The organism is Stutzerimonas nosocomialis (assembly GCF_005876855.1).
Taxonomy (GTDB): Bacteria; Pseudomonadota; Gammaproteobacteria; order Pseudomonadales; family Pseudomonadaceae; genus Stutzerimonas; species Stutzerimonas nosocomialis.
The window spans coordinates 1-56,903 of the sequence record NZ_QLAE01000027.1 but is presented as its reverse complement, the minus strand read 5'-3'; the positions used below and the strand labels follow the sequence as shown (position 1 = coordinate 56,903).

Genomic DNA, 56,903 nt, shown 5'->3' with positions numbered 1-56,903 from the left:
GCGACGATGCCGCCGATCTTGCAGGTGGCGATCGAGGCAGGGTCGGGGCCGATCTTGCGCCCCAGCGGTGCCAGCCAGGTGTTGGCCTGGGCGCCGATCACACCCGGTTGCAGACGGATCTGCGCGCCCTGGTCGCGAATCTCCCGGCCGTTCCAGTTGTCGCCGAGCACGATCAGCACCGAGTCGCTGACCGCCTGCCCCGAGAGGCTGGTGCCGGCAGCGCGAAAGGTCACCGGTACGCGCGCGGCGTCGGCCAGCCGGAGCAGGCCGACCACCTCGTCTTCCGACTCCACCCGTACCACCAGCTTCGGCACCAGCCGATAGAAACTGGCATCGGTGCCGTAGGCCAGGGTCGAGAGCGGGTCGTCGAAACGCCGCTCGGTCGGAATCAGGCGTTGCACCTCGGCGAGGAAATCGGCAGGCAGGGTCATGGCGGCTCCGGAAGTGTGCGGGACGGGCGCGAAAGGCTCAGCCGATGACCGAGCCGGCCTGCGGCACCAGCGAATCGCGGCTGATCTCGCTGATGGACTTGGCGCCGGTGAGCACCATGGCCACGCGCATCTCCTTCTCGATCAGGTTCAGCAGGTTGGTCACCCCGGCGGCACCGGCGGTGGCCAGCGCGTAGATGAAGGCACGGCCGAGCAGCACGGTGTCAGCGCCCAGCGCGATCATGCGAACCACGTCCAGGCCGGTACGGATGCCCGAGTCGGCAAGGATCTTCAGGTCGCCCTTGACCGCGTCGGCGATCTCCGGCATCGCCCGCGCACTGGAAAGCACGCCGTCGAGCTGGCGGCCGCCGTGGTTGGACACGACGATGCCATCGGCACCGAAGCGCACCGCGTCGCGCGCGTCGTCCGCATCGAGAATGCCCTTGATGATCATCGGGCCTTCCCAGAAGTCGCGGATCCACTCCAGATCCTTCCAGGAGATGGACGGGTCGAAGTTGTTCGCCAGCCAGCCGATATAGTCCTCCAGCCCGGTCGGATGGCCGCGGTAGGTGGAGATGTTGCCGAGGTCGTGCGGCTTGCCCTTCAGGCCGACGTCCCAGGCCCAGGCCGGGTGGGTCATGGCCTGCAGCATGCGGCGCAGGGCGGCACGCTCGCCGCTCATGCCGGAATGGGCGTCGCGGTAGCGGGCGCCGGGGGTGGGCATGTCGACGGTGAACACCAGCGTCTTGACCCCGGCGGCCTTGGCGCGCTCCAGGGCGTTCTTCATGAAGCCGCGGTCCTTGAGCACGTAGAGCTGGAACCACATGGGGCGGTTGATCGCCGGTGCGACTTCCTCGATCGGGCAGACCGAAACCGTCGACAGCGTGAAGGGGATGCCCTTGGCCGCCGCGGCCTTGGCCGCCTGGACCTCGCCGCGGCGGGCGAACATGCCGCACAGGCCGACCGGGGCCAGCGCCACCGGCATCGACAGGGTCTCGCCGAACAGCTGGGTCTCCAGCGTCAGCTCCGACATGTTGCGCAGCACGCGCTGGCGCAGGGCCACGCTGCTGAGGTCGTCGACGTTGCGGCGCATGGTGTATTCGGCATAGGCGCCGCCGTCGATGTAGTGGAACAGGAAGGGCGGAAGCTTGCGTTTTGCAGCGGCACGGTAGTCGGTAGAGGCAGAAATGATCATGGGATGCACACCGGTTCGGAAGCGCTTGAAAGGATGGGGTGAATGACCTTCGCCCCGCGGGCGCGGCGAAGGTCGGGGCGGACGGCGGTCAAAGGCTGACCAGAGGGTCGCTGACCCCCAGCCAGTACACGGCGATCAACGCGATCACGCCGGTGAACAGCACGTAGTACAGCATCGGCCAGACGGTCTTGCGCAGCGTGATGCCTTCGCGGCCGAGCAGGCCCACGGTGGCCGAGGCGGCGACCACGTTGTGGATGGCCACCATGTTGCCCGCCGCAGCACCGATCGCCTGCACCGCGACGATGAGCGCGCTGGAAATGCCGAGGTTCTGCGCGACGCCGAACTGGAACTGGCTGAGCATCATGTTGCTCACCGTGTTGGAGCCGGCGAGGAAGGCGCCCAGCGCGCCGATGCTCGGCGCCAGCAGCGGATAGACCGGGCCGACCGCGTCGGCGACGAAGCGGGCCATGGTGATCGGCATGCTTGCCAGCTCTGCGGCATTGATGCCGGAGTTGATCATGATGCGCACCATCGGCACGGTGAACAGCAGCACGAAGCCGGCGCCCACCAGCACCTTGCTCGACTCGCCGATCGCCTTGGGCAGCTCGCTCGGCTTCATGCCGTGCAGAAAGACGGTGGCGATGGCGACCACCACCATGATCCCGCCGGGCAGGTAGAGCGGCATGAAATCGCCGTTGATGCCCGTTTCCCCGAGAATGTTGGAGAACACCAGCACCACGGCCTTGAGCGGCTCGCCGACTTGCGGGAATACGCGGGTGATCACCAGCAGCAGGCCGACCAGTACGTAGGGCAGCCAGGCCTTGAAGGTGCTCATCGGCTTGCTGGTGAGTTCGTCCAGCTTCATCTCGACCGTGCTCATCCATTCGCTCGGCCACTGCTTGGGCTCGGGGAAGTCCCAGACCGTCTTCGGTATCAGGAAGCCCGCACGAGCCGCGGTGGTCACGATCGCCAGGCCGACCAGCCCGCCGAGCATCGACGGGAACTCGGGGCCGAGGAAGACGCCGGTAGCGGCGTAGGGCAGGGTGAAGGCGAGGCCGGCGAACAGGGCGAACGGCAGCACGTCGAAGGCGGCGCGCCAGCTGCGCTCCTTGCCAAAGAAGCGGGTCAGCATCACCGCCATGATGAAGGGCATCAGCGTGCCGACGATGGCATGGATGATCGCCACTTCACTGGTGATCAGCTGCAGGTAGGCGTCCCAGCTCGAGCCCTGGGCGACCAGTTCGCTCCCCACCGTGGCCGTGTCCAGGCCGCCGGTGATACCGATGAGGATGGGCGTACCCACCGCGCCATAGGACACCGGCGTGCTCTGGACCAGCATGCCCATGAGTACTGCCGCGAGGGCCGGGAAGCCGATGGCCACCAGCAGCGGCGCGGCGATGGCGGCGGTGGTGCCCCAGCCGGAAGCGCCCTCGATGAAGCAGCCGAACAGCCAGGCGATGATGATGGCCTGGATGCGGCGGTCCGGACTGATGGTGGCGAACCCGGCGCGGATGGCGCTGATGCCGCCCGAGCGCTTGAGGGTGTTGAGCAGCAGGATGGCGCCGAAGATGATCCACAGCACGCCGGCGGTGATCACCAGACCCTGCAGGGTCGAGGCGAGGATGCGGTTGACGCTCATGTCCCAGACGAACAGGGCGATGGCAGCGGTGATCAGGTAGACCAGCGGCATGGCCCGCTTGGCCGGCCAACGCAGGCCCACCAGCAGGATGGCGGCCAGGAGGATCGGCGAGAAGGCGAAGAAGGCGAGGAGGCCGTTAGACATCATTCCCCCTGGCGTTCAGGAGCAATGGGGGATACGACAGCACGGAGCGAGGCGGTTGGGGCATGGGTCTCTTCTTCTTTTATAGTTGGAAACTTGTAAATTGGTAATACCAATTTACAGCGAAGAGATGTCAGCCTAAGAGCAGCGCCGCTGCTGCGTCAATCTGGCCTTATTAGACTTTGGTCGTACGCCATCGGCTTGCTGGGCAGGGTGTCGGCCGCTAGGCTTTGCGGAAATAAAAATTGGTCTTACCAGTGGTGGAATGATGGAAGTGGGTGTGGTTCGACAGCGTCGCCTGGCCGACGACATCGTCATGCAGCTCGAAACGATGATTCTCGAAGGCACCTTGAAGGCCGGCGAACGGCTTCCGGCCGAACGCGCGCTGGCCGAACAGTTCGGCGTCTCCCGCCCTTCGCTGCGCGAAGCGATGCAGAAGCTGGCGGCCAAGGGGCTGGTGGTGAGCCGGCACGGCGGCGGGACCTTCGTTGCCGAGTCGCTCGGATCGACCTTCAGCGATCCCTTGCTGCAGTTGCTGGGCAGCAACACCGATGCCCAGCGCGACCTGCTGGAGTTCCGGCACACGCTCGAGGGGGCCTGCGCCTATTACGCGGCGCTGCGCGCCACCGCGCTCGATCATGGCCGCTTGCGGGTGGCCTTCGAGGCGCTACAGGACTGCTATACCCGTATCGGGACCGTGACCCGGGCCGAGGAGGGCGCCGCCGATGCGTCCTTCCACCTGGCCATTGCCGAGGCCAGTCACAACGCGGTCCTGCTGCATACGATTCGCGGCCTGTTCGATCTGCTCAAGCGCAACGTGGTCACCAACATCGGCGGGATGTACGCGTTGCGCAGCGAGACCCGCGACATGCTGATGAACCAGCATCGCGAGCTGTTCGAGGCGATCGTCGAAAGGCGTGCGGAAGAGGCCCGGGCGATATCGAACAGGCATATCCACTACGTGCAGGAGGTGCTGGCGGAGGGGCAGCAGGAGGCGCAGCGCCTGGCCCGTGCCCAGCGTCGCACCGGCGCCGGGCGTGGCGAGCAGGTCAAGCCCTGACCGGCGCTGCGGTCAGTCTTCCTTGCCCTTGGTGCGCATGGCCCGCTGGATCTCGCGGGCCGAGTCGCGCTCCTTCTCGGTGTGGCGCTTGTCGAATTCCTTCTTGCCCTTGGCGAGTGCGATTTCGCACTTGATCAGGTGCTTTTTCCAGTACAGCGAAAGCGCCACGCAGGCATAGCCCTTCTGCTGTACCGCGCCGAACAGCTTGCCGAGTTCGCGCTTGTGCAGCAGCAGCTTGCGGGTGCGTGTCGGATCGGCGATGACGTGGGTGCTGGCGGTGGTCAGGGGCGTGATGTGGCTGCCGAGCAGCCAGGCCTCGCCATCCTTGAGCAGTACGTAGCTGTCCACCAGCTGCGCCTTGCCGGCGCGCAGGCTCTTCACCTCCCAGCCAGCCAAGGCAAGACCCGCCTCGAATTTCTGCTCGATGAAGTAGTCGTGGAGCGCTTTCTTGTTAAGCGCGATCGTCCCGGAGGGTTGTTTCTTTTGTTTGGCCATAGGGCCCGCATTATAGGGGGCGACGCTGCGGCTGGCGATAACGGCGATGAACGATCGATGCCGGTGGGCGCCCCGGCCAGGCGGGCGAGCTTGAGGGGCCGCGGCTAATCCCGGACAATGGGGTCTTTCCAGGCCCGCCGAGCGCCGGAGCGTGATGCTCCTGCGGCGGCGGGCGTGTGTTCGTACCGGTTCGCATGCTGGTCCCGGCCCCTGGCCTACGCAATAGAGCAACTCCAATCGATGACGACTCACATTCAGCGCTCGGCCTTGCTGCCTTATCCGGCACAGGCACTGTTCGACATGGTCAACGACGTGGCCAGCTACCCCCAGTTCCTGCCCTGGTGCTCGGCCACCGAGGTGCTGTCGGAGAGCGAAACGCAGATGCGGGCCAGCATGACCGTCGCCAAGGCTGGGCTCAGCCAGCGGTTCATGACGCGCAACGACCTGGAGCCGGGCAAGCGTATCGAGATGACACTCGAGGAAGGCCCCTTCAGCCACCTGCATGGCATCTGGGAGTTCAAGGCGCTCGGGGAGAAGGCCTGCAAGATCAGTCTCGACCTGACCTTCGATTACGCCGGGCCGCTGGTCAAGGCCACCCTCGGGCCGCTGTTCAACCAGGCGGCCAACAGCCTGGTGGATGCCTTCTGCGAGCGGGCCAAGAAGCTCTATGGCTGAGGCGACGATCGCCGTCGAAGTCGTTTATGCGCTGGCGGACAAGCAGGTGCTGCTGCGCCTGAATCTGCCCGAAGGCGCCACCGTTCGCGAAGCCGTCCTGCGCTCCGCAATGGAGCAGCATTTTCCCGGCCTCGATCTGCAGGCCGCGCCCCTTGGCATTTTCGGCAAGGCGGTCGCCAGGCCCGACGAGCGGGTACTGGAGGAGGGGGAGCGAGTGGAGATCTATCGCCCGCTGATCGCCGACCCCAAGGAGGTCCGCAAGCAGCGCGCCGCCGAGGCGGCCAAGCGCAAGGCGCAGCAGGCGAGCTAGCGTCGCCCTCGTGAAAAAGCCCGGCGGTGCCGGGCTTTTTTGTGTGCGCAGGTTACTGCGCGTTGGTGTCGAGCGGCTCGGGCGACGGCACCGGAACGGCTTCGGCCTCATCGACTTCGCGCTGGATCTGCTCCTGCAGCGATCCAGGTGCGGGAGCCGGTTCGGCGGGCTGAGCGGCTGCGGGGGGCGCCGGCGCTGCGCCGGTATCGGTGCCAAGGATCGCCTCGTCCCGGCTCACGCCGGGTACGAAGTCGCCGGACAGTCCGATCAGCTGGTCGTTGTCGCTGAAAATCAGGCTCATGCGTTCCTGCTGGCGACGGCTGCCGCCTGGCTGGATGCTGTAGACATAGTCCCAGCGGTTGGCGTGGAAGGTGTCCGTGATCAAGGGGTTGCCCATGATAAACCGCACTTGGCGTCGGGTCATTCCAGGACGCAACTGGTCTATCATGTCTTGCGTGACGACATTGCCCTGTTGAATGTCGACCTTGTACACGCCGGGAAATGAACAACCCGCGAGTGCTACCAGACCCGCAAAAGTCAGGCTGGTGAGCAGGAGCTTGGTGTTTTGCATCGGTGGGTGACTTCCACTATCTTGGCTGGGCAAAGAGCCCGGATCATACCTGCATTGAAGGAGGCTGCGAAACAGCAGCAGCGAGAAAGCCGACCATGGTTGAAAATAGCGAACTACGCAAAGCTGGCCTCAAGGTGACCCTGCCACGGGTCAAAATCCTACAGATGCTCGACACCACCGAGCAGCGCCACATGAGCGCGGAAGACGTCTACAAGGCGTTGATGGAGGCCGGAGAAGACGTCGGTCTGGCAACGGTATATCGAGTACTGACTCAGTTCGAAGCGGCTGGCCTGGTGGTTCGACACAATTTCGACGGCGGCCACGCGGTGTTCGAGCTGGCCGACAGCGGCCACCACGACCATATGGTCTGCGTCGATACCGGCGACGTGATCGAGTTCTTCGACTCGGAGATCGAAAACCTCCAGAAGGAAATCGTCAACCGCCACGGGTTCGATCTGGTCGATCACAACCTGGTGTTGTACGTACGCAAGAAGGCCTGAGCGGGCCTCATGAAAAAGGCGACCTTCGGGTCGCCTTTTTCGTTTGCGTGACCGTCAGGCCTGGGCCGAGGTCACCATCTGGCGGGCGTGGGCGATGGACTGCTCGGTCAGGTCGACGCCGCCGAGCATGCGGGCGATTTCCTCGATGCGTGCATTGCCGTCCAGATCCGCCACTGCGGTCCGTGTGGCGTCGCTGCCGCGAGCCTTGTGCACGAACAGGTGATGGTGCCCCTGCGCTGCCACCTGTGGCAGGTGGGTCACGGTCAGGACCTGCCCGCGCTCGCCGAGGCGGCGCAACAGTTGACCGACCACTTCGGCGGTCGGGCCGCCGATGCCGACGTCCACTTCGTCGAACACCAGGGTCGGCACGCGCGAGGTCTGTGCGGTGATGACCTGGATCGCCAGGCTGATCCGCGACAGCTCGCCACCGGAGGCGACCTTGGCCAGCGGCCGTAGCGGCTGCCCCGGGTTGGCGCTGACGAGAAACTCGACCTGCTCCCGGCCATAGGGATGCAGTTCGCCTTCGGCCGCGGGCTTCAGTTCGACCGAAAGCCGTCCGCCGGGCATGCCCAGGCGCTGGATTTCCGCTTCCACCGCACTGCCCAGGCGGCCTGCGGCTTCCTGGCGGATGCGGCTCAGTTCGGTGGCCTTCTCTTCGTAGTGGCGGGCATAGGCCGCCAGCTCCTCGGTCAGCCGTTCGACGGCCTCGTCATCGGCGTTCAGGGTTTCGACTTCCTCGAGCAGCTGCTGTTGCAGCGCGCCGAGCTCCGAAGGCTGGACCCGGTGTTTGCGCGCCAGGGTATAGATGGTGTTTAGACGCTCCTCGAGCAGTTGCTGGCGTTCGGGGTCGGCGTCGAAGTGATCGAGGAAGCGGTTCAGCTCGCCGATCGCCTCTTCCACCTGGATCTGCGCACTGGACAGCAGGTTGACCGCTTCGCCGAGCGCGCCGGGCTGGTTCTGGAAGGCGGTCAGGCGCTGCAGGCTCATGGTCAGCGCGGAGAGCACGTTGCCCGCATCGCTCTCGCTGCACAGGTCCACCACCTGGCGGCAGGCGCCGAGCAGCTGATCGGCATTGGCAAGGTTCTTGTGCTCCTGCTCCAGCTGTTCGAGTTCGTTTTCGCCGAGGGCGAGGTTTTCCAGTTCCTCGAGCTGGTAGCTGAGCAGCTGATGCCGGGCGCGCTGTTCGTCGCTGCTGTTGCTCAGTCGTTCGAGGGTCTGACGCGTCTGGCGCCAGCGCTGGGCGGCAAGCTGGACCTGGCGCGCCAGATCCTGGCTGCCGCTGTACTCGTCGAGCAGACGACGGTGGGTGTCTGGCTTGAGCAGGGACTGGTGCTCGTGCTGGCTGTGGATGTCGATCAGCAGTTCACCGAGCGCCTTGAGGTCGCCTTGCGGGCAGGGCGTGCCGTTTATATAGCCGCGGGAGCGGCCTTCCGCCGTGATCACCCGGCGCAGGATGCAGGGGCCGTCGGTTTCCAGGTCGCGTTCGGCGAGCCAGGCACGTGCATCGGGGATGTCGTCCAGATCGAAGCTCGCGAGGATGTCGGCCTTGTCCGCCCCGGGGCGAACCACGGCGCTGTCGGCGCGATCCCCCAGCGTCAGACCGAGGGCGTCGAGCATGATCGACTTGCCCGCGCCGGTCTCCCCGGTGATCACGCTCATGCCGCGCTTCAGCTCGAGGTCAAGGTGTTCGACGATGGCGTAGTTGTGCACGGACAGGTGGACGAGCATCGAAGAGATCCCGAAATGGTGATGGCTGGGTATTTATACAGTGCTTTTCGCCAGGCCGGCAAGCGTCTGCCCGTGACGTCGGTCAGGGAATCCCGCTTATCCCGATGAGCTGAAGGGGTAATGCTCGAAAGCCCCTTGAAGCCGGTGATCGCGCCCCCATATAGCCGCACAAGCGCGGGTCGCCACCCGCAGACGTATCGATAGGAGGAGCGCATGGCTGACGAGCAGAACCTGGACAATCCGTCCCCTGAAGCGAAAGAGAATCCTGAAGTGGAGGTCACCGAGGATCTGGTGGCGCGGATTCAGTCGCTCGAAGAGCAGCTGGCCGCTGCGCAGGACCAGTCCCTGCGCGTCGCTGCCGAACTGCAGAACATCCGCCGCCGAGCCGAGCAGGATGTGGAGAAGGCGCACAAGTTCGCCCTGGAGAAGTTCGCCGGCGACCTGCTGTCGGTGGTCGACAGCCTCGAGCGCGGCCTGGAGCTGTCGAACCCGGATGACGAGGCGATCAAGCCGATGCGCGAAGGCGTCGAGCTGACCCTCAAGCTGCTGATCGACACCCTGGGGCGCTACCAGCTGGTGGCGCTGGACCCGCATGGCGAGCCGTTCAACCCCGAGCATCACCAGGCGATGGCCATGGAAGAAAGCACCCATGCCGAGCCGGGCAGCGTGCTCAAGGTGTTCCAGAAGGGCTACATGCTCAACGGCCGCCTGTTGCGACCGGCCATGGTGGTGGTCAGCAAGGCGCCGGCGCAGACCCCGCCTTCGATCGACGAGAAGGCTTGAAATCCGCCGCTGCGGCCCCATCTGTTTAGTCAAGCGTTTTTGTATTACCGCAGCCGGTAGACAGGCGCGGAACAACCAAAGGTTTTCGGAGAGAGTAAATGGGCAAGATCATCGGAATCGACCTGGGGACGACCAACTCCTGCGTCTCCATTCTTGAAAACGGCAACGTCAAGGTCATCGAGAACGCCGAGGGTGGCCGTACCACCCCGTCGATCATCGCCTACACCAACGACGGCGAGACCCTGGTCGGCCAGTCGGCCAAGCGCCAGGCGGTGACCAACCCGCAGAACACCCTGTACGCGGTCAAGCGTCTGATCGGTCGGCGCTTCGAAGAAGACGTCGTGCAGAAGGACATCAAGATGGTGCCCTACAGCATCGTCAAGGCCGACAACGGCGATGCCTGGGTGGAAGTGAAGGGCCAGAAGATGGCGCCGCCGCAGATTTCCGCCGAAGTGCTGAAGAAGATGAAGAAGACCGCCGAAGACTACCTCGGCGAGCCGGTGACCGAAGCGGTCATCACCGTGCCGGCCTACTTCAACGACAGCCAGCGCCAGGCCACCAAGGACGCCGGCCGCATCGCCGGTCTGGACGTCAAGCGCATCATCAACGAGCCGACCGCGGCGGCGCTGGCCTATGGCATGGACAAGGCCAAGGGCGACCACACCGTGATCGTCTATGACCTGGGCGGCGGTACCTTCGACGTGTCGGTGATCGAGATCGCCGAAGTCGACGGTGAGCACCAGTTCGAAGTGCTGGCCACCAACGGCGACACCTTCCTCGGTGGCGAGGACTTCGACATCCGTCTGATCGACTACCTCGTCGACGAGTTCAAGAAGGAAAGCGGGATCAACCTCAAGGGCGATCCGCTGGCCATGCAGCGTCTGAAGGAAGCGGCCGAGAAGGCCAAGATCGAGCTGTCCTCGAGCACCCAGACCGACGTGAACCTGCCGTACATCACCGCAGACGCGTCCGGTCCGAAGCACCTGAACGTGAAGATCTCCCGCGCCAAGCTGGAGTCGCTGGTCGAGGATCTGGTCGAGCGCACCATCGAGCCGTGCCGCATCGCGCTCAAGGACGCCGGTATCGACGTCAACGCGATCAATGACGTGATCCTGGTCGGCGGTCAGACCCGCATGCCGCTGGTGCAGAAGCGTGTCGCCGACTTCTTCGGCAAGGAAGCGCGCAAGGACGTCAACCCGGACGAAGCCGTGGCCATGGGTGCCGCCATTCAGGGCGCGGTACTGGCCGGCGACGTCAAGGACGTGCTGCTGCTGGACGTCAGCCCGCTGACCCTGGGTATCGAAACCCTGGGCGGCGTGATGACTCCGCTGATCGAGAAGAACACCACCATTCCGACCAAGAAGTCGCAGGTGTTCTCGACCGCCGACGACAACCAGAACGCCGTGACCATCCACGTGCTGCAGGGCGAGCGCAAGCAGGCCGCGCAGAACAAGTCGCTGGGTCGCTTCGACCTGGCCGAGATTCCGCCGGCGCCGCGTGGCGTTCCGCAGATCGAAGTGACCTTCGACATCGACGCCAACGGTATCCTGCACGTGTCGGCCAAAGACAAGGCCACCGGCAAGCAGCAGTCGATCGTGATCAAGGCCAACTCGGGTCTGTCCGAGGAGGAAATCGAGCAGATGGTGCGCGACGCCGAGGCCAACGCCGAGGAAGACCGCAAGTTCGAGGAGCTGGCCGGTGCCCGCAACCAGGGCGATCAGCTGGTTCATGCCACCCGCAAGATGATCACCGAGGCGGGCGACAAGGCCACCGCTGACGAGAAGGCGGCGATCGAGAAGGCCATCGGCGAACTGGAAGTGGCCATCAAGGGCGACGACAAGGCCGAGATCGAAGCCAAGATGGCGGCGGTTTCCCAGGCGTCCACTCCGCTGGCGCAGAAGATGTATGCCGAGCAGCCGCAGGGCGCCGATGCTCAGCAGAACGACGATGCGCAGGGTGGTGACGACGTGGTCGACGCCGAGTTCGAAGAGGTCAAGGACAACAAGTAAGCTGCGGCTTATGCCCCTTGGATGGGGAATGCAGCGGCGATCCGATGATCGGCCGCTGCCTGTCGCTCCAGCCTGCGCGGAATCCCTTCCCGCAGGCACGACCGCCGCGCGGGGGCTTGCTCCCGCGTCGGCGTGTCTGGGGGGTACGAATTGAGGGTTCAGGAAAGTTATGGCCAAACGTGATTACTACGAAGTGCTCGGGGTCGAGCGCGGCGCCAGCGAAGCGGAGCTGAAGAAGGCCTATCGACGCCTTGCCATGAAGCATCACCCGGACCGCAATCCAGGCGATAAGGCTGCCGAGGACAAATTCAAGGAGGCCAACGAGGCCTACGAAGTGCTTTCCGACGCGGGCAAGCGTGCGGCCTACGATCAGTACGGCCATGCCGGCGTCGATCCGCAGATGGGTGGCGCGGGTGCCGGCGCCTACGGCGGCGCCAACTTCTCCGACATCTTCGGGGACGTCTTCAGCGACTTCTTCGGTGGTGCGCGCGGCAACAGCCGTGGCGGCGCCCAGCGTGGCAGCGACCTTCGCTACACGCTCGAGCTCGACCTCGAAGAGGCGGTGCGCGGCACCTCGGTCACCATCCGCGTGCCGACGCTGGTCAACTGCAAGACCTGCGATGGCTCCGGTGCGAAGAAAGGCACCAGTCCGGTCACCTGTACGACCTGTGGCGGCATCGGTCAGGTGCGCATGCAGCAGGGCTTCTTCTCGGTGCAGCAGACCTGCCCGCGCTGCCACGGCAGCGGCAAGATGATTTCCGATCCGTGCGGCAGCTGCCATGGGCAGGGGCGCGTCGAGGAGCAGAAGACGTTGTCGGTCAAGGTGCCGGCCGGCGTCGACACGGGCGACCGCATCCGCCTGTCCGGCGAGGGCGAAGCCGGTGTCCAGGGCGGGCCGGCGGGCGACCTCTACGTGGTGGTCTCGGTGCGCGAGCACCCGATCTTCCAGCGCGACGGTAAGCACCTGTACTGCGAAGTGCCGATCAGTTTCGCCGACGCGGCGCTGGGCGGTGAGCTCGAGGTGCCGACCCTCGATGGTCGGGTCAAGCTGAAGATTCCGGAAGGCACCCAGACCGGCAAGCTGTTCCGCTTGCGCGGCAAGGGCGTGGCGCCGGTTCGCGGCGGTGCGGCAGGGGATCTGATGTGCCGGGTGGCGGTGGAGACGCCGGTCAATCTGGACAAGCGCCAGCGCGAATTGCTCGAAGAGTTTCGTCGCTCGCTGCAGAACGACAGTTCCCATTCGCCCAAGGCCAGCGGCTGGTTCGAAGGCATGAAGCGCTTTTTCGGTGACCTGTAACCGGTGAGCGGGGCAGCGGAAGTTCGCAGCTGGCTGCGGGCTTCCGGTTTTCCGGTTTCCGGCTTGGAGTTTTTATGCGACGTATAGCTGTAATGGGTGCCGCCGGGCGGATGGGCAAGACCTTGATCGAGGCGGTCCAGCAGACGGGCGGGGCGGCTGGGCTGACCGCGGCGATCGATCGTCCCGACAGTACGCTCGTGGGGGCGGATGCGGGCGAACTCGCCGCCATCGGCCGCCTCGGCGTGCCGCTGACCGGCGATGTGGGCAAGGCGGTGGACGAGTTCGACGTGCTCATCGATTTCACTCATCCCTCCGTCACCCTGAAGAACCTCGAGGTGTGCCGGCGTGCCGGCAAGGCGATGGTCATCGGCACCACCGGCTTTTCCGCCGACGAGAAGCGGCGCCTGGCCGAGGCGAGCGAAGAGATCCCGATCGTCTTCGCCGCCAACTTCAGCGTGGGCGTGAACCTCTGCCTCAAGCTGCTGGATACCGCGGCGCGGGTGCTGGGCGATGAGGTCGATATCGAAATCATCGAAGCCCATCATCGCCACAAGGTCGATGCGCCCTCCGGTACGGCGCTGCGCATGGGTGAAGTGGTCGCCCAGGCGCTCGGGCGTGACCTGGATCAGGTGGCCGTCTACGGACGCGAGGGCCAGACCGGCGCGCGCGCTCGCGAGACCATCGGTTTCGCCACGGTACGTGCCGGCGATGTGGTCGGCGATCACACGGTGCTGTTCGCGGCCGAAGGCGAACGTGTCGAGATCACCCACAAGGCCTCCAGCCGGATGACCTTTGCCAGGGGTGCGGTGCGCGCGGCCCTTTGGCTGGAGGGACAGCCGGCGGGCCTGTACGACATGCAGGACGTGCTGGGGCTGCGTTGAAGAGGCGCGCCCTGACGTTTGGCTGCATTTCGGTTGGACCGGAAACGAGTTTTTCTGTAAGCTGCCCGCTTTAGTGTGTCCACTAAAAGTTACGCAGAAATGGCTCGAATAAATAAAAAGCGGGATGACCTTCAAACGTCATCCCGCTTTTTTGCAATCTGCGTCTGCTTCAGCCTTGATCTACGGAGGTCTCTTGACTAAGCCAGCCATACTCGCCCTTGCCGACGGCAGCATCTTTCGCGGCGAATCCATCGGCGCCGACGGCCAGACCACAGGTGAGGTGGTGTTCAACACCGCCATGACCGGTTATCAGGAGATCCTTACCGATCCTTCCTATGCAAAGCAGATCGTCACCCTGACCTACCCGCACATCGGCAACACCGGCACCAATCCGGAGGACGCCGAGTCGTTCAAGGTCTGGTCTGCCGGCCTGGTCATCCGCGACCTGCCGCTGATCGCCAGCAACTGGCGCAACCAGCAATCGCTGCCCGAATACCTGAAAGCCAACAATACCGTCGCCATCGCCGGGATCGATACCCGTCGGCTGACCCGCATCCTGCGCGAGAAGGGCGCCCAGAACGGCTGCATCCTGGCCGGCGACAACGTCAGCGAGGAAGCGGCGCTGGAAGCCGCGCGGGCGTTTCCGGGACTCAAGGGCATGGACCTGGCCAAGGAGGTCAGCGTCAAGGAAGCCTACGAGTGGCGCTCGAGCGTATGGTGCCTGAGCACGAATCGGCACGAGGAAATCGAGGCCGGCGACCTGCCTTACCATGTGGTCGCCTTCGACTACGGCGTCAAGTACAACATCCTGCGCATGCTGGTCGCGCGCGGCTGCCGCCTGACGGTTCTGCCGGCGCAATCCACTGCCGAAGACGCGCTGGCGCTCAACCCGGACGGTATCCTGCTGGCCAACGGCCCGGGCGATCCGGAGCCTTGCGACTACGCTATCCGGGCGATACAGCAGTTGCTGAAAACCGAGATTCCGGTCTTCGGCATCTGCCTCGGTCATCAGTTGCTGGCGCTCGCCGCTGGCGCCAAGACCGTCAAGATGCCCAACGGGCACCATGGCGCCAACCACCCGGTGCAGGATCTGAAGACCGGTGTGGTGATGATCACCAGCCAGAACCACGGGTTCGCGGTGGACGAGGCGAGCCTGCCGGCGAACGTGCGTGCCACCCACAAGTCGCTGTTCGATGGCACCCTGCAGGGCATCGAACTGACCGACCGCGCCGCGTTCAGCTTCCAGGGGCACCCTGAAGCGAGCCCGGGACCACACGATGTGGCGCCGCTGTTCGACCGTTTCATCGAGGCCATGGCCCAGCGCCGCTGAGCCTGTCGGCTCGCTGCTACGAGCGTGCCGCCGAGTCGGCACGTGACGAAACAGAACATTTGCAGCCGGCCGGCGCGCCTTCTGTATGAAGCGATACGCAGCCACAACCGCGCCGACTGACTGAAGATTCGAGAGAAGACATGCCAAAACGTACAGATATCAAAAGCGTCCTGATCCTCGGCGCCGGCCCCATCGTCATCGGCCAGGCCTGCGAGTTCGACTATTCCGGCGCCCAGGCCTGCAAGGCCCTGAAGGAAGAAGGCTTTCGCGTCATCCTGGTGAACTCCAACCCGGCCACCATCATGACCGACCCGGCCATGGCCGACGCGACCTACATCGAGCCGATCAAGTGGGCCACCGTGGCCAAGATCATCGAGAAGGAGCGCCCCGACGCGCTGCTGCCGACCATGGGCGGCCAGACCGCGCTGAACTGTGCGCTGGACCTGGAAAAGCATGGCGTACTGGCCAAGTTCGGCGTCGAGATGATCGGTGCCAACGCCGATACCATCGACAAGGCCGAAGACCGTTCGCGTTTCGACAAGGCCATGAAGAACATCGGTCTTGCCTGCCCGGTCTCCGGCATCGCCCATAACATGGACGAAGCCTATTCGGTCCTGGAGAAGGTCGGCTTCCCCTGCATCATCCGTCCGTCGTTCACCATGGGCGGCACCGGTGGCGGCATCGCCTACAATCGCGAGGAGTTCGAAGAGATCTGCACGCGCGGTCTGGATCTGTCGCCCACCAGCGAGCTGCTGATCGACGAGTCGCTGATCGGCTGGAAAGAGTACGAGATGGAGGTCGTCCGCGATAAGAAGGACAACTGCATCATCGTCTGCTCGATCGAGAACTTCGATCCGATGGGCGTGCACACCGGCGACTCCATCACCGTCGCGCCTGCCCAGACGCTGACCGACAAGGAATACCAGATCATGCGCAACGCCTCCCTGGCGGTGCTGCGCGAGATCGGCGTCGAGACCGGCGGCTCGAACGTCCAGTTCGGGATCTGCCCGAACACCGGGCGCATGGTCGTGATCGAGATGAACCCGCGCGTATCGCGTTCCTCGGCGCTGGCCTCCAAGGCCACCGGCTTCCCGATCGCCAAGATCGCCGCCAAGCTGGCCGTCGGCTACACCCTGGACGAACTTTCCAACGACATCACCGGGGGCCGCACGCCGGCGTCCTTCGAGCCTGCGATCGACTACGTCGTGACCAAGGTTCCGCGTTTCGCCTTCGAGAAATTCCCTAAGGCCGATGCGCGCCTGACCACCCAGATGAAGTCGGTCGGCGAAGTCATGGCCATCGGCCGTACCTTCCAGGAGTCGATGCAGAAAGCCCTGCGCGGCCTGGAAGTCGGCGCCACCGGCTTCGACCCGAAGCTGGACCTCGGTGACGACGAAGCCCAGGGCACCCTCAAGCGCGAGCTCACGGTCCCCGGCGCGGATCGTATCTGGTACGTCGGCGATGCCTTCCGGGCTGGCAAGAGCGTGGATGAAGTGTTCGCGCTGACCAAGATCGACCCCTGGTTCCTGGTGCAGATCGAGGATCTGATCAAGGAAGAGGAGCGGGTCAAGACCCTCGGCCTGTCGAACATCGACTACGACCTGATGCGCCTGCTCAAGCGCAAGGGTTTCTCCGATGCGCGCCTGGCCAAGCTGCTCGGCGTGACCGAGAAGAACCTGCGCAGCCACCGCCACAAGCTCAAGGTGCTGCCGGTCTACAAGCGTGTCGACACCTGCTCGGCCGAATTCGCCACCGACACCGCCTACCTGTACTCGACCTACGAGGAAGAGTGCGAAGCCAAGCCGTCCGGCCGCGACAAGATCATGGTGATCGGCGGCGGGCCGAACCGTATCGGCCAGGGCATCGAGTTCGACTACTGCTGCGTGCATGCTGCGCTGGCGATGCGTGAAGACGGCTACGAGACCATCATGGTCAACTGCAACCCGGAAACCGTCTCCACCGACTACGACACGTCCGACCGCCTGTACTTCGAGCCGGTCACCCTCGAGGACGTCCTGGAGATCGTCCGCGTCGAGCAGCCCAAGGGCGTGATCGTGCAGTACGGCGGCCAGACCCCGCTGAAGATCTGCCGCGCGCTGGAAGAGGCCGGTGTGCCCATCATCGGTACCAGCCCGGACGCCATCGACCGCGCCGAAGACCGCGAGCGCTTCCAGCAGATGGTCGAGCGCCTCAACCTGCGCCAGCCGCCGAACGCGACCGCGCGCAGCGAGGAAGAGGCCATTGCCGCCTCCAAAGCCATCGGCTATCCGCTGGTGGTGCGCCCGTCCTACGTGCTGGGTGGTCGCGCGATGGAAATCGTCTACCAGGAAGACGAACTCAAGCGCTACATGCGCGAGGCCGTGCAAGTGTCCAACGACAGCCCGGTCCTGCTCGATCACTTCCTCAACTGCGCCATCGAGGTGGACGTGGATGCGGTCTGCGACGGCGAGACCGTGGTGATCGGCGCGATCATGCAGCACATCGAGCAGGCGGGCGTTCACTCGGGTGACTCGGCCTGCTCGCTGCCGCCGTATTCGCTGCCTCGCCACATCCAGGACGAGATCCGCGAACAGGTCAAGAAGATGGCTCTGGAGCTGGGCGTCATCGGCCTGATGAACGTGCAGATGGCCGTGCAGGGCGAGGACATCTTCGTCATCGAAGTGAACCCGCGCGCATCGCGTACTGTGCCGTTCGTGTCCAAGTGCATCGGCCTGTCGCTGGCCAAGGTGGCCGCACGGGTGATGGGCGGCAAGAGTCTGGCCGAGCTGGGCTTCACCGAAGAGATCATCCCGCCGTTCTACAGCGTCAAGGAAGCGGTGTTCCCGTTCGCCAAGTTCCCCGGCGTCGACCCCATCCTCGGCCCGGAGATGAAGTCCACCGGCGAGGTGATGGGTGTCGGCGACAGCTTCGCCGAAGCCTTCGCCAAGGCGCAGCTGGGCGCCAGCGAGATCCTGCCTAACTCCGGTTGCGCCTTCATCAGCGTGCGTGACGACGACAAGCCCGACGTGGCCGACGTCGCGCGCAGCCTGATCGCCCTGGGCTTCGACATCGTCGCCACCGCTGGTACCGCCAAGCTGATCGAAGCGGCGGGCCTGCCGGTGCGGCGCGTCAACAAGGTGACCGAGGGTCGCCCGCATGTGGTCGACATGATCAAGAACGACGAAGTCACCCTGATCATCAACACCACCGAGGGTCGGCAGTCGATCGCCGACTCCTATTCCATCCGTCGTAACGCCCTGCAGCACAAGATCTGCTGCACCACCACCCTGGCCGGTGCGCAGGCGATTTGTGAGGCGCTCAAATACGGTCCGGAGAAGACCGTTCGCCGCTTGCAGGACCTCCATGCAGGAATCAGCGTATGACCAAGTTCCCGATGACCGTCCAGGGCGCACGCGCCCTGGAAGAAGAACTCCGTCACCTCAAGACCGAACTGCGCCCGCAGATCACCCAGGCGATCGCCGAGGCGCGCGAGCTGGGAGATCTGAAGGAGAACGCCGAATACCACGCCGCGCGCGAGCAGCAGGGGATGGTCGAGGCGCGTATCCGTGACATCGAAGGGCGTCTGCAGAATGCGCAGGTGATCGATATCGCCAGCATTCCGCCGACCGGCAAGGTGATCTTCGGGACGACCGTGGATATCGCCAACGTCGAGACCGACGAGACGGTGACTTACCAGATCGTCGGCGACGACGAGGCGGACATCAAGAAGGGCAAGCTGTCGGTGAGTTCGCCGATCGCGCGTGCCCTGATCGGCAAGGAAGAGGGTGACGTCGTCGCCGTCAAGACACCCAGCGGCGTGGTCGAGTACGAGATTGTCGAAGTCCGGCACGTCTGAGCGTCGCCCGATGCGGGCTGGAATGGTCAGTTGGCAGCTGGCCCAGACGTTCTGGGTCGGCGGCCTTTGGCTGCTTCAGTTCGTCGTCCTGCCGGCGCTCGGCAAGATCGGTCTGGCGCCGTTGCTGGTGGAGGAAGTCGCCAATGGCCTGCGGCCGCTGATGATCGGGTTCGCCGCCTTCTGTGCCCTGTTGCAGCTGCTGGTGCTGGTGCAGGTGCTCGGCTTCGGGGCGCTGCGCACCGATCTGCGCGGGCAGCTGCTGTTGACGGTGCTGGCGCTTGCGGCGAGCCATCATGCGGGCCTCGCCGGTTGGTTCGACTCGCCGTACTGGCAGGTATTCAGCTATCTGGCGATGGCCGTGTGCGGGCTGTTGCTGGTACTGCAACCGGTGCCCGGGCAGCCTGCCGATCCGGCGCGCGCGGGCGCCGGTCGGTGACGCGACTGTCCGGGCTTCAGGCTTCGTAGCGTGAGACGTTGGAGAGCTGCTTGTTCGCCTTCGGATTGCGCCGGTAGACCAGGGCCATCTTGCCGATGGCCTGCACCAGTTCGCAGTTGCCCGCCTCGCAGAGCGCTTCCATCAGAGCGCGGCGGTCGTCGCGTTCAGTGACGCGAAACTGCACCTTGATCAGTTCGTGATCGTTCAGGGCGCGATCCAGTTCGGCCTGCACGCCTTCGGTCAGGCCGTTTTCGGCTACGATCAGCACGGGCTTGAGGTGATGGCCGATGGATTTGAAGCGTTTTTTCTGCTCGTTGTTGAGCGGCATAGTCCGACCCTTGCTTGAATCTTGAAAACGATGGCGTGATAGCCGAAATGATAGGCGCGTTTGCGGCGCAAGGCGCGCGGGCGGCTGCCCGGCTTTGCCTGCGGCCGGACACGGCGGTTTCAGCGGTCGGCTAGTGTAACCGAGAGGCCCTCGGCCGCACAGGCGCGGCGACGGTTTGGCAGGTCCTGTCGCAGCAGTCGACAGGTCAAGGATTGGCTCGGCGACCCTGGGTACCCCGCTCGCGCCGATGCCCGGGCCGCGGGAGAAATCCGGTAGACTTGTGATTTCCGATATGGCCCCAATATGGATGGGTGAGCAGGCCGTGTCATCACGCCTTGGTGCGGTGCGCTAATTTCATTGGCGCCCGGCACCTCTGCGGCAACGATGGGTCTCACCAGAGGGTTCGACCCCTCATAAAGGGTTACAGACAGTCTGCCTGGCCCGGTGCGTAGTGTAGTAAGTTAGGCCGAGCAACCAACCGGCCGTCATGCGGACCCGACGATACCGGGTTCGCTCCAGAGGGTAGTTAATTGAACGACATGGCGAAAAACCTCATTCTTTGGTTGATCATTGCCGCCGTACTGGTGACGGTGATGAACAACTTTTCCAGCCCGGCCGAGCAACAGACGCTGAACTATTCGGACTTTCTCGAGCAGGTTCGTGAAGGTCGCGTCGAGCGCGTGACGGTCGACGGCTTCGTCATTACCGGTCGGCGTACCGACGGCGACTCGTTCAAGACGATCCGCCCGGCCATTCAGGACGGCGGTCTGATCGGCGACCTGATCAACAACAACGTCGTCATCGAGGGCAAACAGCCCGAGCAGCAGAGCATCTGGACTCAGCTCTTGGTAGCGAGCTTCCCGATCCTCGTGATCATCGCGGTGTTCATGTTCTTCATGCGCCAGATGCAGGGCGGCGCGGGCGGCAAGGGCGGGCCGATGAGCTTCGGCAAAAGCAAGGCGCGGCTGCTGTCCGAAGACCAGGTCAAGACCACCTTCGCCGATGTCGCCGGCTGCGACGAAGCCAAGGAAGAGGTCAGCGAGCTGGTCGAGTTCCTGCGCGATCCGGGCAAGTTCCAGCGCCTGGGTGGCCGCATTCCGCGCGGCGTGCTGATGGTGGGCTCGCCGGGTACCGGCAAGACGCTGCTGGCCAAAGCCGTGGCGGGCGAAGCGAAAGTGCCGTTCTTCACCATTTCCGGTTCGGACTTCGTCGAGATGTTCGTTGGTGTCGGTGCGTCCCGCGTGCGTGACATGTTCGACCAGGCGAAGAAGCATGCGCCCTGCATCATCTTCATCGACGAGATCGATGCGGTCGGTCGCCATCGTGGTGCTGGTCTCGGTGGTGGTCACGACGAGCGCGAGCAGACCCTCAACCAGCTGCTGGTCGAGATGGACGGCTTCGAAATGAACGACGGCATCATCGTGATCGCCGCGACCAACCGTCCTGACGTGCTCGACCCCGCGCTGCTGCGTCCGGGCCGTTTCGATCGCCAGGTGGTCGTCGGCCTGCCGGATATCCGTGGTCGCGAGCAGATTCTCAAGGTGCACATGCGCAAGGTGCCGCTGGGCGACAATGTCGATCCGGCCGTGATTGCCCGCGGTACGCCCGGGTTCTCGGGTGCGGACCTCGCCAACCTGGTCAACGAAGCCTCGCTGTTTTCGGCGCGAGCGAACAAGCGCGTGGTCGACATGCGCGAGTTCGAGCTGGCCAAGGACAAGATCATGATGGGCGCCGAGCGCAAGACCATGGTCATGTCCGAAAAGGAAAAGCTCAACACGGCCTACCACGAAGCTGGCCATGCGATCGTCGGGCGCGTGGTGCCCGAGCACGATCCGGTCTACAAGGTCTCCATCATTCCGCGCGGCCGTGCCTTGGGCGTGACCATGTTCCTGCCCGAGGAAGACCGCTACAGCCTCTCCAAGCGCGCCCTGATCAGCCAGATCTGCTCGCTGTTCGGTGGGCGTATCGCCGAAGAGATGACGCTGGGCTTCGAGGGCGTCACCACCGGCGCCTCGAACGACATCATGCGCGCCACCCAGCTGGCGCGGAACATGGTGACCAAGTGGGGGCTCTCGGAAAAACTCGGTCCGCTGATGTATGCCGAAGAAGAGGGCGAGGTGTTCCTCGGTCGCAGTGCCGGTAGCCAGCACACCAACGTCTCGGCAGACACCGCGCGGATGATCGACCTCGAAGTGCGCGCCATCATCGATCAGTGCTACGGCACGGCCAAGCAGATCCTCTCGGACAATCGCGACAAGCTCGACATGATGGCCGAGGCGCTGATGAAGTACGAAACCATCGACGCCGATCAGATCGACGACATCATGGCTGGCCGTACGCCCCGCGAGCCGCGTGACTGGCAGGGTGGGTCGGGTGCCTCGGGCACGCCTGTCCAGCCGAATGCCGATCGCCCTGAAACCCCCATCGGCGGTCCGGCCGGCGAGCACTAAGGGTCCTTCATGGCGCCTGCGCTTCACCCAACCCGGTTGCCCTGTGGCAACCGGGTTCTTGATTTATCCCGTCCGCACGTGATGGGCATTCTCAACGTCACTCCTGACTCCTTTTCCGATGGCGGGCGCTACGCTTCCCGCGACCTGGCGTTGCGTCATGCCGAGGCCATGGTGCGCGCGGGAGCGTCCCTGGTGGACGTCGGCGGCGAGTCGACCCGTCCGGGCGCGCGTGCGGTATCGGCCCTGGAAGAACTGGAGCGCGTCGCGCCGGTCGTCGAGGCCATCGTTCGCGAGCTGGACGTGATCGTGTCGGTCGATACGTCCACGCCCTCGGTCATGCGCGAGAGCGCAAGGCTCGGCGCCGGGCTCATCAATGACGTGCGCTCGTTGCGCCGTGACGGAGCCCTCGATGCGGCTGCCGACAGCGGTTTGCCGGTTTGCCTGATGCATATGCGTGGCGAGCCGGGCGACATGCAGCGCGAGGCCGTTTACGTCGATGTGGCCGCCGAAGTGGTGGCGTTCCTCGAGGCTAGGATGGACGCCTGTTCGGCCGCCGGGATAGCGCCGGAGCGCATCGTGCTCGATCCCGGTTTCGGCTTCGCCAAGAATCTCGAGCATAACCTCAGCCTGTTCAAGCACCTTGAGCGACTGCATCGCCTGGGGCGGCCGCTGCTGGTTGGTGTGTCGCGCAAGACGATGATCGGGCAGGCGCTTGGGCGCGAGGTGGGCGAAAGGCTCTATGGAAGCCTGGCCCTGGCGGCGCTGGCTGTCTCGCAAGGGGCTCGGATCCTGCGGGTGCACGATGTTGCCGAGACGGTGGATGTGGTCAGAATGATTGCTGCGGTCCAGGCAGCTGATTAGGAATGGAACAATGACTAGAAAATATTTCGGCACCGACGGCATTCGTGGGCAGGTCGGCCAGTTTCCCATCACCCCGGAATTCATGTTGAAGCTCGGCTGGGCGGCCGGCATGGCGTTTCGCAAGCAGGGCAAGTGCCGCATCCTGATCGGGAAGGACACGCGCATTTCGGGTTACATGTTCGAGTCGGCCCTGCAGGCCGGTCTGTCGGCCTCCGGTGCGGATGTGCTGCTGCTGGGCCCCATGCCGACGCCGGCGATCGCCTACCTCACGCGTACCTTTCACGCCGAGGCAGGCATCGTCATCAGTGCTTCGCATAACCCCCACCATGACAACGGGATCAAGTTCTTCTCCAGTCGTGGCACCAAGCTTCCCGATGAGATCGAGCTGATGATCGAGGAGCTTCTCGATGCCCCCATGACGGTGGTGGAGTCCGCTCAGCTGGGCAAGGCCTCCCGGATCAATGACGCGGCCGGTCGGTACATCGAGTTCTGCAAGAGCAGCGTGCCGACCAGCACCGATTTCTCCGGGATGAAGGTGGTGCTCGACTGCGCTCATGGCGCCACCTACAAGGTCGCGCCGAGCGTTTTCCGTGAGCTCGGCGCGAAAGTGGTGGTCATCGGTGCCGATCCGGATGGTCTGAACATCAACGCCGATGTCGGTTCGACCCACGTCGGCCAGTTGCAGAAGGCTGTCGTCGAGCATGGGGCTGACCTGGGGATCGCGTTCGATGGCGACGGGGACCGGGTGATGATGGTGGATCACACCGGAACGGCGGTGGACGGCGACGAGCTGCTGTTCATCATCGCGTGTGATCTCAAGGCGCGGGGCCTGCTCGAAGGTGGCGTGGTCGGCACGCTGATGAGCAATTTCGGCCTCGAGCTGGCCCTCAAGGAGGCGGACATTCCCTTCGTCCGGGCCAAGGTGGGTGACCGTTATGTCATGGCCGAGATGCTCGAGCGCAACTGGCAGCTGGGTGGCGAAAATTCGGGCCATATCGTCTGTGGTCAACATGTCACCACGGGCGATGCAATCATCGCTGCCCTGCAGGTCGTCCTTGCGCTGCGCCGTCGCGAACAGACCCTGGCACAGGCCCGGCAGGCGCTGAGGAAGTTTCCGCAGGTGCTGATCAACGTCCGCTTTCCTGCCGGCAGCGATCCGGTGTCGCACCCTGACGTACAGGCGGCCTGTGACGAAGTCACGGCGAAGATGGCGGGGCGCGGGCGGGTTCTGCTGCGCAAATCCGGTACCGAACCGCTGGTGCGCGTCATGGTGGAAGGGGATGACGAAACGCAGGTCCGCAGCTATGCCGAGCAGCTGGTCAAAGTGGTAAATGAAGTTTGTGCATGATTCGGCTTGCCAGGTGTTTTTCTCTTGAGTAACATCTGCGCCCACTTTGACCGACGGGGTAAAGCATGCGTCGCCAACTGGTAGCTGGTAACTGGAAGATGAACGGTACCCGCGCCAGCGTCGCAGAGCTGATCCGGTCATTGCGTGAGCAGGCGCTGCCTGCCTCGGTCGAGATTGTCGTGTTGCCTGGTGCCTTGCATATCGGTCAGGTCGTCGAGAGTCTTTCCGGCACGCAATTGAGCGTCGGTGCCCAGGATTGTGCAAGCGAGGCGGGCTTCGGTGCGCTGACCGGTGAAGAGTCGGTCGAGCAATTGCAGGATGCGGGTTGTGAATGGGTTCTGGTGGGTCATTCGGAGCGTCGTCTGATTCTGGGCGAAAGCGACGAGGTGGTTCGCCGCAAGTTCGCCGCTGCCAAAGCGTGTGGCCTGAAGCCGATTCTCTGTGTGGGCGAGACGCTCGAGCAGCGAGAGGCGGGTCAGACGCTGGAAGTGGTGGGGCGTCAGTTGGAGAACGTGGTATCCGCTCTGGGTATCTCGGCTCTGGCTGATGCGGTTGTAGCGTATGAGCCGGTCTGGGCCATTGGCTCGGGGTTGACCGCGACGCCGCAACAGGCGCAGGAAGTGCATGCTGCCATCCGGGCGCAGCTGGCTCGAGAGAGTGTCGAGGTCGCCGAGGGCGTTCGGATTCTCTACGGTGGTAGCGTAAAGGCTGCCAATGCCGCTGAGTTGTTCGGCATGGCGGATATTGATGGGGGGCTCATTGGTGGAGCTTCTCTGAAAGCGGACGAGTTCGGTGCGATCTGTCGCGCCGCAGGGAACTGAACAGATGTTGCAAACTGTTGTTATCGTGGTGCATCTGCTGGTTGCCATTGGTGTTGTCGTGCTGGTGCTGCTGCAGCAGGGTAAGGGTGCCGATGCCGGCGCTTCGTTCGGTTCGGGTGCTTCGGCAACCGTATTCGGAAGCCAAGGTTCTGCTACCTTTTTGAGTCGAGTTACTGCTATACTAGCGACCGTTTTTTTCGTGACCAGTCTGGGGCTTGCGTTCTTCGCCAAGCAGCAGGCTGATCAACTGGCGGGGGCAGGGTTGCCTGATCCCGCGGTTCTGGAAGTGCCGGCCAACAGGCCAGTTGTTGACGATGTGCCTGCTCTCGAAGAGCGTCGGCCAGCCGAAACGACAGGGGATATACCTCAGGCGCCCGGGCAGTAAAGGTTTTGCCGAGGTGGTGGAATTGGTAGACACGCTACCTTGAGGTGGTAGTGGCCATAGGCTGTAGGGGTTCGAGTCCCCTCCTCGGTACCAAACAAGCAGGCCCGCATCAGCGGGCTTTCTTGTCTTCAGGGCTCAGGTTGACCAGCTCCAGGGTCGGCCGTATAATTCGTGCCCAGCTTTAGACGCGGGGTGGAGCAGTCTGGTAGCTCGTCGGGCTCATAACCCGAAGGTCGTTGGTTCAAATCCAGCCCCCGCAACCAGTTGTAGTAGAGCCCCTGTCAAGGGGCTTTTTCTTAGCTGGAGCCAGGCCGCCGGCATTCACAGGCGGTTCGCAGGATGGGCGTTTCGCCCATTTTTCATTTTTACAGCATGCACGAGGGACTTCGATGTCGAGCAAGCTAGAACAGTTGCAGGCCTTGTTGGCCCCTGTGGTCGAGGCGCTCGGCTATCAATGCTGGGGTATTGAATTCCTCTCCCAGGGTCGGCATTCGCTGTTGCGGGTGTATATCGACCACCCCAACGGCATCCTCGTCGAGGACTGCGAAAAGGTGAGCCGCCAGTTGAGTGGCGTACTCGACGTCGAAGATCCCATCAGTGCCGAGTACACCCTTGAGGTGTCTTCGCCGGGCATGGATCGGCCGCTGTTCACACTGGACCAGTTCGCCGCCCACGTTGGCGAGCAGGTAAAGATCAAGCTGCGTTCGCCCTTCGAGGGGCGGCGCAATTTTCAAGGCCTTCTGCGTGGGGTGGAAGAGCAGGACATCGTGGTGCTGGTCGACGATCACGAATATCTGTTGCCGATCGACTCGATCGACAAGGCCAACATAGTTCCCCGATTTGAGTGAGACGCGGATCCCGCGAACCCCAATGGATTGCGAAAGGCGAGGCGTACGATGAGCAAAGAAGTACTGCTAGTTGTTGAGTCGGTGTCCAACGAAAAGGGCGTGCCGGCTGGTGTGATTTTCGAGGCGCTGGAGCTGGCCCTGGCCACGGCCACCAAGAAACGTTACGAAGACGAAGTCGACCTGCGTGTGGAAATCAATCGCCAGAACGGCAGCTACGAAACCTTTCGTCGCTGGACCGTGGTTGATGAGGCCGACTTCGATGATCCCGACATCCAGCTGACCCTGGATCAGGCCGAGGCGCGCAAGCCCGATGCGAAGGTCGGCGATGTGCTGGAAGAGAAGATCGAATCGATCGAGTTCGGCCGTATCGCCGCGCAGACCGCCAAGCAGGTCATCGTGCAGAAGGTTCGCGAAGCGGAGCGCGCCCAGGTCGTGGAGGCCTACCGCGATCGTCTTGGCGAAATCATTTCCGGTACGGTGAAGAAGGTCACTCGCGACAACGTCATCGTTGACCTCGGCAACAACGCCGAAGCGCTGCTGGCTCGCGAAGACATCATCGCCCGCGAAACCTTCCGTGTCGGTGCTCGCGTTCGGGCGCTCCTCAAGGAAATTCGCACTGAAAACCGCGGTCCTCAACTGATCCTGTCGCGCACCGCGCCGCAGATGCTGATCGAGCTGTTCCGCATCGAGGTCCCGGAAATCGCCGAAGAGCTGATCGAGGTGATGGGCGCTTCGCGTGACCCGGGTTCCCGCGCCAAGATCGCCGTGCGCTCCAAGGACAAGCGGATCGATCCGCAGGGCGCGTGCATCGGTATGCGCGGTTCGCGTGTGCAGGCCGTATCCGGTGAGATCGGTGGCGAGCGCGTCGATATCGTGCTGTGGGATGAAAACCCCGCCCAGTTCGTGATCAACGCGATGGCGCCGGCCGAGGTGGCTGCGATCATCGTCGACGAAGATGCCCACGCAATGGACATCGCCGTGGCCGAGGACAACCTGGCGCAGGCCATCGGCCGCGGCGGCCAGAACGTTCGACTGGCCAGCCAGCTGACCGGCTGGACCCTTAACGTGATGACCGAGGCCGATATCCAGGCCAAGCAGGAGGAAGAGACCGGCGACATTCTGCGCGCCTTCATCGAAGAACTGGACGTGGACGAGGAGCTGGCACAGGTCCTGGTCGAAGAAGGTTTCACCTCGCTGGAAGAGGTGGCCTATGTCCCGATGGAGGAAATGCTCGCGATCGAAGGATTCGACGAGGACATCGTCAACGAGCTGCGCTCGCGCGCCAAGGATCGCCTGCTGACCAAGGCCATCGCTACCGAAGAAAAACTGGCGGACGCTCAGCCAGCCGAAGACCTGCTCGCGCTGGAAGGCATGGACAAGGAATTGGCGGTCGAGTTGGCAATGCGAGGTGTCATCACTCGCGAAGACCTGGCCGAGCAGTCGATAGACGACCTGCTCGACATAGACGGCATCGACCAAGAGCGTGCCGGCAAGCTGATCATGGCCGCCCGAGCCCATTGGTTCGAGTAAGTAATTAGCGGCCTGAGGAGAGGAATGCATGACGCAAGTCACGGTGAAAGAACTGGCCCAGGTGGTCGACACACCGGTCGAGCGACTGCTTCAGCAGATGCGTGAGGCAGGACTGTCGCACACCAGCGCCGAGCAAGTAGTGACCGATAACGAGAAACAGGCGCTGTTGGCCCACCTGAAGAGCAGTCACGGCGCCAAGGTGAACGAGCCGAGCAAGATCACCTTGCAGCGCAAGACCACCACCAAGCTGAAAGTGGGTGGCAGCAAGACCATCAGCGTCGAAGTGCGCAAGAAGAAGACCTTCGTCAAGCGCAGCCCCGACGAGATCGAGGCCGAAAAGCAGCGCGAGCTGGAAGAGCAGCGCGCGGCCGAAGAAGCGGCGCGGCTCAAGGCCGAGGAAGAAGCGCGTCAGCGCGCCGAGGAAGAGACGCGTCGTCAGGCCGAGGAGCAGGCCCGCGCGGCCGCTGCAACCAAGACTGCCGAAGCGCCTGCGGACGAGCCGTCGCCTGCGGTGGCTGCCGCCGCGCCTGCTGCCCCTGTGTCTGCGCCTGCACCGGCTGCCGATGATCGCAAGAAGGACGAAGTCCGCCGCACCGAGAAGGCGCGCAGCGACGAGGACGATCGTCGTGACCGCAAGCACGCTCAGCACCGCCCTTCGCTCAAGGCCAAGGCGCCGCTGGGACGTACCGTTCGCACCGGCGAAGACGAGGCGGACAGCTTCGGGCGCCGTGGTGGCCGTGGCAAGTCGAAGCTCAAGAAGCGTAATCAGCATGGCTTCCAAAGCCCAACAGGACCTGTCGTGCGCGAAGTTTCCATCGGCGAGACCATTACCGTTTCCGAGCTGGCACAGCAGATGTCGGTGAAGGCCGCGGAAGTCATCAAGTTCATGTTCAAGCTGGGTTCGCCGGTCACCATCAACCAGGTGCTCGACCGTGAAACCGCTCAGCTGGTGGCTGAAGAACTGGGCCACAAGGTCAAGCTCGTCAGCGACAACGCGCTCGAAGAGCAGCTGGCCGAGTCGCTGAAGTTCGAAGGCGAGGCGGTCTCCCGTGCGCCGGTCGTGACCGTCATGGGCCACGTCGACCACGGCAAGACATCGCTGCTCGACTACATCCGCCGCGCCAAGGTCGCCTCCGGTGAAGCCGGCGGCATCACCCAGCACATCGGCGCCTACCACGTGGAAACCGATCGCGGCATGGTGACCTTCCTCGACACCCCTGGTCACGCCGCGTTTACCGCGATGCGTGCCCGTGGTGCCAAGGCCACCGACATCGTCATCCTGGTGGTGGCTGCGGACGACGGCGTGATGCCGCAGACCGAGGAAGCCATCCAGCACGCGAAAGCGGCCGGTGTTCCGATCGTGGTCGCGGTGAACAAGATCGACAAGCCGGAAGCGGACCTGGACCGGATCAAGAACGATCTGGCCGGACGCGACGTGATTCCGGAAGAGTGGGGCGGCAACACCCAGTTCGTCGCGGTTTCGGCGAAGGTTGGTACCGGCGTGGACGAGCTGCTCGAAGCCGTTCTGCTCCAGGCCGAACTGCTGGAACTGAGCGCCACGCCGTCCGCGCCTGGCCGCGGTGTCGTGGTCGAGTCCCGCCTGGACAAGGGCCGCGGCCCGGTGGCCACCGTGCTGGTACAGGACGGTACCCTGCGTCAGGGCGACATGGTGCTGGTCGGCGTCAACTATGGTCGCGTTCGCGCCATGCTCGACGAGAACGGCAAGCCCGTGAAGGAAGCCGGCCCGTCGATTCCGGTCGAGATCCTCGGCCTGGACGGTACGCCGGATGCCGGTGACGAGCTGATCGTGGTGGCCGACGAGAAGAAGGCGCGCGAGATCGCGCTGTTCCGTCAGGGCAAGTTCCGCGAGGTCAAGCTGGCCCGCGCGCATGCCGGCAAGCTCGAGAACATCTTCGAGACCATGGGGCAGGACGAGAAGAAGACGCTCAACATCGTGCTCAAGGCCGACGTTCGCGGTTCGCTCGAGGCCCTGCAGGGCTCGCTGAGCGACCTGGGCAACGACGAAGTCCAGGTACGTGTGGTCGGTGGCGGTGTCGGTGGTATCACCGAGAGCGATGCCAACCTGGCGCTGGCATCCAACGCCGTGCTGTTCGGCTTCAACGTGCGGGCCGATGCCGGCGCGCGCAAGATCGTCGAGCAGGAAGGTCTGGACCTGCGTTACTACAACGTCATCTACGACATCATCGATGACGTGAAGAAGGCCCTGTCCGGCATGCTGGGCAGCGATGTTCGGGAGAACATCCTGGGCGTGGCCGAGGTGCGTGACGTATTCCGTTCGCCGAAGTTCGGCGCGATCGCCGGCTGCATGGTCATCGAGGGCATGGTCCACCGCAACCGTCCGATCCGCGTGCTGCGTGATGACGTGGTCATCTTCGAAGGCGAGCTGGAATCGCTGCGCCGCTTCAAGGACGACGTGGCTGAAGTCCGCGCCGGCATGGAGTGCGGTATCGGCGTGAAGAGCTACAACGACGTCAAGGTCGGCGACAAGATCGAGGTCTTCGAGAAGGTCCAGGTGGCTCGCTCGCTCTAAACAGCAGCTGCAAGCCTCAGACGGCAAGCTTCAGGGGCAACCCGGAAGCTTGCCGTTTGCCTTTGCAGCGAGATGGTTTTTTAAGCTGCAAACGCAGCTCGAGGCAGATTTATGGCCAAAGAATTCAGCCGTACCCAGCGTATCGGCGATCAGATGCAGCGTGAGCTGGCATCTCTGATTCAGCGCGAGATCAAGGACCCGCGTCTTGGGCTGATCACCGTCACGGCGGTCGATGTCAGTCGCGATCTCTCCCATGCGCAGATCTTCATCACCGTCATGGGCAAGGACGACGATGCCGAGGCGGTCAAGGAAAGCGTGCATATCCTCAACGAAGCCGGCGGTTTCCTGCGCATGCAGCTCGGCAAGTCGATGAAGGTCCGCACCATTCCGCAGCTTCGCTTCCACTACGACGCCAGCGTCCGCCGTGGGGTCGAGCTGGCCGCGCTGATCGAGCGGGCGGTCGCCGAAGACCGCAAGCACGAAGACGACGCGAAGGAGTAACCCGTGGCGCAGGTCAAACGTGTCAGGCGCGCCGTCAGCGGCATCATGCTGCTCGACAAGCCCAAGGGGCTGACGTCCAACGCCGCGCTGCAGAAGGTGCGCTGGCTGCTCAACGCCGAGAAGGCCGGTCATACCGGCAGTCTCGATCCGTTGGCGACCGGTGTGCTGCCGCTCTGTTTCGGAGAGGCGACCAAGTTTTCGCAGTACCTGCTCGATGCCGACAAGGGCTACGAGACGCGCATGCAACTGGGCGTGACCACCACTACCGCCGATGCCGAGGGCGAGGTGCTCCTGCGTCGGCCGGTAGAGGTCGACCACGCGCGGCTGGAGTCGGTGTTGCCGCGTTTTCGTGGCGATATCAAGCAGGTGCCGCCGATGTATTCGGCAATCAAGCGCGATGGCCAGCCGCTCTACAAGCTCGCCCGGGCAGGAGAGGTAGTGGAGCGCGAGGCGCGTTCTGTTACCATTGCGCGCCTGGAACTGCTCGAGCTCGACGGCGAGACGGCGCGTCTGGCGGTTGCCTGCAGCAAGGGCACCTATATCCGCACGCTGGTCGAGGATATCGGTGAGCTGCTCGGCTGCGGCGCGCATGTCGCCGAATTGCGCAGAACGCAGGCCGGCCCCTTCGACCTTTCGCAGACGATCAGTCTCGAAGCGTTGGAGCAGGCCCATGCCGAAGGCGGTGCCGAGGCGCTCGATGCGTTCTTGAAACCGGTCGACAGCGGGCTGGAGCATTGGCCGCTGCTACACTTTTCCGAGCACAGCGCGTTCTACTGGCTGCAGGGGCAGCCAGTGCGGGCACCGGAGGCGCCGAAGTACGGCATGGTCCGGGTACAGGACCATAACGGTCGCTTCATCGGTATCGGTGAGGTGAGCGACGACGGGCGGATCGCGCCGCGTCGATTGATTCGGTCGGAATGACCGTTGCACGCGGCGCTTTGCGCGGCGTGTCCAGAGGGTGGCTGTCAGCAGGCACGGTCATACCTCTCTTTAAAACACGGGAAGCGATTCCCGGCCTGTTCACTCAAGGAGCCCTAACATGGCACTGAGCGTTGAAGAAAAAGCCCAGATCGTAAACGAGTACAAGCAAGGTGAAGGCGATACCGGTTCTCCGGAAGTGCAGGTTGCCCTGCTCACCGCTAACATCAACAAGCTGCAGGACCACTTCAAGGCCAACGGCAAAGATCACCACTCCCGTCGTGGTCTGATCCGCATGGTCAACCAGCGCCGCAAGCTGCTGGATTACCTGAAGGGTAAGGACACCACTCGTTACAGCAGCCTGATCGGCCGCCTGGGCCTGCGTCGCTAAGCGACGTTCGCTGCAAGCAAGAAGCTGGGAGCTTGAAGTTGAAAGCCAGGGATTTTCCCGCTTACAGCTTCGGGCTCCCAGCTTTTAGCTTTCTGGGTGAAACAGTTCGGGTCCGACTCCCGCTGCTTCCCACGAATTCCCCCAAGGCAACACAGAGAAGGAAAACACCGTGAACCCGGTAATCAAGAAGTTTCAGTTCGGTCAGTCGACCGTAACCCTCGAGACGGGCCGTATCGCTCGCCAGGCCTCCGGCGCTGTGCTGGTCACCGTCGACGACGACGTCACTGTGCTGGTCACCGTGGTCGGCGCCAAGACCGCTGACCCGAGCAAGGGCTTTTTCCCGCTGTCGGTGCACTACCAGGAGAAGACCTACGCAGCCGGCAAGATCCCGGGCGGCTTCTTCAAGCGCGAAGCGCGTCCCTCGGAAAAGGAAACCCTGACCTCGCGCCTGATCGATCGTCCGATCCGTCCGCTGTTCCCGGAAGGTTTCCAGAACGAAGTGCAGGTCATCTGCACCGTGGTTTCCACCAGCAAGAAGACCGATCCGGACATCGCCGCGATGATCGGCACCTCGGCCGCGCTGGCCATTTCCGGCATCCCGTTCGACGGCCCCATCGGCGCCGCTCGTGTGGCCTTCCACCCGGAAACCGGCTACCTGCTGAACCCGACCTACGAGCAGCTCAAGGCCTCCAGCCTGGACATGGTCGTGGCCGGCACCAAGGACGCCGTCCTGATGGTCGAGTCCGAAGCCAAGGAACTGACCGAAGACCAGATGCTGGGCGCCGTGCTGTTCGCCCACGATGAATTCCAGACGGTCATCCAGGCCGTTTCCGAGCTCGCTGCCGAAGCCGGCAAGCCGCGCTGGGACTGGCAGCCGACCGCGCCCAACACCGCGCTGCTCGATGCCATCCGCAGCGAATTCGGCGAAGCCATCTCCCAGGCCTACACCATCATCATCAAGCAGGATCGCTATGCGCGCCTGGGCGAGCTGCGTGACCAGGTCGTCGCGAAGTTCTCCGGTGAAGAAGGCCAGCCGTCCGCGGGCGAGGTCAAGGACGCCTTCGGCGAGATCGAATACCGCACCGTCCGTGAAAACATCGTCAACGGCAAGCCGCGCATCGACGGCCGTGACACCCGTACCGTGCGTGGCCTGAACATCGAAGTCGGCGTTCTGGACAAGACCCACGGTTCGGCGCTGTTCACCCGTGGCGAAACCCAGGCGCTGGTGGTCGCGACCCTCGGTACCGCACGCGACGCCCAGCTGCTCGATACCCTGGAAGGCGAAAAGAAAGACGCCTTCATGCTGCACTACAACTTCCCGCCTTACTCGGTGGGCGAGTGCGGTCGCATGGGCGCCACTGGCCGCCGTGAAATCGGCCATGGCCGTCTGGCCCGTCGTGGCGTCGCCGCCATGCTGCCGAACGCCGACGAATTCCCGTACACCATCCGCGTGGTGTCGGAAATCACCGAATCCAACGGCTCCAGCTCCATGGCCTCCGTCTGTGGCGCCTCGCTGGCACTGATGGACGCGGGCGTACCGATGAAGGCGCCGGTCGCCGGTATCGCCATGGGTCTGGTCAAGGAAGGCGAGAAGTTCGCCGTGCTGACCGACATCCTGGGTGACGAAGACCACCTGGGCGACATGGACTTCAAGGTCGCCGGTACCGCCAAGGGCGTGACCGCGCTGCAGATGGACATCAAGATCCAGGGGATCACCGAAGAGATCATGGAAATCGCCCTGGGCCAGGCCCTGGAAGCGCGCCTGAACATCCTCGGCCAGATGAACCAGGTCATCGCCCAGTCGCGCAGCGAGCTGTCGGCCAACGCGCCGACCATGATCGCGATGAAGATCGACCAGGACAAGATCCGCGATGTGATCGGCAAGGGCGGCGCCACGATTCGCGGCATCTGCGAAGAGACCAAGGCCTCGATCGACATCGAGGACGACGGCTCGATCAAGATCTTCGGCGAGACCAAGGAAGCTGCCGAAGCCGCCAAGCAGCGCGTGCTGAGCATCACTGCCGAAGCCGAGATCGGCAAGATCTACGTGGGTCGCGTCGAGCGCATCGTCGACTTCGGTGCCTTCGTCAACATCCTGCCGGGCAAGGATGGTCTGGTGCACATCTCGATGCTGAGCGATCAGCGTGTCGAGAAGGTCACCGACGTGCTCAAGGAAGGTCAGGAAGTGAAGGTGCTGGTACTGGACGTGGACAACCGCGGCCGTATCAAGCTGTCGATCAAGGACGTGGCGGCTGCCGAAGCCTCTGGCGTCTGATTCGCGGTGTTTCAAAAAAGGGCCCTTCGGGGCCCTTTTTCATTGGCTGCATGTTTTCATCTACATTGCAAGTTGCACGTGCCCTGAATGGACAACATGCAATATGCATTTTTTCACCCTTCGCTGCTTGTTTTTAAGTTGCTGTTTTAAAAGGACTTTCAGGTTGAGTGACGGTTGGCACGCGGCTTGCGATGGTACATGTGTAATCCGCAGCCGGAGTCACGCTGCGGACACCATGAGAAAGATAGGAGTAACTCCATGAAAAAGATCCAGACTTCCGTTGCTGCCACCGTTGTCACCGCTGCCCTGAGCTTTCCGTTCGCTGGCGTCGCCTTTGCCGACACCACCCCTGCGTTGGGCCAGTCGGACACCCTGATGCTTGCCGCAAACGAAGCACGAGACGCTGGGGATGCCGTTTCCGATACCTGGATCACCACCAAAGTGAAGTCCGTCCTGTTGGCCGAGGGTTCCACGCCCGGCATGGACATCGAAGTCGAAACCAAGGACGGCGTCGTGTCGCTGAGCGGCACCGTGGCGACCGAGGCTGAAAAGGAAATGGCCATTTCCAAGGCCAAGGGTGTCGAAGGCGTGCGTAACGTTTCCGCCGACGGCCTGAAAACCGCCGACTGAGTTTTGTTGGGCCATGTTCCCCTTGCATGGCAAACGAACCCCACGCCAGTGCGTGGGGTTTTTTTATTGGCCTCGCCGGCTGTCGATGCGCATCAGTCGATTACCTTCGAAGCGCAGGTAATGCAGCATTCCGTTGTTCGGCCCGTAGATCCATTCCTCGACCTGCACCTCGTTGCGAAATCCGTAGACATCCACGATCTCCTTGAAGCCGATCAGGGTTTCGCTGGCAGGCGGTCCGCATTTGCTCAGGACCTCGCTCGTGGTGGCATCCCTGCTCACCAGCTGGCTGCCGCAGCGGTAGGTCGACGAGGCCAGCGCCACGGGTGCCCAGAGCGCCAGTGCCAGGACCAATAGCCGGTTGGTCATGATGAATCTCCGTTTCAATTGCTGCGGCGCGTTTCGATGCGAACCAGGCGGTTGCCTTCGAACGTCAGGATGTTGATCGAGCCGTTGCTCGGGCCGTATACCCATTCTTCCAGCTTGAATTCCTGTCGGTCGTTCCGGCCAAGGGCATAGCCGACCAGATCGCTGTGCGCTGGCGGTCCGCATTTGCGCTCGACTTCGAAGGTGCGGTCGCCGGTGCTGACCAGCTGGCTGCCGCAGCGCATGGTATCGGCCTGGGCCGCACCGGCGCAGGCCAGCGTGGCGCTCAGGCAGACGATGAATCGGGTCGGGATCATGCTAGTCGCTTCCTAGGTGCAGCAGGCTGCTGACCCGGCCATTGTCGGGCTCGGTCAGGCCGGCGTCGAGCAGGTACACGCGGCCGGCGTCCAGACCGCCGTGATCGACCAGATGCTCCTTGATGGCCGCGGCCCGGGCTTGCGCCAGGCGTCTGAGCAAGCCGGCATTGCCGCTCCAGGTGTCGAGGATCGCCTGGCGCAAACGCTCGGCGCGCGCGTCCTCGTCCAACTGCCGCCACGGCTCCGGGGGCTGTTGCTGCAACCTGCTGCGGTAGATGGCTTCGAGCAGCGCCGGCTTTTCGCTGTCGGCCACGTCCAGCTGCGAAGGGTCGCGCGGTACCTGGTCGCCCCGGCGCTGACGCATGTTGTAGGCGGTGTTCTGGTATTCGCGCTCGAGCCATTGTTCGGCAAGCAACGGGCCGTCGCTTTGTTGTGCGCTCATGCCTTCGACTTCCAGGCGCAGGGCCGGGCGCTCCCTGAGGGCCGCGGCGAGGGCGTCGAGGGCCTGGCGTGCCTGGGTATCGAGGCTGCTGTCGCCAGCGGCGAAGGCGACATGGTTGAGGTCGTCCTGGTCGTTGCCGACCAGGGAGCCGAGGAAGCGAAAGGGCGCCTTGGCCGCTCGTACCACGAGGTTGCGCAGGGTCTGCCAGACGATCGGCATGACGTCGAACTGCGGATCGTTGAGGTCGCCCTGGACCGGCAGTTCCAGCGAGATGGTGCCGCGGCTGTCCTTGAGCAGGGCCACCGCCAGGCGTATGGGCAGGTCGACGGCGTCCGGGCTGTCCACGCGCTCGCCAAGCTGCAGCTGTTCGAGCACCACCTTGTTCTCGGCACGCAGCAGGCCTTGCTGGATGCGGTAGTGCAAATCCAGGTCGAGCCGACCGCGGCGGATGCGATAGCCGGCGAACTTGCTCGAGTAGGGCGTCAGGGTGGTCAGTTCGACCTGGCGAAAGCGTGTCGCGATGTCGAGGTTCTGCAACGGGTCGAAGGGCGTCAGGCTGCCGCTGATGGTGACCGGCGCATAGCGGTCCACCTTGCCGGTGACCTCCACGCTGGCCGGGCTGTCGGAGCGGCTGTCGAGCGTCCCGATACGGCCGTTGAGCTCCTGCACGGCGGTTGCGAAGGGCGGTCGCAGGCTGAAGTCGGCGAAGTTCGCAGAGCCTTGGGAAATGTCCACCTGACCGACGCGAATTGCCAGCGGCTCGCCCGATGCCGGTTCGCTCGTGCCTTCGGATGACCCGGGCTGCTCGATCAGCAGGTCGTTGATATTGGTGGTCAGGTTCTGATTGATGATGAAGCGGGCGTAAGGCTCGTCCAGCGCCACCCGCTCTATGCCCAGACGAGTGCCGTGGCGATAGTCGAGCCCTTCGACGTCCAGGCGCTGCCATTTGAGGAAGTCGCGGTTGTGCAGCGTGTCCAGGGCGTGCAGCTGGCTGATGCCGGCGCGGCCGCTGACGTCGAAGGCCAGCGGGTCGGCACCCTGCAGGTCGACCTCAAGTTCGCCATCGAGCCGCCCGCTGCGCAGTTCCAGGCGGACGAAGGGGCTGAGATAGGCCTGGGCGATGCGCATGTCCAGGCTGTCCAGGGTGATGGCCAGCTGACCGCTCAGGGGTTGGAGCTGCACGTTGCCTTTGGCGCCGAGCTTGCCCTGGCGGCCGACGCCGGCATTGACACTCAGGCTGAAGGGCGTGGTGCCGGCACTGTCGAAGTCGCGCAGGTGAATGTCCAGTGGTGTGAGGTCGAGGGTCACCTCGTCGTCGGGTACGCGGTCGGCCAGATGCACGGTCGCGCCTTCGAGGCCGGCGTCGCGTAGTAGGACCTGCCAGGGGCGCGCCGGCTGGTCGGGTGCCTGCGTGCCGGGATCGCTCGCATCGCCGCTCCCGGCGAAGCGCTTCTGCCAGTCGAGCACGCCATCGGCCTCGCGCGTGGCCCAGGTTTCCAGTCCGTTCAGGCGCAGCTGGCCGACGGTTATCCGCTGGTCGGCCAGGTCCAGCGAGGTCTCGCCGACCGACAGGGACTTAAGGCGTAGCAGCGGCTCGCCTTCGAGGCTGTCGATGCTCAGCGCGGTCGAGTCCAGGCGCGCGTTGTCCAGGCGCAGGGAGAAGCCGTCGCTCAGGTCCAGGACATAGTCGGTTCCGGCGTTCAGGCGACCTTCCTTCAGCGCCAGGGGCACCGACTGCTGAACGTAGGGCCAGAGCGTACGCAATTCCAGGTCGCTGAGGCTCAGGCTGCCGCTGGAGGTGAAGGGGGCAAGGGCGAGCTGGCCCTGCCACTGCAGCTGGCCGCCGGCCGGATTGTGGGCCACCAGGCTGATGTCGGCACGGCCGTCATCGCGCGTCACCAGATTGTGCAGTTCCAGGTCCAGGGTGTCGTAGACCAGCTCGACCGGTTCCTGCGGCTGCAGGTCCTGGATGTGCAGGTAACCGCGGGCCAGTCGCAGCCGATCGATGCGCAGCGGGAAGGTCTGCGCGTCATCATCCGCTGGTGCGTCGCTTTCGGGGATGTCGAACAGCTGGGAAAGGTTGAACGTACCGTCCTTGGCGAAGCGGATTTCGCCGCGGGGACGTTCCAGTTCGACATCGGCCAGATGCAGCTGGCGCTGCCAGAGGCTGCTCCATTGCAAATTGAGGTAGAGCCGGTCCAGGCCCAGCTGCTCATCCCCGGGCTCGCCGATGCGCAGGTCGAACAGGCTCAGTTCGAGGCTGAAGGGGTTGAATTCGATGCGTTGCAGCTTCGCCGGGGCGTTGACGTGGCGCTCGAGCTGCCCGTTGATCAGGTGCAGCGCAATGCCCGGCAGCACGAGAAAGCCCAGCAGGCTATAGAGGGCCACCGCGAGCAGGGTGGCGATGGCCGTTCGTTTTATCGCGGTTCTTCTCATGGCGGTTGTCAGCGGGGCGGATGCCCGAGTATGCCACGCCCGCTGCGGGCGGAATTGCGCCGCAGCCGGGCTTGTGACGGACCTCCGCCTGTGACCTGCGCTGCGCCCTAGCGTTCTATGGCCAGCGCGACACCCTGGCCGCCGCCGATGCACAGGGTGGCGAGCCCACGACGGCCGTCACGGCGGATCAGTTCGTGCAGCAGGGTGACCAGCACCCGGCAACCGGACGCGCCGATCGGGTGGCCCAGTGCGATGGCGCCGCCGTTCACGTTGACCCGCTCGCTGTCCCAGCCGAGCTCCTGGCCCACCGACAGGGCCTGGGCCGCGAAGGCTTCGTTGGCTTCGATCAGGTCCAGCTGGTCCAGTGTCCAGCCTGCTTTTTCGAGGCAGCGGCGAGTCGCCGAGACCGGCCCGATGCCCATGATGGCCGGGTCGACACCGGCGTTGGCGTAGGCGGCGACGCGGGCCAGCACCGGCAGGCCGAGTGCGCGGGCCTTGTCCGCGCTCATCAGCAGCACGGCGGCGGCACCGTCGTTGAGGCTCGATGCATTGCCGGCGGTGACGCTGCCGTCTTTCTTGAACGCGGGCTTGAGCTTGGCCAGCGCCTCGGCGGTGGTGCCCGCCCGGGGCTGTTCATCGGTATCGAAAACCAGCGGCTCGCCTTTGCGCTGGGGGATGCTGATCGGCGTGATCTGGGAGCGGAAGTGGCCGGCTTCGATCGCGGCGACGGCTTTCTGCTGGGATGCGGCAGCAAAGGCATCCTGTTGCGCGCGTGTAATGCCGTATTTTTCCACCAGATTTTCGGCGGTGATGCCCATGTGGTAGCCGTTGAAGGCATCCCACAGTCCGTCTTCGATCATGCTGTCGACCACCTGGGCATGGCCCATGCGCAGGCCGGTGCGCGCGCCGGGCATCACGTAGGGCGCCAGGCTCATGTTCTCCATGCCGCCGGCGATGATGACCTCGGCGTCGCCACAGCGGATGGCCTGGGCGCCCAGGTGCAGCGCCTTGAGGCCCGAGCCGCACACCTTGTTCAGGGTCATGGCCGGAACCGCATAGGGCAGGCCGGCCTTGACCGATGCCTGGCGCGCCGGATTCTGGCCGGCGCCCGCCGTCAGCACGTGGCCGAGGATGACCTCATCGACCTGTGTCGGGTCGATCCCGGTCTGCTCCAGTAGACGGCGAATGACCGCCGCGCCCAGTTCAACGGCGGGCAGGTTGGCCAGCGCACCCTGGAAGCTGCCGATGGCGGTGCGGGTGGCGGCAACGATGACGACCTCTTGCATGGACGAAACCTCATGATGGCTGCGGATGACCGCGAGGGCGCCATCTTGGCACAACGGTCGGGGGCCGGCCCACTACCGAACCGACCGGTCACGCCAGTGGCGGCAAGCCCATGCGGCGGCGGGCGCGGTGTACCGAGCCGTTGCGGATCGCCCAACGCAACACCGGCGCGGTGCGCCGGACGCCTGCGCGGATCAGGGCGCTGCGTGCCGGGCCCGGCGTCAGGTCCAGCATATCGCTGGCCCATTCGGGCAGCAGGTCGACGCCGGCCTGCATCATCAACTTGCCGAAGGGCTTGGTCAGAGCATTGGGTGCGGGCTCGGCGAACAACAGCCGCGCCACTTCGCGGGTTCGCTCATCGCAGAGCAGCTCTGGACGCATCGCCTCGAGGTAGCGAGCCACCTCCTGTCGCGAACGGGGCACGTCCCGCGCGCCCAGGCGTTCGGCCACCCGCGCGATTTCCGCGTAGTAGCGATCCTGCTCGGCGGCGGGAAGGTCGGGGTTGCGATAGAGCAGGTGGGCCTTGAGAAAGCTGCTGACCTCGGCGACATGCACCCAGGTCAGCAGGTGCGGATCGTCGGCGGCGTAGGGGCGGCCATCCGGTGCGATCCCGCTGATCTGCGCATGGATGCCCCTGACGCGCTGGATCAGGCGCTCGGCATCGGCGTGGCTGCCGTAGGTGGTCGCCGCGATGAACTGGCCGGTGCGCCGCAGGCGCCCGAGCATGTCCTGGCGGAAGTTGGAATGGTCCCAGACGCCGGCCAGGGCCAGGGGATGCAGCATCTGCAGGAGCAGCGCCGAGATGCCGCCGATGAGCATCGAGGTGAAGTCCCCGTGGACCTTCCAGCATGCCGAGTCGGGGCCGAACAGCCCCGGGTCCCCGCGTGGATTCTCGTAGTCCACGCCGCCAATGGCCAGGCCGGTGAGGTTCAACGCCTGGGATTCGAGGTGGCGACGCAGCAGGTCCATGATCAGCCGACAGCAAGGAAGAAACCGGCAGGCTGCAGCAAAACCGCGATCGCAACAAGCCCTGGCCGGTGCGATCAGGCGTGGCGCCGACAAGCGCCACGCCTGCTCCCGGCTAACGATTCAACCGCTGGGCGATCAGGTCCTCGACCACCGAGGGGTCGGCCAGGGTGCTGGTGTCGCCGAGGGTGTCGAGCTCGTTGCAGGCGATCTTGCGCAGGATGCGCCTCATGATCTTGCCGGAGCGGGTCTTGGGCAGCGCCGGTGCCCACTGCAACTTGTCGGGCTTGGCGAAACTGCCGATCTCCCTGCTCACCAGCGCGAGCAGCTCGGCCTTGAGCGCTTCGCTCGGCTCGCTGCCGCGCATGGGCGTGACGAAGGCATAGACGCACTGGCCCTTGACGTCGTGCGGGCAGCCGACCACCGCGGCTTCGGCGATGGCGTCGTGGAGCACCATCGCGCTTTCGACCTCGGCGGTGCCGATGCGGTGTCCGGACACGTTGATCACGTCGTCCACGCGGCCTGTGATCCAGTAGTAGCCGTCTTCGTCTCGTCGGGCGCCATCGCCGCTGAAGTAATAGCCGGGGTAGGGCTTGAAGTAGGTCTCGACATGACGCTTGTGGTCGCCATAGAGCGTTCTGGTCTGGCTCGGCCAGCTTGCGCGAATCGCCAGCACGCCGCTGCCCGGCCCTTCGATGACGCCACCCTGTTCATCGAGCAGCACCGGCTGGACGCCGAAGAAGGGGCGGGTTGCCGAACCCGGCTTCAGGTCGGTCGCGCCCGGTAGCGGGGTGATCATGATGGCGCCGGTCTCGGTCTGCCACCAGGTGTCCATGATGGGGCACCGACCTTCGCCGACCACGTGGTAGAACCATTCCCAGGCCTCGGGATTGATCGGCTCGCCCGCGCTGGCGAGCAACCGCAGGCTGCTGCGCGAGGTGCGCTTGACCGGCTCGTCGCCTTCGCGCATCAGCGCGCGGATGGCGGTCGGGGCGGTATAGAAGATGTTCACCTGATGCTTGTCGACGATCTGCCAGAGTCGGGAAGCGTCCGGATAGGTGGGTACGCCCTCGAACATGAGGGTCGTGGCGCCATTGGCCAGCGGCCCGTAGACCACGTAACTGTGGCCGGTAATCCAGCCCACATCGGCGGTACACCAGTGAATGTCGCCGTCGTGGTAATCGAAGACGTAGCGGTGCGTCATGCTCGCCTGCAGAAGGTATCCGCCCGTGGTGTGCAGCACGCCCTTGGGTTTGCCGGTGGAGCCGGAGGTGTAGAGGATGAACAGCGGGTCCTCGGCATCCATCGGTTCCGGGTCGCAGTGCGGATCGATGCCATGCAGGGCCTCGTGGTACCAGAGGTCCCGACCCTCTACCCAGGCGATCGGGGCCTCGGTGCGCTGCACGACGATCACGCTGCCGACCTGCGGGCATCCGGCCAGCGCCTTGTCGACGTTCTCCTTGAGCGGGATGTACTTGCCGCCACGTACGCCTTCGTCGGCGGTGATCACCATGCTGCAGTCGGCATCATTGATCCGGTCGCGCAACGCGTCGGGCGAAAAGCCGCCGAACACCACCGTGTGCACCGCGCCGATGCGGGCGCAGGCGAGCATGGCGTAGGCCGTCTCGGGAATCATCGGCATGTAGATGCAGACACGGTCGCCCTTGCTCACGCCCCGGCTCTTCATCACGTTGGCCAGCCGGCAGACGTGATTGTGCAGTTTTCGGTAGGTGATCTGTGCCGATTCGCAAGGGTCGTCGCCTTCCCACAGGATGGCCGTCTGCTCGGCGCGCTCGGGCAGGTGCCGATCGATGCAGTTGTAGGCGACGTTCAGCTGGCCACCTTCGAACCAGGCGGCGTGGCCGCTCTGCATGTCGCTGCGATGGAGCCTGTCCCAGGGTTTGAACCAGTGGAGGAAGGTACGGGCCTGCTCACTCCAGAACTGTTCGGGCTCTTCTATCGACTGCCGATAGAGGCGCCGGTAGGCGTCGTTGTCCAGATGGGCGCGTTGACGCACGGCGTCGGGCACCGGATGGGTCTTGGCTTCGAACATGGCGGTTTCCCTTGTTTTTGTTTGTCCGCAACAGCCGAAGGGTGCGCCCTGCCGAACCCCGGTTCAAGCGGATCGACTCATCCGTTGGTCGTAAGGCGCGGGCGCGGTCGAGGAAAACAAAGGGGCAAAAAAAGACCCGGCAAAGATGCCGGGTCAAAACCGTGATTAGCCTGATGAGGAGATAACCTGAAAGACCGACTGCCTGGACTCCCAGCTTACCGGCTGATCTCGCGACCAGTTGCGGTAATAATAACAATTCTCATTTCGCTGTCAACAGCCGAATGTCCGCTAATTTTCAGGTGCCTCAGACGGCGGTCGCCAGGCGCTGCTGGGTGATTTCCTTGTTCAGCAGGTCGATACGACGCGCCATGCTTTCGATGAGGCTGTGGGCGATGCGCGGGTTGCTTTGCATCAGGCACAGGAACTGATCTTTCGGAATCACCATCACCGTGCACGGCTCGCTGGCTACCACAGTGGCGCTGCGCTTCTCGCGGGTGAAGACGGCCATGGCGCCGAAGATTTCGTCCTTCTGCACGTCGCCGACCTTCTGCCCGTCGACCATCGCTTCGGCATGCCCTTCGATGATGATGAATACGTGGTCGGCTTCGTCGCCCTGGTGAATCAGTTCCTCGCCCGCGGCGAAATGCTGGAAGCCGGTTGCCGGGCGGATGTCCGGCTGCTTGATACGCGCGACCGCGTCGGAGAGCAGGGCGGTGTGCCCCACCAGATAGCGGATGAAGAGCTCCTGGCGCTCCCGGTCGGCGGCAATGTGTTCGAGTGCGGCAGCGCGCGAGTAGGGGATCAGGCTGAGCGGTTCGTCGTTGAAGTAACGACAGGTAGGCAGGTCCGTGTCCTGGCGCAGGCCGATCAGGTCGCCCTCCTGGAGATAGAACAGCGGGCGCTCATCCACGGCCGCGTGCAAAAGCCCGCTCTCGATGAGGAACAGCTGCTGGGCGGGCAGCCCGGCGCCCAGGTCGGTCGAGCGTTGCAGCTGGAGCGTCGGGCCCGAGGGTTCCAGTCCCTGGAGCAACTGGCCGGGAATGCCTTGCAGTCTGCTGATCAGTCGATCGGCGTAGGCCGGTTGCTCTCCGAGTAAATACATGACGGTAATCCTTAGCGCGCAGCCAAACGATGGACGAAGCTCCCGCGCACAATAGGCCCGACCCGGAGGCGAGTAAATCCCGGCATCCGGAGGTTGTGAGCTAGCTCTTATTGCGAAGGGCGTGCCCGTTGAGGCTTTTGTTGAGGGCCGCCTTGGTGGTTTCCGGCAGTTCTTTCCATGACATGTCCTGCAGCGCCCCCTCGATGGCATAGAGCAGCACGCGGGATGCTCCGAAGCCGCGCGACTTCACCGCCAGGTACGCCTGGACCGCACCCAGGCGACGCAGGTCGTCGACGGTGTGGATGCCCGAGGCATGCAGCCACTGGGATGACGTCTTGCCGAGGTTCTTGAGGGTAAGCAGCTCGTCGTGCATAGGTGAGCCTCCGTGCGGGGCTATGGGAGCGGGCTGAGAGCCGGTGAGCGCAGCGACGAGGCGTCCCTGACCATCAAGGGCGAGCGCGGGAGGGGCGTCGATGGGCAAAGGGGATGCTGTAGGCCCCGGGACACGGGGTCTTGCGGATCCTGGCGGCATGGGCAAGTCCAGAAGAAGGCAGCCTTGCCAGTATAGAAGCCTTCCAGCGTTGTGCAGCGCCGGCGCCCGTCGGCGATATCGCAGACGGGCGCGCCTGGCGGTCAAAGACCCGGCAGATGCTGGCGGATGCTGCGTACCAGGTCGTCCAGGCTGGCGGGTTCGTGGGTGTCGATGCGGCGGCTGCGGGCCAGTTCGTCATCGCCCAGCGGCTCGCGGCTCGCCTGTTGCGCCTGGATCACCTGGAGCGTCGCGTCCGAGGGGTCGCTGCCCTCGGCCTGGCGTTGCGAGAGCCATTGCTGCACCACCTTGTCCGGCGCCTGGCAGTCGAGGATGAGAAAGGGCGTGCCGGTCGACTCGGCGAGCTGCCAGGCCGCGTCGCGCTGCTGCCTTTTCAGGTAGGTGGCATCGATGACCACCGGGAAGCCCGAGCGCAGTGCGATGGCCGCCAACTGATGCAGGCGCTGGTAGGTCGCCTCGCTCGCCCCGGGGCTGTAAATGCCATCGCTCAGCGGGCTGTCCTGCCCGGTTCCATAGAGTCGCTTGCGCTCGACGTCCGAGCGCAGGCGCAGTGCGCCGAGTGCTTCGGTCAGGCGCAGCGCGACATGGCTCTTGCCGACGGCCGAAACGCCGTGGGTGATGGCGAGAAAGGGGGAGGGGATGGCGCTGTAGCTCTCCGCCAGGTTCACGTAGCTGCGGTAGCGACGCAGGATGGCGGCCTTCTGTACGCCATCCTGCTCCTGGGCCAGGCGGAACAGGTTGATCTTGGCGCGCACGAGGGCTCGATACGCCTTGTACAGGTGGAGCAGCTCCAGCGCCTGGTAGTCGCCGGTGCGCTCGAGCCAGGCGTTGACGAATCGCCGCGCCTGGCTCTTGAGGCCCCGGTCTTCGAGGTCCATGGCCAGAAAGGCGGTGTCCAGCGCGATATCGGTGAAGCGAAAGGCTTCGTTGAATTCGATGCAGTCGAACAGCATCACCTTGCCGTCGATCAGTGCGGCGTTACCCAGATGGAGATCGCCATGGCATTCACGAACGAAGCCGTCGCGGCAGCGGGCTTCGAGCACGGGCCAGAGCCGCTGGATGTTGCTTTCGGTCCAGGCCTCGAGGGCGTCGAGCTGCAGGCGGTCCACTTCTTCGGTCAACAGCGGACGGATCTGCTCGAAGTTCTGCCGCATCGGCGCCACGATCGCATCGGCGCTGTTGAGCGGATGCCCTGCAGGCACCTGGGGCGTGGTCTGGTGAAAACGGGCGATCTGCTCGGCGAGCGCATCGACATGGGCATCGGTCAACTCTCCACGGCCTTGCACTTCGGTCAGCAGCTGCGACTGGGGAAATTCGTGCATCTGCAGCAGATACTCGATCGCCGGGCCCTCGCCTTCCAGCTCCGGCGCCTCGGGGCTGCCGGTAACGGCCACCACCTTGAGGTACAGCTCCGGCGCCATGCGCTGGTTCAGGCGCAGCTCCTCCTCGCAGAAATGCTTGCGGGCATCGAGCCCGGTGAAATCGAGAAAGCCGAAGTTCACCGGCTTTTTCATCTTGTAGGCGTAGGTGCCGGTCAGGATGACCCAGGAAATGTGCGTCTCGATGATTCGAAACCCTTCCACCGGATGGGGATAGAGGGCAGGGTTCTGTAGGGCGGAGATCAGCGCTTGGCTCACGGTCATTCCTTCAGGAGGCTGTTGGGCGGGGCGCATGATCACGCCACGGAGCAGTTCATAGGGTCTCGGAGGCCTGCATTATGGTCATTGAGCAGTACTCTGCAAACCGCCGAGAGGGCGTCTGCCGGCCTGGGCAAAGTGCGTATAATGCGGCGCCATGACTAAACGCCGATCCGCTTCATCTCGCTCCAAACGCCGCTCTGGCGGGCTTCGTCCCTGGTTGGGTTGGGCCCTGAAACTCTCCCTGGTCGGACTCGTGTTGCTGGCCGGTTTCGCCATCTATCTGGACGCCGTGGTGCAGGAGAAATTCTCCGGCAAACGCTGGACCATTCCGGCCAAGGTCTATGCCCGTCCGCTGGAACTGTTCGTTGGCCAGAAGCTCGCCAAGAACGATTTCCTCGCCGAACTCGACGCTCTGGGTTATCGCCGCGAGAACGCCGCGGCCTCCCCGGGTGCGGCCTCGGTGTCGGGCAACAATGTCGAGCTGCATTCGCGTGGCTTCCAGTTCTACGAAGGTGCCGAGCCTGCGCAGCGGATCCGCGTGCGTTTCTCCGGAGACTATGTCGCCGGCCTCACTCGAGCCGATGGCGGCGATCTCGCGGTTGCGCGTCTGGAGCCCTTGCTGATCGGCGGGCTGTACCCGGCGCACAACGAGGACCGGATTCTGATCAAGCTCGACCAGGTGCCGCCGTACCTGGTCGAGACGCTGGTTGCCGTCGAGGATCGCGAGTTCTTCGATCACTTCGGCGTGTCGCCCAAGTCCATCGCTCGTGCCGTGTGGGTCAATGCCACCGCCGGTTCGGTGCGCCAGGGCGGCAGTACGCTGACGCAGCAGCTGGTGAAGAACTTCTACCTGACCAACGAGCGCAGCCTCACCCGCAAGATCAACGAAGCGATGATGGCGGTGCTGCTGGAGCTGCATTACGACAAGCAGGAAATTCTCGAGGCCTACCTCAACGAGGTCTTCCTAGGGCAGGACGGCCGGCGTGCGGTCCATGGTTTCGGACTGGCCAGCCAGTACTTCTTCAGTCAGCCACTCGCCGAGCTCAAGCTGCACCAGGTGGCGTTGCTGGTGGGGATGGTCAAGGGACCGACCTACTACAACCCGCGGCGCAACCCCGAGCGGGCGCTTGCCCGACGTAACCTGATTCTCGACGTGCTGGCCGAGCAGGGCGTAGTGACTGCCGAGCAGGCCGCAGAGGCGAAGAAACGGCCGCTCGGGGTCACCCGCCGCGGCAGCCTCGCTGACTCGTCGTATCCGGCGTTTCTCGACTTGGTCAAGCGTCAGCTGCGCGAGGATTATCGTGACGAGGACTTGACCGAGGAGGGGCTGCGGGTCTTCACCAGCTTCGATCCGATCCTCCAGCTCAAGGCCGAGGGGGCGATGAGCGAGACGCTCAAGCGGCTCAAGGCTGACGAAATGGAAGGCGCCATGATGGTCACCAACCCGGAGACCGGCGAGATCCAGGCCATGCTCGGCAGCCGGCAGCCCGGGTTCGCCGGTTTCAACCGGGCCCTGGATGCGGTACGGCCGATCGGCTCGCTGATCAAGCCAGCCATCTATCTGACCGCGCTGGAGCGTCCCAGCCAGTACAGCCTGACCAGCCTGATCGAAGACGAACCCTTCTCGGTCAAGGGCGCCGATGGCCAGGTCTGGCGGCCGCAGAACTACGACCGCAAGGCGCACGGTACGGTCTACCTCTACCAGGCGCTGGCCAATTCCTACAACCTGTCGTCGGCGCGGCTGGGGCTCGATCTCGGTGTGCCGAACGTGCTCAAGACGCTCGGGCGCCTGGGGGTGGAGCGCAGCTGGCCGGCCTACCCGTCGATGCTGCTCGGTGCGGGCGCGCTGTCCCCGATCGAAGTCGCGGACATGTACCAGACCATCGCCAATGGCGGATTCAACACGCCGTTGCGCGGCATCCGCAGCGTGCTGACCGCCGATGGCGAACCGCTGCGCCGCTACCCCTTCCAGATCCAGCAGCGTTTCGACCCCGGTGCCATCTACCTGACCCAGTACGCCATGCAGCGCACCATGCGCGAGGGTACCGGGCGGTCGGTCTACAACCAGTTGCCGAGTTCGCTGACGCTGGCGGGCAAGACCGGTACCACCAACGACTCGCGTGACAGCTGGTTCGCCGGCTTCAGCCAGGATCTGCTGGCGGTGGTCTGGCTGGGGCGCGATGACAACGGCAAGACGCCCTTCACCGGCGCGACCGGCGCGTTGCAGGTCTGGGCCGATTTCATGCGTCGCGCCGATCCGATGCCGTTGAACATGCCCGAACCGGACAACGTGAACTTCGCCTGGGTCGATGCGCAGACCGGGCAGGGGACCGACGCCGACTGCCCCAACGCGGTACAGATGCCCTATATTCGCGGCAGTGAGCCGGCCCCCGGGCCAGGATGCGGCATCCAGGCGCCGGCCGAATCCGTGATGGACTGGGTGCGGGGCTGGTTGCAGTGATGGTGCCTTTGGAGAGAGGTTGGATGGTGAATAAGCAGTGGATGGTGGTGGCGATCTTCGCCGCGGTGGCCCAGGGCTGTGCCACGGTCGACAGGGGTTCGATTCCCGTGGTCGACGCCGGCGCTCCGGTTTCCGAGCAGAGTTCGGCGCGTCGGCCCGCGGTGGCTGCCGCGCCGCCGCCCGGCGCTTCGCAGCCGAGCGCGCTGGCCGGGGATTCCGGGGTGACGGTGATGGTTCCCGGCGACAGTTCGGCTCCTCTGACCTTCGCCGCCCCCGATGTGCCGTTCAACGGGTCGGTCAGTGCGCCGCCGTCTGCGCCTGCGGCTCCGGCCGAACAATGGACTCCACCTCCCGCACCGATCACCACGCCGCAGCCCGCTGCGCCCACCGGGATTCCTTCGGCGTCCAGCGGACTGGCGGCGGACGAGCAGCTCGACGGCCCCGTGCTGGCATTGCTGACGACCGCCCAGCAACAGCAGGGTGGTGGCGATCTCAATGGTGCCGCCTCGAGTCTGGAGCGCGCCCAGCGGATCGCGCCACGCGAGCCGCAGGTGCTTTACCGCCTGGCCCAGGTGCGCCTGGCGCAGGGCGACGCGCCGCAGGCCGAGCAGCTTTCGCGTCGGGCTTTGAGCTATGCCGGTGGGCGTGCGACCTTGCAGGCGAGTCTGTGGGAATTGATCGCCCAGGCCCGCGAGCGCCAGGGTGACGCCGCGGGTGCCGCGCAGGCTCGCGAGCGGGCACGGGTCAGTCTCTGATGGATGCTCGAATCGGTCCGGTCGCCGACCAGCTGCTGCTGATCGAGCGCGAGCTGCGTCTGCTGGGGCTGTGGGCGTCCGAGCCTCCGGCAGCCGAGGCGCTGGCCAGCCGGGAGCCATTCTGCGTCGACACGCTGAAGCTCGAGGAATGGCTGCAGTGGATCTTCCTGCCGCGCATGAAGCTCATTCTCGAGCAAGGCCAGCCCCTGCCGAGGGTGTCGGGCATCAAGGAGATGGCTGAAGAAGTCTATCGGCAGCAGCCACTGGAAGTGGCTGCTCTGATCGGGGCGCTGGCCGATTTCGATCGGCTGATCATGCGGGCGGACTGACGACTGCTATTTGCAGTCTTCGCTGATCGTCTTCGTGGTTTCGCTGATACGGGCCTGGCGCTCTTCTTCCGTCAGTCGCCGCATTTCCCCACCATCTTCGACGCGCACGCGCGGATTGTTCTTCAGCTGGGCCAAGTTGGTACGCATGTTGGTGCAGTAGCGGGCGCGTTCGGCGTCCTCGGCCGCGACCTGCTGGCGAACCTGGCGATCGAGGGCGGCCTGGTCCGGTGTGGACGTCGGGGCGGGTGTCGGGAGGGAAGGCTCGCTGGCACGCGGTGGCGCCACATGAGTGCTGACCACTTCGGCCGGAGCGCCTTGGGGAGGTTGCGCGCTGAAATGGGTGATGCCCTGGGCGTCGACCCATTTGTACACCTGTCCGGCCATGGCACCGCTACTCAAGGCGAGTACCAGGCCGCCTGTGAGAATCATGAATCGCATGCTGGTTCCCTTCTGTGGATCGGCAATCAAGTGGCTACTATACCCAAAGCCCTCCCGCCACATCCTGCGGCCCGTCACAGCTGCAGCGGCTGAAAAGCCACGTCACACTTGACTTGAATGCCTCTAATCCGAACAATTCAGGGCTCGCTGTCCTGAACAGATCGCCGCAAGCGGCCTGTTCGGCAGACCATGAGGCGCTCACCCGCGCCGACCTGCAACACCCGCAACGCGTTACCTCGCGCTGGGTGGGAAGCTCCGCAACAGTTCTGGAGGCTTCCCAATACTCGCTCAGTCAGTAGCTGACGTAGTCGGCGACCACCCGTCGCTCATGCTCTGCTTGGCAGTAAACCTATTTCAGGCCGTTCCGACGCGGGGCGGTTATCTGGCGTTTCAGAGGTGAACAACGTGGAACTCTTATCCGGCGCTGAAATGGTCGTCCGCTTCCTGCGTGACGAAGGCGTTAAGTACATTTACGGGTACCCGGGCGGTGCCCTCCTGCATATCTACGATGCGCTGTTCAAGGAACAGGAAGTCACCCACATCCTGGTACGCCACGAGCAGGCCGCAACTCACATGGCCGACGGTTATGCCCGCGCCACCGGCAAGGCCGGCGTGGTGCTGGTGACCTCCGGCCCGGGCGCGACCAACGCCATCACCGGCATCGCCACCGCCTACATGGATTCGATCCCGATGGTGGTGATCTCCGGTCAGGTGGCGAGCAACATGGTTGGTACCGATGCCTTCCAGGAAACCGACATGATCGGTATCTCCCGCCCGATCGTTAAGCACAGCTTCATGATCAAGCATCCTTCCGAGATTCCGGAGGTGATGAAGAAGGCGTTCTACCTGGCGCAGTCCGGACGCCCCGGACCGGTGGTCGTGGACATCCCCAAGGACATGACCAACCCCGCCGAGAAGTTCGAGTACGTCTACCCGAAGAAGGCCAAGCTGCGCTCCTACAGCCCGGCGCTGCGGGGGCATTCCGGGCAGATCCGCAAGGCTGCCGAGCTGCTGCTGGCCGCCAAGCGCCCGATCATCTATTCGGGGGGCGGCGTCATCATGGGCGGCGCCTCCGCGCCGCTGACCGAGCTGGCGCAGATGCTCAACCTGCCGGTCACCAACACGCTGATGGGTCTGGGCGGCTACCCGGGCGGCGATCGCCAGTTCCTCGGCATGCTCGGCATGCACGGCAGCTACACCGCCAACCTGGCCATGCACCATTCCGATGTGATCCTCGCGGTCGGCGCGCGATTCGATGACCGGGTGATCAACGGCGCGACCAAGTTCTGCCCGAACGCGAAGATCATCCATATCGACATCGACCCGGCCTCGATCTCCAAGACCATCAAGGCCGACATCCCGATCGTCGGCCCGGTCGACAGCGTGCTCACCGAGATGGTCGCGATCGTCAAGGAAATCGCCCAGTCGCCGAACGCCGAGTCGGTCGCCAGCTGGTGGAAGCAGATCGAGGAATGGCGCGGCAGTCGCGGCATGTTCCCCTACGACAAGGGCGACGGTTCGATCATCAAGCCGCAGACCGTCATCGAGACGCTGTGCGAAGTCACCCGTGGCGATGCCTTCATCACCTCCGACGTGGGCCAGCATCAAATGTTCGCGGCCCAGTACTACCGCTACAACAAACCCAACCGCTGGATCAATTCCGGTGGCCTGGGCACCATGGGCTTCGGCTTCCCGGCCGCCATGGGTGTGAAGCTGAATTTCCCGGATGAGGACGTGGCCTGCGTCACCGGCGAAGGCAGTATCCAGATGAACATCCAGGAACTGTCGACCTGCCTGCAGTACGACCTGCCGGTGAAGATCGTCAACCTCAACAACGGTGCGCTGGGCATGGTTCGCCAGTGGCAGGACATGCAGTACAACAGCCGCTATTCGCATTCGTACATGGAATCGCTGCCGGACTTTGTCAAGCTGGTCGAGGCTTACGGCCATGTCGGCATGCGCATCACCGATCCGAAGGATCTCAAGCCGAAGATGGAGGAAGCCTTCGCGATGAAGAATCGTCTGGTGTTCCTCGATATCCAGGTCGATTCCAGCGAGCACGTCTATCCGATGCAGATCAAAGACGGCGCGATGCGCGACATGTGGCTGAGCAAGACGGAGCGCACCTGATCATGAGACACATCATCTCCCTGCTGATGGAAAACGAGCCTGGCGCCTTGTCCCGTGTGGTCGGGCTGTTTTCCCAGCGCAACTACAACATCGAAAGCCTGACGGTCGCGCCCACCGAAGATCCGACGCTGTCGCGCCTGACCCTGACCACGATCGGCCATGACGAAGTGATCGAGCAGATCACCAAGAACCTCAACAAGCTGATCGAAGTGGTCAAACTGGTGGACCTGTCGGAAAGCGCCCACATCGAGCGCGAGCTGATGCTGGTCAAGGTCAAGGCCACCGGCGCCCAGCGTGCCGAGGTCAAGCGCACCACCGACATCTTTCGTGGCCAGATCGTGGATGTCACCAGCACCGTCTATACCATCCAGCTGACCGGTACCAGCGACAAGCTGGACAGCTTCATCCAGGCAGTCGGCACCGCCTCCATTCTCGAAGTCGTGCGCAGCGGCGTCACCGGGATCTCCCGGGGCGACAAAGTGCTCAGCATCTAATTCAGCAAGGCCTGACCGGCCAGTAACAGGGGTAACTCAATGAAAGTTTATTACGACAAAGACTGCGACCTCTCCATCATCCAGGGCAAGAAGGTCGCCGTCATCGGTTACGGTTCCCAGGGTCATGCGCACGCTTGCAACCTGAAGGATTCGGGCGTCGACGTGACCGTCGGCCTGCGTCCGGGCTCGTCGTCCATCGCCAAGGCGGAAGCCCATGGCCTGAAGGTCAGCGACGTGCCTGCCGCCGTTGCCGCCGCCGACGTGGTGATGATCCTCACCCCCGACGAGTTCCAGGGGCGCCTGTACAAGGAAGAGATCGAGCCGAACCTGAAGAAGGGCGCCACCCTGGCCTTCGCCCATGGTTTCTCCATCCATTACAACCAGGTCGTGCCGCGTGGCGACCTCGACGTGATCATGATCGCGCCGAAGGCCCCGGGCCACACCGTGCGCTCCGAGTTCGTCCGTGGCGGCGGTATCCCTGACCTCGTCGCGATCTACCAGGATGCGTCGGGCAATGCCAAGAACGTCGCGCTGTCGTACGCCTGCGGTGTGGGTGGCGGTCGTACCGGCATCATCGAAACCACCTTCAAGGACGAAACCGAAACCGACCTGTTCGGTGAGCAGGCCGTACTCTGCGGTGGTTGCGTCGAGCTGGTGAAGGCCGGTTTCGAGACCCTCGTCGAAGCGGGCTACGCGCCGGAAATGGCCTACTTCGAGTGCCTGCACGAGCTGAAGCTGATCGTCGACCTGATGTTCGAAGGCGGCATCGCCAACATGAACTACTCGATCTCCAACAACGCCGAGTACGGCGAATACGTCACCGGTCCGGAGGTCATCAACGCCGAATCCCGTGCCGCGATGCGCAATGCACTCAAGCGCATCCAGAACGGTGAGTACGCCAAGATGTTCATCACCGAAGGCGCGTCGAACTATCCGTCGATGACCGCTTACCGCCGCAACAATGCCGCCCATGGCATCGAGGTGGTCGGGGAGAAGCTGCGGGCCATGATGCCGTGGATCGCCGCCAACAAAATCGTCGACAAGAGCAAGAACTGATAAGGTCCGGCTCTGAGTGAACGCGGCTTCGGCCGCGTTTTTTGTTTCATTCATGGGTTCTGGTATAAAGCGCAACGCTGGCGTAGGGCTGAACCCCCTTGGCCAGGGTCTGTCGAAATTACGAACCTGCTGTGTAAGGTACTGCGCATGAGCGACCACCCCGAAGAGCCCAACAAGCCAGTCGAAGAGAGTCTGTTGCCGATCGACGAGCATGTGGAAGAAATCCAGGACGCCGAAGGTCGCAAGGTTCGTCATCGCGGCATCTACCTGTTACCGAACCTGTTCACCACGGCCAACCTGTTTGCCGGATTCTTCTCCATCATCAACGCCGTCAACGGCAACTTCTACGTGGCGGCGGCGACCGTTTTCGTGGCGATGGTGCTCGATAGTCTCGATGGGCGCGTCGCCCGGCTGACCAACACCCAGAGCGCGTTCGGCGCCGAGTACGACTCGCTGTCGGACATGGTCGCGTTCGGCCTGGCGCCCGCGGTGCTGGCCTACGAATGGGCATTGTCGGAACTGAACAATGTCGGCCTGACCGTGGCCTTCATCTATGTGGCCTGCGCGGCGCTGCGTCTGGCGCGTTTCAATACGCAGATCGGCAAGGTCGACAAGCGCTGGTTCATCGGTCTGGCCAGTCCTGCTGCCGCGGGCGTCGTGGCGGGTTCGGTCTGGGCGATCTGGGCGCTCGACGACCCGGGCATCGGTGGCGTGGATCTGCCGCTGGTGGCCGTCATGCTGTTCGCCCTGATCGTTGCGGCCGCGGGTTTGCTGATGGTCAGCAATATCAAGTACTACAGCTTCAAGGACCTGGACCTCAAGGGGCGGGTGCCTTTCGTTGCCATCCTCGTGGTCGTGCTGGTCTTCGCCGTGGTGTTCAGCGATCCGCCACGTATCCTGCTGCTGATTTTCCTGGCCTATGCGGTTTCCGGGCCGGTTCAGTACCTGATGCAGTTGCGTCGTCGTCGCACTCGCATCGAAAGCTGACTTTTTCGCAGGCTCCGCGCATGATCGGTCTTCCTCGATCCGATGCGGAGCCCGGCGATGCTGATCAAACACCCTGCACCCGGTGATTGTCGTGAGTTCGAAGTCACCTCTGAGGCGGTTTATCTAGACCGCCGGCGTTTGCTGAAGAGCGGCCTTGCCGCTGCGGTCACGCTGGCCGTGCCGGGTGTTCAGGCCGTGGATCGCTACCCGAAGGTCACGCCTGCAGCGGCGCCTGGCTGGTTCGGCGACAAGCTGAAGGATGCCCAGTGGGAATCCGAGGTTGCCGAAGGGGAGCCCATCACCCCGTTCGCCGATGCCACCCAGTACAACAACTTCTACGAATTCGGCCCTGACAAGGGCGATCCGGCGCGGCACGTACCGATGCTCGAAACCGAACCCTGGACGGTGATGGTCGACGGTGCGGTCAAGCAGCCCGGGCGCTATTCGCTCGAAGATCTGATGAGGCCCCATGGGCTGCAGGAGCGCATCTACCGATTGCGCTGCGTGGAGGCGTGGTCCATGGTCATTCCCTGGTTGGGTGTGCCGCTCGCCGACATGATCAAGCGCCTCGAGCCGACCTCTGCTGCCCGATATGTGCGTTTCGAGACGTTGGTGCGCCCCGAACAGATGCCTGGCATGAAGTCCCGCTTTTCGCTGATCGCCTGGCCCTATGTCGAAGGGCTGCGAATGGACGAGGCGATGCACCCGCTGACGCTCATGGCTGTCGGCATGTACGGGCGGGTCCTGCCCAATCAGAACGGTGCACCGTTGCGACTCGTCGTACCCTGGAAGTACGGCTTCAAGAGCATCAAGTCCATCGTGCGGATCAGTTTCGTCGAGGAGCAGCCCTCCACGACCTGGCAGTCCATGGCCCCGGAGGAATATGGCTTCTACGCCAACGTGAATCCGCAGGTGTCGCATCCTCGCTGGTCGCAGGCGAGGGAGCGACGACTGCCGGGCAGCTTGTTCGCGCCCAACGTGCGCGACACGCAATTGTTCAACGGCTATGGCGAGCAAGTGGCAAGCCTGTACAGCGGGCTGGACCTCAGGACGAACTACTGATGCGCTATTGGTGGTGGCGACTGCCGGTGTTTCTCGTGGTGGCAAGCGTGCCCGTGTATTGGCTGTACCAGGCATGGGCGTTTGCACTGGGGCCCGATCCCGGCAAGGTGCTGGTGGATCGGCTGGGGCAGGGCGCATTGGTGCTGCTTCTGCTCACGCTTGCGCTGACGCCTTTGCAGAGAGCTTCGGGATGGTCGGGTTGGGCGTCCATCAGGCGGCAGCTCGGCCTTTGGGCTTTTGCCTATGCGTCGCTGCATCTGGGCGGTTACCTGTTCTTCCTTTTAGGTCTGGAGATCGCCCGGTTGCCAGGGGAGGTCATCGAGCGCCCTTATATCCTGGTTGGCTCGCTGGCCTTCGTGGGGCTTCTCGCTCTGGCGCTGACGTCCAATCGATGGAGCATGCGGCGCCTGGGCAGGCGCTGGAAGCAATTGCATCGCCTGGCATACCCGATCGTGCTGTTGGCACTGCTGCATATGCTTTGGGTGGTTCGCTCGGATGCGAGCCGCTGGGCGCTCTATGCGTCTATCGCCGCGTTCCTGCTGGCGCTCCGTATACCGGTCGTCTCCAGCGCGCTGGGGCGATGGCGAGCGAGGAAAGCGGTTTCGGCGAAGTCTGGAATTTAATTGTTGACGTGCGCTTTCAGGTCCCTATAATGCGCCCCACTTCCAGTGCGAAGCTTGGAAAAAACCTGATGTTAATCAAAGGGTTATGAGTTTGGGGTCGGCTGGAAGGTCGGTGCGAAGCCTTGTGGTGGAGTGCTGGTTGGTGGCGGGCTTGCTCGCTTCCATGTTTCGATCGGTTCGGTCGAAAAGCTTCACGAGGTGGTTGACAGCGATTCTGGTCGCTGTATGATTCGCCTCCCGCTGACGAGATCGCTGAGATCGAAAG

Annotated in this window: 51 protein-coding genes and 2 tRNA genes (1 of these 53 running past the window's edge); 36 read left to right on the top strand and 17 right to left on the bottom strand. The window is 64.0% G+C overall.

Going from position 1 to position 56,903, the window contains the following annotated elements:
• The 3 genes from DN824_RS16250 to DN824_RS16240 all read right to left on the bottom strand — a co-directional run.
• Window positions 1–431: the 5' end (the start) of an FAD-binding and (Fe-S)-binding domain-containing protein gene (locus DN824_RS16250; RefSeq protein WP_138409452.1), read on the bottom strand. It extends 2,410 nt beyond the left edge of the window; only the first 431 of its 2,841 coding nucleotides appear in the window; it begins with the start codon at window positions 429–431; its stop codon lies off the left edge, out of view.
• Between the two features lie 37 nt (window positions 432–468).
• Window positions 469–1,623, bottom strand: coding sequence for an FMN-dependent L-lactate dehydrogenase LldD (gene lldD / locus DN824_RS16245; RefSeq protein ID WP_138409451.1), 1,155 nt, complete (start codon window positions 1,621–1,623; stop codon window positions 469–471).
• Window positions 1,624–1,711: 88 nt separating this feature from the next.
• Complete coding sequence (locus DN824_RS16240; RefSeq protein WP_138409450.1) at window positions 1,712–3,406, bottom strand: L-lactate permease; 1,695 nt, start codon at window positions 3,404–3,406, stop codon at window positions 1,712–1,714.
• Window positions 3,407–3,671: 265 nt separating this feature from the next.
• Between DN824_RS16240 and DN824_RS16235 the strand changes: the two genes are divergently transcribed.
• On the top strand, window positions 3,672–4,463 hold the full coding sequence (locus DN824_RS16235; RefSeq protein ID WP_138409458.1) for a GntR family transcriptional regulator: 792 nt from the start codon (window positions 3,672–3,674) through the stop codon (window positions 4,461–4,463).
• A gap of 12 nt (window positions 4,464–4,475) precedes the next feature.
• On the opposite strand, the gene smpB is transcribed toward DN824_RS16235, so the two are convergent.
• Window positions 4,476–4,958 carry an SsrA-binding protein SmpB gene (gene smpB / locus DN824_RS16230; protein WP_138409449.1) on the bottom strand — a complete coding sequence of 161 codons (483 nt, stop codon included), beginning with the start codon at window positions 4,956–4,958 and terminating at the stop codon, window positions 4,476–4,478.
• Between the two features lie 240 nt (window positions 4,959–5,198).
• On the opposite strand from smpB, the gene DN824_RS16225 reads away from it, so the two are divergent.
• Together DN824_RS16225 and DN824_RS16220 are read left to right on the top strand one after the other, a co-directional pair.
• Window positions 5,199–5,633: a type II toxin-antitoxin system RatA family toxin gene (locus tag DN824_RS16225; protein ID WP_138409448.1), complete on the top strand. Its 435-nt coding sequence runs from the start codon at window positions 5,199–5,201 to the stop codon at window positions 5,631–5,633.
• Window positions 5,626–5,943 (top strand): RnfH family protein, encoded by a 318-nt coding sequence (locus tag DN824_RS16220; RefSeq protein WP_138409447.1) that lies wholly within the window; start codon window positions 5,626–5,628, stop codon window positions 5,941–5,943. The genes DN824_RS16225 and DN824_RS16220 overlap by 8 nt, the downstream gene beginning before the upstream one ends.
• A 52-nt stretch (window positions 5,944–5,995) precedes the next feature.
• Here the strand turns inward: DN824_RS16220 and DN824_RS16215 are convergent, their stop codons facing one another.
• Window positions 5,996–6,514 carry an outer membrane protein assembly factor BamE gene (locus DN824_RS16215; protein ID WP_138409446.1) on the bottom strand — a complete coding sequence of 173 codons (519 nt, stop codon included), beginning with the start codon at window positions 6,512–6,514 and terminating at the stop codon, window positions 5,996–5,998.
• A gap of 95 nt (window positions 6,515–6,609) precedes the next feature.
• On the opposite strand from DN824_RS16215, the gene fur reads away from it, so the two are divergent.
• On the top strand, window positions 6,610–7,014 hold the full coding sequence (gene fur, locus DN824_RS16210) for a ferric iron uptake transcriptional regulator (RefSeq protein ID WP_138409445.1): 405 nt from the start codon (window positions 6,610–6,612) through the stop codon (window positions 7,012–7,014).
• 54 nt (window positions 7,015–7,068) lie between these two features.
• On the opposite strand, the gene recN is transcribed toward fur, so the two are convergent.
• Window positions 7,069–8,742 (bottom strand): DNA repair protein RecN, encoded by a 1,674-nt coding sequence (gene recN / locus DN824_RS16205; RefSeq protein ID WP_138409444.1) that lies wholly within the window; start codon window positions 8,740–8,742, stop codon window positions 7,069–7,071.
• Window positions 8,743–8,955: 213 nt separating this feature from the next.
• Here recN and grpE point away from each other — a divergent pair, with 213 nt between their 5' ends.
• The 8 genes from grpE to DN824_RS16165 all read left to right on the top strand — a co-directional run bounded on the left by grpE (window position 8,956) and on the right by DN824_RS16165 (window position 19,313).
• A complete protein-coding gene (gene grpE / locus DN824_RS16200) occupies window positions 8,956–9,525 on the top strand; it encodes a nucleotide exchange factor GrpE (protein ID WP_138409443.1) in 570 nt (189 codons plus the stop codon).
• Between the two features lie 98 nt (window positions 9,526–9,623).
• The gene (gene dnaK / locus DN824_RS16195) at window positions 9,624–11,534 is read left to right on the top strand and encodes a molecular chaperone DnaK (protein WP_138409442.1); all 1,911 of its coding nucleotides are present in this window, start codon (window positions 9,624–9,626) and stop codon (window positions 11,532–11,534) included.
• A 169-nt stretch (window positions 11,535–11,703) separates the two neighbouring features.
• Window positions 11,704–12,831 carry a molecular chaperone DnaJ gene (gene dnaJ / locus DN824_RS16190; RefSeq protein ID WP_138409441.1) on the top strand — a complete coding sequence of 376 codons (1,128 nt, stop codon included), beginning with the start codon at window positions 11,704–11,706 and terminating at the stop codon, window positions 12,829–12,831.
• A 74-nt stretch (window positions 12,832–12,905) separates the two neighbouring features.
• On the top strand, window positions 12,906–13,712 hold the full coding sequence (gene dapB, locus DN824_RS16185; protein WP_138409440.1) for a 4-hydroxy-tetrahydrodipicolinate reductase: 807 nt from the start codon (window positions 12,906–12,908) through the stop codon (window positions 13,710–13,712).
• Between the two features lie 193 nt (window positions 13,713–13,905).
• Window positions 13,906–15,042: a glutamine-hydrolyzing carbamoyl-phosphate synthase small subunit gene (gene carA, locus DN824_RS16180; protein ID WP_138409439.1), complete on the top strand. Its 1,137-nt coding sequence runs from the start codon at window positions 13,906–13,908 to the stop codon at window positions 15,040–15,042.
• Window positions 15,043–15,182: 140 nt separating this feature from the next.
• Window positions 15,183–18,404, top strand: a complete 3,222-nt coding sequence (carB, locus tag DN824_RS16175; protein ID WP_138409438.1) for a carbamoyl-phosphate synthase large subunit — start codon at window positions 15,183–15,185, stop codon at window positions 18,402–18,404.
• Complete coding sequence (greA, locus tag DN824_RS16170) at window positions 18,401–18,877, top strand: transcription elongation factor GreA (RefSeq protein WP_138409437.1); 477 nt, start codon at window positions 18,401–18,403, stop codon at window positions 18,875–18,877. Before carB ends, greA begins: the two co-directional genes overlap by 4 nt.
• Window positions 18,855–19,313: a DUF4149 domain-containing protein gene (locus DN824_RS16165; RefSeq protein WP_138409436.1), complete on the top strand. Its 459-nt coding sequence runs from the start codon at window positions 18,855–18,857 to the stop codon at window positions 19,311–19,313. Before greA ends, DN824_RS16165 begins: the two co-directional genes overlap by 23 nt.
• 16 nt (window positions 19,314–19,329) lie before the next feature.
• Here DN824_RS16165 and DN824_RS16160 read toward each other — a convergent pair whose 3' ends face one another.
• A complete protein-coding gene (locus DN824_RS16160; protein ID WP_138409435.1) occupies window positions 19,330–19,641 on the bottom strand; it encodes a YhbY family RNA-binding protein in 312 nt (103 codons plus the stop codon).
• A gap of 539 nt (window positions 19,642–20,180) precedes the next feature.
• On the opposite strand from DN824_RS16160, the gene ftsH reads away from it, so the two are divergent.
• From ftsH to DN824_RS16085, 15 genes are all read left to right on the top strand, one after another.
• Window positions 20,181–22,091: an ATP-dependent zinc metalloprotease FtsH gene (gene ftsH, locus DN824_RS16155; protein WP_138409434.1), complete on the top strand. Its 1,911-nt coding sequence runs from the start codon at window positions 20,181–20,183 to the stop codon at window positions 22,089–22,091.
• A gap of 9 nt (window positions 22,092–22,100) precedes the next feature.
• Entirely contained in the window at window positions 22,101–22,952 is an 852-nt protein-coding gene (folP, locus tag DN824_RS16150) for a dihydropteroate synthase (RefSeq protein WP_138409433.1), read from the top strand.
• Window positions 22,953–22,962: 10 nt separating this feature from the next.
• A complete protein-coding gene (gene glmM / locus DN824_RS16145; RefSeq protein ID WP_138409457.1) occupies window positions 22,963–24,300 on the top strand; it encodes a phosphoglucosamine mutase in 1,338 nt (445 codons plus the stop codon).
• A gap of 65 nt (window positions 24,301–24,365) precedes the next feature.
• Entirely contained in the window at window positions 24,366–25,121 is a 756-nt protein-coding gene (tpiA, locus tag DN824_RS16140) for a triose-phosphate isomerase (protein ID WP_138409432.1), read from the top strand.
• Between the two features lie 4 nt (window positions 25,122–25,125).
• A complete protein-coding gene (secG, locus tag DN824_RS16135) occupies window positions 25,126–25,506 on the top strand; it encodes a preprotein translocase subunit SecG (RefSeq protein ID WP_138409431.1) in 381 nt (126 codons plus the stop codon).
• Window positions 25,507–25,513: 7 nt separating this feature from the next.
• Window positions 25,514–25,599, top strand: a tRNA-Leu gene (locus DN824_RS16130).
• Window positions 25,600–25,692: 93 nt separating this feature from the next.
• A tRNA-Met gene (locus tag DN824_RS16125) sits at window positions 25,693–25,769 on the top strand.
• Window positions 25,770–25,895: 126 nt separating this feature from the next.
• Window positions 25,896–26,354 carry a ribosome maturation factor RimP gene (gene rimP / locus DN824_RS16120; protein WP_138409430.1) on the top strand — a complete coding sequence of 153 codons (459 nt, stop codon included), beginning with the start codon at window positions 25,896–25,898 and terminating at the stop codon, window positions 26,352–26,354.
• A gap of 48 nt (window positions 26,355–26,402) precedes the next feature.
• Window positions 26,403–27,884, top strand: coding sequence for a transcription termination factor NusA (gene nusA, locus DN824_RS16115; RefSeq protein ID WP_138409429.1), 1,482 nt, complete (start codon window positions 26,403–26,405; stop codon window positions 27,882–27,884).
• A gap of 28 nt (window positions 27,885–27,912) precedes the next feature.
• Complete coding sequence (gene infB / locus DN824_RS16110; RefSeq protein WP_138409428.1) at window positions 27,913–30,435, top strand: translation initiation factor IF-2; 2,523 nt, start codon at window positions 27,913–27,915, stop codon at window positions 30,433–30,435.
• Between the two features lie 111 nt (window positions 30,436–30,546).
• On the top strand, window positions 30,547–30,936 hold the full coding sequence (rbfA, locus tag DN824_RS16105) for a 30S ribosome-binding factor RbfA (RefSeq protein WP_138409427.1): 390 nt from the start codon (window positions 30,547–30,549) through the stop codon (window positions 30,934–30,936).
• Window positions 30,937–30,939: 3 nt separating this feature from the next.
• Window positions 30,940–31,857 carry a tRNA pseudouridine(55) synthase TruB gene (gene truB / locus DN824_RS16100; protein ID WP_138409426.1) on the top strand — a complete coding sequence of 306 codons (918 nt, stop codon included), beginning with the start codon at window positions 30,940–30,942 and terminating at the stop codon, window positions 31,855–31,857.
• Between the two features lie 118 nt (window positions 31,858–31,975).
• On the top strand, window positions 31,976–32,245 hold the full coding sequence (gene rpsO, locus DN824_RS16095) for a 30S ribosomal protein S15 (RefSeq protein ID WP_138409425.1): 270 nt from the start codon (window positions 31,976–31,978) through the stop codon (window positions 32,243–32,245).
• Between the two features lie 169 nt (window positions 32,246–32,414).
• Window positions 32,415–34,520, top strand: a complete 2,106-nt coding sequence (gene pnp / locus DN824_RS16090) for a polyribonucleotide nucleotidyltransferase (RefSeq protein WP_138409424.1) — start codon at window positions 32,415–32,417, stop codon at window positions 34,518–34,520.
• A 258-nt stretch (window positions 34,521–34,778) separates the two neighbouring features.
• Window positions 34,779–35,150: a BON domain-containing protein gene (locus DN824_RS16085; protein ID WP_138409423.1), complete on the top strand. Its 372-nt coding sequence runs from the start codon at window positions 34,779–34,781 to the stop codon at window positions 35,148–35,150.
• Between the two features lie 63 nt (window positions 35,151–35,213).
• On the opposite strand, the gene DN824_RS16080 is transcribed toward DN824_RS16085, so the two are convergent.
• From DN824_RS16080 to DN824_RS16040, 9 genes are all read right to left on the bottom strand, one after another.
• Entirely contained in the window at window positions 35,214–35,516 is a 303-nt protein-coding gene (locus tag DN824_RS16080) for a DUF2845 domain-containing protein (protein ID WP_138409422.1), read from the bottom strand.
• Between the two features lie 14 nt (window positions 35,517–35,530).
• On the bottom strand, window positions 35,531–35,830 hold the full coding sequence (locus DN824_RS16075) for a DUF2845 domain-containing protein (RefSeq protein WP_138409421.1): 300 nt from the start codon (window positions 35,828–35,830) through the stop codon (window positions 35,531–35,533).
• Between the two features lies 1 nt (window position 35,831).
• A complete protein-coding gene (locus DN824_RS16070) occupies window positions 35,832–38,708 on the bottom strand; it encodes a DUF748 domain-containing protein (protein WP_138409420.1) in 2,877 nt (958 codons plus the stop codon).
• A gap of 107 nt (window positions 38,709–38,815) precedes the next feature.
• Entirely contained in the window at window positions 38,816–39,994 is a 1,179-nt protein-coding gene (locus DN824_RS16065) for an acetyl-CoA C-acetyltransferase (RefSeq protein WP_138409419.1), read from the bottom strand.
• Between the two features lie 88 nt (window positions 39,995–40,082).
• Window positions 40,083–40,961 carry an oxygenase MpaB family protein gene (locus DN824_RS16060; RefSeq protein ID WP_138409418.1) on the bottom strand — a complete coding sequence of 293 codons (879 nt, stop codon included), beginning with the start codon at window positions 40,959–40,961 and terminating at the stop codon, window positions 40,083–40,085.
• A gap of 112 nt (window positions 40,962–41,073) precedes the next feature.
• Window positions 41,074–43,011, bottom strand: a complete 1,938-nt coding sequence (gene acs, locus DN824_RS16055) for an acetate--CoA ligase (protein ID WP_138409417.1) — start codon at window positions 43,009–43,011, stop codon at window positions 41,074–41,076.
• A 304-nt stretch (window positions 43,012–43,315) separates the two neighbouring features.
• Window positions 43,316–44,113, bottom strand: coding sequence for a cyclic nucleotide-binding domain-containing protein (locus DN824_RS16050; protein WP_138409416.1), 798 nt, complete (start codon window positions 44,111–44,113; stop codon window positions 43,316–43,318).
• Between the two features lie 100 nt (window positions 44,114–44,213).
• On the bottom strand, window positions 44,214–44,486 hold the full coding sequence (locus DN824_RS16045) for a TfoX/Sxy family protein (RefSeq protein WP_138409415.1): 273 nt from the start codon (window positions 44,484–44,486) through the stop codon (window positions 44,214–44,216).
• 260 nt (window positions 44,487–44,746) lie between these two features.
• A complete protein-coding gene (locus DN824_RS16040; RefSeq protein WP_138409414.1) occupies window positions 44,747–46,300 on the bottom strand; it encodes a bifunctional aminoglycoside phosphotransferase/ATP-binding protein in 1,554 nt (517 codons plus the stop codon).
• 157 nt (window positions 46,301–46,457) lie between these two features.
• Between DN824_RS16040 and mrcB the strand changes: the two genes are divergently transcribed.
• Genes mrcB through DN824_RS16025 form a run of 3 tightly spaced genes read left to right on the top strand, consistent with a single transcriptional unit; the run spans window position 46,458 to window position 49,848 of the window.
• Window positions 46,458–48,764, top strand: coding sequence for a penicillin-binding protein 1B (gene mrcB, locus DN824_RS16035; RefSeq protein ID WP_138409413.1), 2,307 nt, complete (start codon window positions 46,458–46,460; stop codon window positions 48,762–48,764).
• 41 nt (window positions 48,765–48,805) lie between these two features.
• The gene (locus DN824_RS16030) at window positions 48,806–49,519 is read left to right on the top strand and encodes a tetratricopeptide repeat protein (RefSeq protein ID WP_138409456.1); all 714 of its coding nucleotides are present in this window, start codon (window positions 48,806–48,808) and stop codon (window positions 49,517–49,519) included.
• Window positions 49,519–49,848 (top strand): YqcC family protein, encoded by a 330-nt coding sequence (locus tag DN824_RS16025; RefSeq protein WP_138409412.1) that lies wholly within the window; start codon window positions 49,519–49,521, stop codon window positions 49,846–49,848. Before DN824_RS16030 ends, DN824_RS16025 begins: the two co-directional genes overlap by 1 nt.
• Before the next feature lie 6 nt (window positions 49,849–49,854).
• Here DN824_RS16025 and DN824_RS16020 read toward each other — a convergent pair whose 3' ends face one another.
• Entirely contained in the window at window positions 49,855–50,286 is a 432-nt protein-coding gene (locus tag DN824_RS16020) for a DUF4124 domain-containing protein (protein WP_138409411.1), read from the bottom strand.
• Between the two features lie 405 nt (window positions 50,287–50,691).
• On the opposite strand from DN824_RS16020, the gene DN824_RS16015 reads away from it, so the two are divergent.
• The 6 genes from DN824_RS16015 (at window position 50,692) to msrQ (ending at window position 56,638) form a co-directional block, all read left to right on the top strand.
• A complete protein-coding gene (locus DN824_RS16015; protein ID WP_138409410.1) occupies window positions 50,692–52,416 on the top strand; it encodes an acetolactate synthase 3 large subunit in 1,725 nt (574 codons plus the stop codon).
• Window positions 52,417–52,418: 2 nt separating this feature from the next.
• The gene (gene ilvN / locus DN824_RS16010) at window positions 52,419–52,910 is read left to right on the top strand and encodes an acetolactate synthase small subunit (RefSeq protein ID WP_138409409.1); all 492 of its coding nucleotides are present in this window, start codon (window positions 52,419–52,421) and stop codon (window positions 52,908–52,910) included.
• Window positions 52,911–52,949: 39 nt separating this feature from the next.
• Window positions 52,950–53,966 carry a ketol-acid reductoisomerase gene (ilvC, locus tag DN824_RS16005; protein WP_138409408.1) on the top strand — a complete coding sequence of 339 codons (1,017 nt, stop codon included), beginning with the start codon at window positions 52,950–52,952 and terminating at the stop codon, window positions 53,964–53,966.
• A 147-nt stretch (window positions 53,967–54,113) separates the two neighbouring features.
• Entirely contained in the window at window positions 54,114–54,953 is an 840-nt protein-coding gene (gene pssA, locus DN824_RS16000) for a CDP-diacylglycerol--serine O-phosphatidyltransferase (RefSeq protein WP_138409407.1), read from the top strand.
• A 57-nt stretch (window positions 54,954–55,010) separates the two neighbouring features.
• A complete protein-coding gene (msrP, locus tag DN824_RS15995; RefSeq protein WP_138409406.1) occupies window positions 55,011–56,015 on the top strand; it encodes a protein-methionine-sulfoxide reductase catalytic subunit MsrP in 1,005 nt (334 codons plus the stop codon).
• Window positions 56,015–56,638 carry a protein-methionine-sulfoxide reductase heme-binding subunit MsrQ gene (gene msrQ / locus DN824_RS15990; RefSeq protein WP_138409405.1) on the top strand — a complete coding sequence of 208 codons (624 nt, stop codon included), beginning with the start codon at window positions 56,015–56,017 and terminating at the stop codon, window positions 56,636–56,638. The genes msrP and msrQ overlap by 1 nt, the downstream gene beginning before the upstream one ends.
• The last annotated feature ends 265 nt before the right edge of the window (window positions 56,639–56,903 follow it).

Excerpts from the sequence above, each read along its gene's own strand:
- DN824_RS16025 (WP_138409412.1), top strand. The coding sequence starts at position 49,519 with ATGGATGCTCGAATCGGTCCGGTCGCCGACCAGCTGCTGCTGATCGAG.
- carB (WP_138409438.1), top strand. The coding sequence starts at position 15,183 with ATGCCAAAACGTACAGATATCAAAAGCGTCCTGATCCTCGGCGCCGGC.
- dapB (WP_138409440.1), top strand. The coding sequence starts at position 12,906 with ATGCGACGTATAGCTGTAATGGGTGCCGCCGGGCGGATGGGCAAGACC.
- tpiA (WP_138409432.1), top strand. The coding sequence starts at position 24,366 with ATGCGTCGCCAACTGGTAGCTGGTAACTGGAAGATGAACGGTACCCGC.
- fur (WP_138409445.1), top strand. The coding sequence starts at position 6,610 with ATGGTTGAAAATAGCGAACTACGCAAAGCTGGCCTCAAGGTGACCCTG.
- dnaJ (WP_138409441.1), top strand. The coding sequence starts at position 11,704 with ATGGCCAAACGTGATTACTACGAAGTGCTCGGGGTCGAGCGCGGCGCC.
- msrP (WP_138409406.1), top strand. The coding sequence starts at position 55,011 with ATGCTGATCAAACACCCTGCACCCGGTGATTGTCGTGAGTTCGAAGTC.
- DN824_RS16225 (WP_138409448.1), top strand. The coding sequence starts at position 5,199 with ATGACGACTCACATTCAGCGCTCGGCCTTGCTGCCTTATCCGGCACAG.
- acs (WP_138409417.1), bottom strand. The coding sequence starts at position 43,011 with ATGTTCGAAGCCAAGACCCATCCGGTGCCCGACGCCGTGCGTCAACGC.
- DN824_RS16085 (WP_138409423.1), top strand. The coding sequence starts at position 34,779 with ATGAAAAAGATCCAGACTTCCGTTGCTGCCACCGTTGTCACCGCTGCC.
- secG (WP_138409431.1), top strand. The coding sequence starts at position 25,126 with ATGTTGCAAACTGTTGTTATCGTGGTGCATCTGCTGGTTGCCATTGGT.
- DN824_RS16075 (WP_138409421.1), bottom strand. The coding sequence starts at position 35,830 with ATGATCCCGACCCGATTCATCGTCTGCCTGAGCGCCACGCTGGCCTGC.
- grpE (WP_138409443.1), top strand. The coding sequence starts at position 8,956 with ATGGCTGACGAGCAGAACCTGGACAATCCGTCCCCTGAAGCGAAAGAG.
- nusA (WP_138409429.1), top strand. The coding sequence starts at position 26,403 with ATGAGCAAAGAAGTACTGCTAGTTGTTGAGTCGGTGTCCAACGAAAAG.
- DN824_RS16220 (WP_138409447.1), top strand. The coding sequence starts at position 5,626 with ATGGCTGAGGCGACGATCGCCGTCGAAGTCGTTTATGCGCTGGCGGAC.
- DN824_RS16045 (WP_138409415.1), bottom strand. The coding sequence starts at position 44,486 with ATGCACGACGAGCTGCTTACCCTCAAGAACCTCGGCAAGACGTCATCC.
- msrQ (WP_138409405.1), top strand. The coding sequence starts at position 56,015 with ATGCGCTATTGGTGGTGGCGACTGCCGGTGTTTCTCGTGGTGGCAAGC.
- ftsH (WP_138409434.1), top strand. The coding sequence starts at position 20,181 with ATGGCGAAAAACCTCATTCTTTGGTTGATCATTGCCGCCGTACTGGTG.
- greA (WP_138409437.1), top strand. The coding sequence starts at position 18,401 with ATGACCAAGTTCCCGATGACCGTCCAGGGCGCACGCGCCCTGGAAGAA.
- DN824_RS16030 (WP_138409456.1), top strand. The coding sequence starts at position 48,806 with ATGGTGGTGGCGATCTTCGCCGCGGTGGCCCAGGGCTGTGCCACGGTC.
- rimP (WP_138409430.1), top strand. The coding sequence starts at position 25,896 with ATGTCGAGCAAGCTAGAACAGTTGCAGGCCTTGTTGGCCCCTGTGGTC.
- infB (WP_138409428.1), top strand. The coding sequence starts at position 27,913 with ATGACGCAAGTCACGGTGAAAGAACTGGCCCAGGTGGTCGACACACCG.
- DN824_RS16160 (WP_138409435.1), bottom strand. The coding sequence starts at position 19,641 with ATGCCGCTCAACAACGAGCAGAAAAAACGCTTCAAATCCATCGGCCAT.
- rbfA (WP_138409427.1), top strand. The coding sequence starts at position 30,547 with ATGGCCAAAGAATTCAGCCGTACCCAGCGTATCGGCGATCAGATGCAG.
- glmM (WP_138409457.1), top strand. The coding sequence starts at position 22,963 with ATGACTAGAAAATATTTCGGCACCGACGGCATTCGTGGGCAGGTCGGC.
- DN824_RS16215 (WP_138409446.1), bottom strand. The coding sequence starts at position 6,514 with ATGCAAAACACCAAGCTCCTGCTCACCAGCCTGACTTTTGCGGGTCTG.
- DN824_RS16065 (WP_138409419.1), bottom strand. The coding sequence starts at position 39,994 with ATGCAAGAGGTCGTCATCGTTGCCGCCACCCGCACCGCCATCGGCAGC.
- pssA (WP_138409407.1), top strand. The coding sequence starts at position 54,114 with ATGAGCGACCACCCCGAAGAGCCCAACAAGCCAGTCGAAGAGAGTCTG.
- DN824_RS16240 (WP_138409450.1), bottom strand. The coding sequence starts at position 3,406 with ATGTCTAACGGCCTCCTCGCCTTCTTCGCCTTCTCGCCGATCCTCCTG.
- rpsO (WP_138409425.1), top strand. The coding sequence starts at position 31,976 with ATGGCACTGAGCGTTGAAGAAAAAGCCCAGATCGTAAACGAGTACAAG.
- folP (WP_138409433.1), top strand. The coding sequence starts at position 22,101 with ATGGCGCCTGCGCTTCACCCAACCCGGTTGCCCTGTGGCAACCGGGTT.
- ilvC (WP_138409408.1), top strand. The coding sequence starts at position 52,950 with ATGAAAGTTTATTACGACAAAGACTGCGACCTCTCCATCATCCAGGGC.
- DN824_RS16050 (WP_138409416.1), bottom strand. The coding sequence starts at position 44,113 with ATGTATTTACTCGGAGAGCAACCGGCCTACGCCGATCGACTGATCAGC.
- lldD (WP_138409451.1), bottom strand. The coding sequence starts at position 1,623 with ATGATCATTTCTGCCTCTACCGACTACCGTGCCGCTGCAAAACGCAAG.
- DN824_RS16235 (WP_138409458.1), top strand. The coding sequence starts at position 3,672 with ATGGAAGTGGGTGTGGTTCGACAGCGTCGCCTGGCCGACGACATCGTC.
- dnaK (WP_138409442.1), top strand. The coding sequence starts at position 9,624 with ATGGGCAAGATCATCGGAATCGACCTGGGGACGACCAACTCCTGCGTC.
- DN824_RS16060 (WP_138409418.1), bottom strand. The coding sequence starts at position 40,961 with ATGGACCTGCTGCGTCGCCACCTCGAATCCCAGGCGTTGAACCTCACC.
- DN824_RS16070 (WP_138409420.1), bottom strand. The coding sequence starts at position 38,708 with ATGAGAAGAACCGCGATAAAACGAACGGCCATCGCCACCCTGCTCGCG.
- DN824_RS16020 (WP_138409411.1), bottom strand. The coding sequence starts at position 50,286 with ATGCGATTCATGATTCTCACAGGCGGCCTGGTACTCGCCTTGAGTAGC.
- recN (WP_138409444.1), bottom strand. The coding sequence starts at position 8,742 with ATGCTCGTCCACCTGTCCGTGCACAACTACGCCATCGTCGAACACCTT.
- ilvN (WP_138409409.1), top strand. The coding sequence starts at position 52,419 with ATGAGACACATCATCTCCCTGCTGATGGAAAACGAGCCTGGCGCCTTG.
- mrcB (WP_138409413.1), top strand. The coding sequence starts at position 46,458 with ATGACTAAACGCCGATCCGCTTCATCTCGCTCCAAACGCCGCTCTGGC.
- smpB (WP_138409449.1), bottom strand. The coding sequence starts at position 4,958 with ATGGCCAAACAAAAGAAACAACCCTCCGGGACGATCGCGCTTAACAAG.
- DN824_RS16080 (WP_138409422.1), bottom strand. The coding sequence starts at position 35,516 with ATGACCAACCGGCTATTGGTCCTGGCACTGGCGCTCTGGGCACCCGTG.